Consider the following 57,053-nt stretch of genomic DNA (forward strand, 5'->3'; position numbering starts at 1 on the left):
CCGGCAAACCGTCGGAGGAGGCCATCGAGAAGCAGGACGAGGTCCCCGACGAGTGGCCGCCGGAAGTCCCCTTGCCTGTCGGATACGAGATCAAGGCCGCCTCGGAACCCACTCAGGCCGAGTTCCACAGCGCGCAGGTCGTCGGCGTGCCCCAGGAAGCAGTGAGCGCCACGCTCAAGGAATTCGAGGCCAACGGTTTCAAACAGACCCTCGGTGATGCCATGAGTGAACGAGGCATCTTCAATTACGAGAGCAAGAAATGGAGCATTTCCCTCACTGTTGCCCCGATGGACAGCAAGGGGGAAATGACCACGGAGGACACGGGGGTCTACACGATGACGTACCTCGTCGGACCCGTGAAGTAGCCCGTTCCACGGGGTCGACAAGGATCGTTGCGGGAGGCTGTTTGTGTGGGACCTGGCGTCGTCTGATCCGCGTGTGGTCGGGCCGTATCGGACTCGTGCGGTGTTGGGCGAGGGGGGCATGGGCCGGGTGCTGCTGGCATCCGATCCGGCGGGCGGTTTGGTCGCGGTCAAGCTGGTCCGTGACGCTTTCGCTGCTTATGACGACAGCTTCCGGCAGCGTTTGCGGCGTGAGGCCGTGGCTGCGCAAAGAGTCCATGGCCCCCGCACCGCGCGGGTGGTCGACGCCGATGCGGACGCCGGGATTCCGTGGCTGGCTTACGCGTTCCACCACGGGCCCACGCTCCAGAACGCTCTGAGCACGACCGGGGCGTTGCCGGAAGAGAGTGTGCTGCATCTTGCGGCGGGATTGGCCGCGGCTCTTCGCGACATCCATGCTGCTCGGTTCATTCACCGCGATCTGTCGACTGCCAATGTTCTGCTGGCTGACGACGGGCCCGTGGTGATCGACTTCGGTATCGCCAGATCGGCCGGAGTGGCCGCGGATTCGGTGGATCAGACGCAACTCCTGACGGTGACTCGTACCGGTATGGTGATCGGGAACCCGGGGTTCATGTCGCCCGAGCAGGCCATGGGCATGGCCGACCTCACGCCCGCGAGTGACGTGTTCTCTCTGGGGACCCTCCTCGCAACGGCGGCCACCGGCCGTAATCCGTTCCAGGGCGCCACGAGTGAACAGACGCGCTACAACGTCATGATGGCCACCGCGGAACTGGACCAGGTCCCTTCCGCGATACGCGAGGTCATCGAACCCTGCCTGACCCGCGATCCCGCCGAACGGCCCGACGCGGCACACCTCCTGAGCACCATCGGGACACCGCCCGCGGTTCCGCAAGTCTGGCCCGAAGCGGTCCACGCCCTCACCCGGCAGCAGCACGCCGAAGTAAGCCGCTACACCGGCATCGACCCCACCACCGTCCTCCCCGGACCACACGACCTCGACCCGACCACCATCTTCACCACAGAAGCGGCGAACAGTCCGGAACCGGAATTGGAACCGGAGCCGGGTGCACCACCCTCACGTTCATGGCGTGCGCGGCTGGCCGTCCTCACCCTCGCGGCAGTCGCGATATCCGGCGCCGTATGGATCGCGACCGCGCTGACCGGCCGAGGTTCCGCCGGCGGCGCCGGAGCCACACCCGGGGCCAGCCCGTCCGGTGACTCGGGTCGACCCGATCACGCCTTCGTCGACGTATCCCGAGGCGACTGCTTTCGCAACAACGGGACCATGAAGAACATGGACTTCGAGTCGGCCGAGTGCGGCGGGGGCGACGTGTTCGAGGTCGTGCGCGCTTTCGACGGCACCACCGACCTGAGCGTGTGCCAGTACGTCAAGCAGGTCGAGTGGCGCTATGCCGTCCCCGACCCCGACGTGACGGTCTGTCTGGTGTACCGCCACAGCGACGGCGCCGCCTACAACGCGGACCGGGGCGACTGCGTCGGCAGCGGACCCGGCGGCGCGGCGTGGACCGTGGAGCAGTGCCGGCCCTCCGGCCTGGCGGTCATCGGCCGTATCGAGGGCCCGAGCACATCAGAGGACTGCGAGCGATTCCCCCGCAACAGGAGGGACCACTACTTCACCGTGGAAGGGTCACCTGAGCTGAACGTCCGCTTGTGCATGGGCGTGATCGCACCCGACAGCGCCTAGTAATGCTTCGTTGGGTTCTGTCCTGTCCGTCCGGCCGTTCGACCAGGAGGGTCCGGGCGGGCAGGACACCGTCCCACCGGTTGCGGCGTCGGCGGCCCGGGCCCGCCGTAAGAGGGCCGGTGCGGCCGGACCTGCTCCGGGTGAGCGACTGCCTTCCCGGTCAGAGCCAGGACACAGGACAGCCCCCGCTGTTCGAGACCGAGCCGGAACGGGGTGCTGACGCCGCAGCCGGCATCCGCGACCACGACCGGCGCCTTCAACTGTCACTCGCCGAGCGAGTCGAGCAGGCCGAGCGCAAAGCGCCACATCTCCCGGTGCACCAACCCGTCAGGGACTCCCGCCCTCCGGCACCGAATCCGTCGCATCCGTCCACTCACGCGGCAGGGCACACGGCCGACGGCTGGGCCGATGGCTCGGTTCACGCGTGCTGCTTCCGCGGGTGGAGGTCGACGGTGAGGTGCGGGTCGAGCGCGTGCAGGAAGTCGGGGGCGTCGAAGACCTCACCGGCGGAGACGACGCCGATGGCCTTGGTGCGGCCGGTCAGAACGCGCGCGAGGGCCTCGGTGACGAGGGGCGCGGTGACGGCGTAGATGTCCTGGCCAGCGGCCGTGGCCCGGCGTTCGGCTCCGCCGGAGCGGACGACGACGTCGACGAGGAAGGTCTGGTTCGAGCGCCCGCGCTCGTCGGCGGCGGTGGGGGCCGGCGTATGCGGGGCGGCGACGTCTCGGGCCGCCTCGGCGGTCATGTAGGTGGTCACATCGGGGATGGAGAGGTGCTGGGGGACCGTGACGACGTCCGCCATCGTGAACTCCCCGATCACCGGTCGGGAGCCCATCGGTTCCGGGAAGGTCCACTCCAGGGTGGGCGCGGCGTCGGTGCGGTGCTCCCACTGTCCGCCCCTGTAGCGCAGGCGGTGGCCGCCGCGTCGCTCGCGGGAGACCGCACCCGAGAGTCGGGTACCCGCGGTGGGGTGCCAGTCGCTGAGCGCGTAGGCGATGTGTGCCTCGTCTGCTCGGGTCCAGTCGCCCATCACAGCGGTGGCCAGCAGGTCGCCGAGGCCGCCGAAGAAGGCCATGGCCGGAACGATCACCGCTTCCGCGTCCCTGGCCCGCTCGCGATAGTGGGCGAAGGTGTCGAGGTTGGCCTCAAGCTCGGCGGCCACGTCCAGGTAGGGGATCTTCGCGCGGAGCGCGGCTTCGATCACCGGGCCGGCGGTCGAGGCGAAGGGGCCGGCACAGTTGATGACCGCCGCCGTTCCCGCCAGGGCCCGGTCCAGCGAGGCCGGATCGTCGACCGACGCCTCCCGGGCCTCCAGCCCGTTCTCATCGGCCAGCTCCCGCAAGGTCTGCGCGTTGCGCCCTGACAGCACCGGAACGAACCCACGCGCGGCCAGCTCCGCGACCACGAACCGCCCGGTGTGACCGTAGGCGCCGAACACCGTAACCAGCTGACCTGACCCCATGAAACCGCTCCCGTGTCCCCGGACGCCCGCTGCGGAGTCGATCCGCCGCGGCCTGACCTCCACATCCTGTGCCGCCGCCGACACCCCGCACGAGTGTCGGAAACGACATGTCGCGTACAGTTTCGGACGTGCCTCTTCTCGCGCTGGCCGTCACCGACGGCATGCTCCACTACGAACTGTCCGTGGCCGCAGAGATCTTCGGATCCGACCTGACCCATGTCGTGGACCCCTGGTACGACTTCTCTCTCTGCGGGAGCGGTCCCGTGCACGTCGGCCGTTTCCGCCTGGAACCCGACCACGGACTCGACCACCTCGCCCACGCGGACACGGTGATCGTCCCCGGCTGGGCCGACACCGACCTCGACCCGCCCGCCGAGCTGGTCGAGGCGGTGCGTGCGGCCCACGCGGCCGGTGCCCGCGTGGCCTCACTGTGCACGGGGGCCTTCGTCCTGGGCGCGGCAGGGCTGCTCGACGGCAGACGCGCCACTACGCACTGGGCGCACACGCAGGAATTGGCCCGGCGACACCCGTCAGCCGCCGTCGATCCGGACGTCCTCTACGTCGACAACGGAGACGTCCTCACCTCCGCGGGCAAGGCCGCCGCCATGGACCTGTGCCTCCACTTGGTCCGCCTCGACCACGGCTCGGCCAACGCCAACAAGATCGCCCGGCGCCTGGTCGTCCCACCCCACCGGGACGGCGGTCAGGCCCAGTTCATCGCCACGCCCCTCCCCGCCCCGGGCAGCCATCCCCTGGGTGAGCTCTTGCCCTGGGCGCTGGAGCGGCTGGACCAGCCGCTGACTGTGGAGCACCTGGCCCGGCAGGCCCGCATGAGCTCGCGCCACCTCGGCCGCCACTTCAAGCACCTCACCGGCACCACGCCGCTCCAATGGCTCCACGCTCAGCGCATTCGCCACGCCCAGGAACTGCTGGAGACCACCGACGCGACCGTGGACACCATCGCCGCCGCCACGGGCATGGGCACCGCCACCACCCTGCGCCGCCACTTCCACCGCAGCGTCGGCGTCCCACCCGACACCTACCGCCGCACCTTCCGTCCCTGAGGAGCGTGTACAACAGACAGCGGCAACCCCGCCGAGCTCCTGCAACTCCCCACCGCACAAGACCTCGACGGGCATGTGATGAGTAACCTCATCCCCGCTGCGCATGAACCGCACCCACGGCTACAGCGGTTCACGCCCGAGCAGACGCATAGGCGGCTTGCCCTTCCGGCCCGGCTCCTCGGCTCGCCGCCGCGAACTACTGCTCCGTCGCCGGGCTCGGCTTCGCGGCGGCCTTACGGCCGCCCCGCGCCTGGGGGGTGCGTTCGGGGGCGGCGATCTCCTGCCACCACGGCGTCGTCGGCAGCGTCTGCGCCGACGGCTCGAAGGGCTCGCCCGGGCGCGGGATCGCCGCGCGGACATCCGCCGCCGCCGCTGCGGCGGCGGTGCGCTCCGCGGGCTCCTCCCAGCGGTGCGGGGCGAGGTTGAACGTGCCCCAGTGGATCGGCAGCAGCACCCCGCCGCGCAGGTCGAGATGGGCCCGTACGCCCTCCTCCGGGGTCATGTGGATGTCCGGCCAGTACTCGCTGTACGCGCCGATCTGCACCATCGCCGCGTCGAACGGCCCGTGGTCCGCGCCGATCTCGGCGAAGCCCGGGAAGTAGCCGGTGTCACCGCTGTGGAACACCCGGTGCTCCGGGCCGCGCACGGACCAGGACGCCCACAGCGTGCGCTGCTTGTTGCGGATGCCGCGGCCGCAGAAGTGGCGGGCGGGCGTCGCGGTGAGGGTCAGGCCCGCGGCCCCGGTGGACTCGTTCCAGTCCAGTTCCGCGATGCGGTCCCGCGGCACTCCCCAGCGCTCCAGGTGCGCGCCGACGCCGAGGGGCACGGCGAAGAGCACGTCGGGGGCGACGGCCTTGCGGAGTTCGCGGACGGTCGACATGTCCAGGTGGTCGTAGTGGTCGTGGGAGATGACGACCGCATCGAGGGGGCCGAGTTCGCCGAGCGGCAGCGGCACGCGGTGGAAGCGGCGCGGGCCGGCGAAGGAGAAGGGCGAACAGCGCTCACCGAAGACCGGGTCGAAGAGAACGCGGCGGCCGTCGATCTCGGCGAGGACGGTGGCGTGGCCGAGCCAGGTCAGGCGCAGCCCGTCGGCGGGCGGAGCGGACAGGTCGGGGCGCTGCACGGGGATGGGGCCCGCGGGCTTGCGGCCGTCGCGGCGGAGCAGGGCGCGGAACATCTCGCCGCGGGAACCGCCGCCGGGCTGCGGGCCGATGCCAGCGGGGACGGGGTTGCGGAAGGCGCCGGCCTCCGGGTCGTAGTTCGGCGACTTGAGAATCCGCGCCAGCCGGGCACCAGCCGGCTCGGCGCCGAACGACGCGGGGCGAACTCGACGCATGGGCTACTCCTCGGTCTCGGACTGTGGGGTCAACGGCGGCGGGGACGGCGGTGTTCCGGATCACGTGAGAATGTAGCGCTGACAGATTTTGACATCTGTCATTCGTCATTCCATACTTGTCACCATGACTTCGATCCCGACTCGCACCCTCGGCACCACCGGCCCCCGCGTCTCCGCCCTCGGCCTCGGCTGCATGGGCATGTCCGCGCTCTACGGGCCCGTCGACCGCAAGGAGTCCATCGCCACCATCCACGCCGCCCTCGACGCCGGCGTCACCCTCCTCGACACCGGTGACTTCTACGGCATGGGCCACAACGAGCTGCTCATCCGCGACGCCCTCGCCGCCCGCCCCGGCAGCCGCGACCAGGCCGTCGTCAGCGTCAAGTTCGGCGCCCTGCGCGACCCCGCCGGCGGCTTCCTCGGCTACGACGGCCGGCCCGCCGCCGTGAAGAACTTCGCCGCGTACTCGCTGCAGCGCCTCGGCACCGACCACATCGACGTCTACCGGCTCGCCCGCCTCGACCCCGACGTGCCCGTCGAGGAGACCGTCGGCGCCGTGCAGGAGCTGATCGACGCCGGTTACGTGCGGCATATCGGGCTCTCCGAGGTCGGCGCGGAGACCGTGCGCCGGGCCGCCGCCACCGCGCCCGTCGCCGATCTCCAGATCGAGTACTCGCTGATCTCCCGCGGCATCGAGGACGAGATCCTGCCCGCCTGCCGCGAGCTGGGGGTCTCCGTCACCGCGTACGGCGTGCTCTCCCGCGGCCTGATCAGCGGGCACATGACCCGCGAGAGCGTGCGCGGTCTCGGCGCGCAGGACTTCCGGGCGCACTCCCCGCGGTTCGCCGCGGAGAACATCGACCGGAACCTGGCGCTCGTCGACGCGCTGCGGCGGGTCGCGGACGGCAAGGGCGTGACGGTGGCGCAGATCGCCATCGCCTGGGTGCTCGGCCGCGGCGAGGACATCGTGCCGCTGGTCGGCGCCCGGCGCCGGGACCGGCTCGCGGAGTCCCTCGGCGCCCTGGACGTGGTGCTGGACGCGGCGGATCTGGCGGCGATCGAGGAGGCGGTGCCGCCGGGCGCGGCGGCGGGCGAGCGGTACGCGCCGGAGCAGATGGCGATGCTGGACAGCGAGCGGACGGGCGGCGGGTCCGGCGGTACGGCCGGCGCGTAGCCGGATGCCGCCCCCGGTCCCCCGCCCGGTCCCGGTCCCCCGCCCGGTTCAGGCCCCGTCCCCGGTTCCGCCTGCGCCGTCGCCGGGCGGGGCGGGTCCCGGCGGCGGGTGTGTCGTTGTCGGCGGCGGCTGCGAAGCTGGTGGCAGAGCCGACGCCAGTCGGGAGAGCCCGAGAGCCGGAGAGCGCCGATGCCGTCCGAAACCCTGACCCCCGAGCACATCCTCGAAGCCACGGAGGACGTGCTGCGCCGCTATGGTCCGGCGAAGGCCACGGTGGTGGACGTGGCGCGGGTGCTGGGTGTGAGCCACGGCTCGGTGTACCGGCATTTTCCGAGCAAGGCGGCGCTGCATGCGGCGGTGGCGGCGCGGTGGCTGGACCGGACGTCGGCGGCGCTGGAGAAGGTTTCGGCGGCGGAGGGTCCCGCGGATGTGCGGTTGCGGCGGTGGCTGGCGGAGTTGTTCGACGCGAAGCGGCACAAGGCGCATGACGATCCGGAGATGTTCGCGACGTACATGGCGCTGATCGGTGACGGCGCCTCCGCGGGCCGTGCGGGCCCGGCGGCGGCCGGGGCGGCGGGCGCGGCGGGTTCTGCGACGGTGGCCGGTGTGGTGGCGCGGCATGTCGCGGAGCTGACGGGGCAGTTGACGTTGATCCTGGAGGACGGGGTGCGTCAGGGGGTGTTGTCGGTGCCGCCGGCGGTGGCGGCGGGGGATGCGGAGGCGGCGGCGGTGGCGCAGGCGGCGCGGCGTTCGGTGGAGGGGGTGGCGCGGGCGGTGTTCGATGCGACGCGCCGGTTCCATGATCCGGCGTTCGCGGCGGACTGGGAGGAGCCGGGGGTGGCGGCGGAGTTCGCGCTGGTGGTGGATGTGGTGGTGCGGGGTCTACGTCCCTGAGGCGGGTGCCGCACCGTCGTTGGGTCCGGTTCCGGCGGCGGCTTGGTGTGCTTCCGCGAGGTGTTCTTCTGCTTTGAGCCAGGGGAGGAACTGGGCGGCTCTGGTCCAGTCGCAGCTTTCGCAGTGGAGTGTGCGCCGGGCGCCGGCGCCGGTGACGTGGACGGTGTGTGCGCGGCCGTCGGGGTCGGTGGCGGTGACCCGGCTGGTGGCCCTCGCGTGCATGGCGCGCCTCCTGCTGCTGCTTGTTCGTGCTGTGCGTGGCTCCTTCTGGCCTGGTTGTGGGGCTCAGTGTGCAGCACGGGGTGCGCGTGCCGCAGCTTGCCGGACGTTTTCCGTACGGTCCGGGCGCAGGGCTTCCGTACGGTCCGGGGGCGCGGCTTCTGTGCGGTCTGCGTATGCGGCGACGGCGCCCCCGGGCGGGGGGCGCCGTCGCGGTGTGGCGGGTGGGGGTCAGCAGCCGAGGAGGCGGCCGCCGAGGTAGGTCCCGACCTGGTCGAGGGAGACGCGTTCCTGCTTCATGGTGTCGCGTTCGCGGACGGTGACGGCGTTGTCGTCGAGGGTGTCGAAGTCGACGGTGATGCAGTAGGGGGTGCCGATTTCGTCCTGGCGGCGGTAGCGGCGGCCGATGGCGCCGGCGTCGTCGAACTCGATGTTCCAGTGGCCGCGGAGGTCGGCGGCGAGGCCCTTGGCCTTGGGGGAGAGTTCGGGGTTGCGGGAGAGGGGGAGGACGGCGGCCTTGACGGGGGCGAGGCGGGGGTCGAGGCGCATGACGGTGCGCTTTTCCATCTTGCCCTTGGCGTTGGGGGCTTCGTCTTCGACGTAGGCGTCGAGCATGAAGGCGAGCATGGTGCGGCCGACGCCGGCGGCGGGTTCGATGACGAAGGGGGTCCAGCGTTCGCCGGCTTCCTGGTCGAAGAAGGAGAGGTCCTGGCCGGAGGCGGCGGAGTGGGCCTTGAGGTCGAAGTCGGTGCGGTTGGCGATGCCTTCGAGTTCTCCCCACTGGCTGCCGGCGAAGTCGAAGCGGTATTCGATGTCGACGGTGCGCTTGGAGTAGTGGGAGAGCTTGTCCTTGGGGTGCTCGAACCAGCGGAGGTTGGTTTCCTGCATGCCGAGGCCGGTGTACCAGTTCCAGCGCTGCTGCATCCAGTACTCGTGCCAGGTCTCGTCTTCGCCGGGCTTGACGAAGAACTCCATCTCCATCTGTTCGAACTCGCGGGTGCGGAAGATGAAGTTGCCGGGGGTGATCTCGTTGCGGAAGGACTTCCCGGTCTGGGCGATGCCGAAGGGGGGCTTCTTCCGGGAGGAGGTCTGGACCTGCATGAAGTTGGTGAAGATGCCCTGGGCGGTTTCGGGGCGCAGGAAGGTCTCGGAGCCGGCGTCCTGGGTGGGGCCGAGGTGGGTGGCGAGGAGGCCGGAGAACTGCTTGGGCTCGGTGAAGCCGCCCTTGTTGCCGCAGTGGGGGCAGTTGATGTCGGCGAGGCCGCCGGTGGGGGGGTGGCCGTGCTTGGCTTCGTAGGTCTCTTCGAGGTGGTCGGCGCGGTAGCGCTTGTGGCAGGAGGTGCATTCGGTGAGGGGGTCGGTGAAGGTGGCGACGTGACCGGATGCTTCCCAGACCTCGCGGGCGAGGATGACGGAGGAGTCGAGGCCGACGACGTCGTCGCGGGAGGTGACCATGGAGCGCCACCACTGGCGCTTGATGTTCTCCTTGAGCTCTACGCCGAGAGGGCCGTAGTCCCAGGCGGCGCGCTGGCCGCCGTAGATCTCGCTGCACGGGTAGACGAAGCCACGGCGCTTGCTCAGGCTGACGATGGTGTCGATCTTGTCGGCGGCCACGGTGCTCTCTTCATTACGACGACGAAGCGGTGCTCCAGGTTACCGGCGGCGGTGCCCTTGGTTTCAAATCGGGGGGCGGGCGGGGCGGGGGTGCGGAGGGCGGCGGGCCACTGCCGGGAGGGCCGCGGGCGGGTGCCGGGTGGCCCGGAGGGTACCGCCCGTCAATATTTTTGACAATCGTTTCCATCTTTGATGAAAATGAGTGTCATGAGAGCTTCCCGCCGGTCCATATCCGGTCTCACCCCCGCCGCCGCCGCGGCGCTGTCCACGGCCGCGCTGCTGGCCCTGTCCGCCTGCGGCGACGGGGCTTCGGGCACCACGACGGAGGACGGCAGGCTGCGGGTGACCGCGTCGTTCTATCCGATGCAGTTCCTGGCCGAGGAGATAGGCGGCGAGAACGCGGAGGTCTCGACGCTGACGAAGCCGGGGACGGAGCCGCACGATCTGGAGCTGAGCCCGCGGCAGACGGGGGACCTGGCGGACGCGGGGCTGATCGTCTACCTGAAGGACATGCAGCCGGCGGTGGACGAGGCCATCGAGCAGTCGGGCGCGGAGCATGTCGTGGAGGCGTCGGAGTTCACGTCGCTGGAGAAGCACGGGGAGGAGGACGGCGACGGGGGCCACGCGGAGGAGGAGGCCGACGGTGGCCACGAGGGGCACGACCACGGCGGCGAGGAGGGGCCCGACCCGCACATCTGGCTGGACCCGGTGCGGTACGCGGAGGTCGCCGAGGGCGTCGGCGAGGCGATGGCGGAGGCGGACCCGGAGCACGCGAAGGCGTACGAGAAGAACGCCGCGGAGCTGGCGGACCGGCTGCGGCAGCTGGACGGGGAGTTCGCCGCGGGGCTGGAGAACCGGCGTACGGACACGTTCATCACGACGCACGCCGCGTTCGGCTACATCGCCGACCGCTACGGCCTGGTGCAGGAGTCGATCAAGGGGCTGAGCCCGGAGTCGGAGCCGAGCGCGGCGCGGATGCAGCAGTTGCAGGACATCGCGGCGGACGACGGGGTGACGACGGTGTTCTTCGAGACGCTGGTCAGCGACAAGACGGCGCGCACTCTCGCGGGTGACCTGGGTCTGGAGACGGATGTGCTCGACCCGATCGAGGGCGTGACGGACAAGTCCAGGGGTGACGACTACTTCGAGATCATGGAGGCGAACCTCGGGGCGCTGCAAAAGGCGCTGGGGGCGAGGTGAGCGGGGTCTCGGCGGAGGGAGCGGGCGTGGAGCCGGTGGTGAGTCTGCGCGGTGGGCGTGCGTCGCTGGGCGGGCGCGCGGTGCTGGGCGGGGTGGATCTGGTGGTGGGCCGCGGCGAGGTGGTGGCGCTGCTGGGGGCGAACGGTTCGGGGAAGTCGACGACGGTGCGGGCCGTGGTGGGCCGGGTGCCGCTGACGTCGGGTGAGCTGGAGCTCTTCGGGACGCCGCTGGGGCGGTTCCGTGAGTGGCGGCGGATCGGGTACGTGCCGCAGCGTTCGACGGCGGCGTCGGGGGTGCCGGCGTCGGTGCGGGAGGTGGTGTCGTCGGGGCGGCTGTCGCGGTCGCGGCTGCGGCCGCTGGGGCGGGCGGACCGGGCGGCGGTGGACCGGGCGCTCGAGGTGGTGGGTCTCGGGGACCGGGCGAAGGAGTCGGTGAATCGTTTGTCCGGCGGGCAGCACCAGCGGGTGCTGATCGCGCGGGCGCTGGCGGCGGAGCCGGAGTTGCTGATCATGGATGAGCCGCTGGGCGGGGTGGATCTGCCGAGCCAGCGGATTCTGGCGGAGGCGCTGGCCGGGCAGGTGGAGGGTGGTGCGTCGGTGTTGCTGGTGCTGCACGAGCTGGGGCCGCTGCAGCCGCTGATCGACCGTACGGTCGTGCTGGGGGACGGTCTGGTGGTGCGGGAGTACGGGCGCGGTGAGGCGGACGCGGCGGCGCGGGTGCACGATCTGGCGTGCCATCCGCACCCGGGTGGTGCGGGTGAGCCGGCCGCGGCGGACAGGACGGGGCTGCTGACATGATGCTGGAGTTCCTGGAGCCGCCGTTCATGCAGCGGGCGCTGCTGGCGGCGCTGCTGGTGGGGATCGCGGCGCCGGCGGTGGGCATCTATCTGGTGCAGCGCCGGCAGGCGATCATGGGTGACGGTATCGGGCATGTGGCGCTGACGGGGGTGGCGCTGGGCTTCCTGCTGAACACGAGTCCGGTGTGGACGGCGGTGCTGGTGGCGGCGGCGGGCGCGGTGGCGATGGAGCTGATCCGCTCGTACGGGCACACGCGCGGTGATCTGGCGCTGGCGATGCTCTTCTACGGGGGCATGGCGGGCGGGGTGCTGCTGATCAATCTGGCGCCGAACGGGTCGACGGCGAACCTGACCACGTATCTGTTCGGTTCGGTGACGACGGTGTCGGATTCCGATGTGACGGCGATCCTGTGGCTGTCGGTGTTCGTGCTGCTGGTGACGCTGGGGCTGCGCAGGCAGTTTTTCGCGATCTGCCAGGACGAGGAGTTCGCGAAGGTCACGGGGCTGCCGGTGCGGTCGCTGAATCTGCTGCTCGCGGTGACGGCGGCGGTGACGGTGACGGTGGCGATGCGGGTCGTGGGGTTGCTGCTGGTCAGCGCGCTGATGGTGATTCCGGTGGCGGCGGCGCAGCAGGCGACGCGCGCGTTCGCGGCGACGCTGGCGCTGGCGGTGGCGATGGGGGTGGTGACGACGCTGTCGGGGACGGTGTTCTCGTACTACGTGGACGTGCCGCCGGGGGCGACGATCGTACTCTTTGCGCTGGGGCTGTTTTTGCTGGTCACGGCGTTGGCGGTGCCGTTGGCGAGGGTGCGGTCGCGGTCGGGTGGCGCGGCGGTGGCCGGGGCCGGGGGGCCGGTCGCGGCGGGGCCGGGTGCGGGGGCCGGTGCGCGGGCCGGAGGCGGGGCGCGGTGAGGACGGCTGCGGCGGCTGTGTCCGTTTCCGTGGGTGCTGCTGGCACAATGGCGGCTCGTGGGGCGGACAGGGCTTCGAGCGAGCAGCAGGAGGCAAGGGTGACGACCGCGGGTCCCCCGGTACGCGGCAGGTCGACGCGTCAGCGGGCGGCGGTGGCCGCGGCGCTGGCGGAGGTCGACGAGTTCCGCAGCGCCCAGGAGCTGCACGACATGCTGCGGCATCGTGGCGAGTCGGTGGGGCTGACGACGGTGTACCGGACGCTGCAGTCGCTGGCGGACGCGGGCGATGTGGACGTGCTGCGGACGACGGAGGGTGAGGCGGTGTACCGCCGGTGCAGCACCGGTGAGCACCATCACCATCTGGTGTGCCGGGTGTGCGGGAAGGCGGTGGAGGTCGACGGTCCGGCGGTGGAGCGCTGGGCGGAGTCGATCGCCTCGGAGCACGGGTTCGTGGACGTGGCGCACACGGTGGAGGTCTTCGGTACGTGCGCGGAGTGCGCGGCGCAGGCGCGGGCGCGGGACTGACCGCGGCGGTGCGGGCGCGCCGCGCGCGCCGGTGTCAGCGGGTGTGCGCCTCGCTGTCGATGCCGGTGTCGAGGCCCTCACCGATTCCGGTGTCGGTGTCGTTGGGGATGGCGCCGCCGAAGCGGCGGTCGCGGGAGGCGTACTCGACGCAGGCGCGCCAGAGGTCGCGGCGGTCGAAGTCGGGCCAGAGGATGTCCTGGAAGACCATCTCGGCGTAGACGCTCTGCCAGATGAGGTAGTTGGAGGTGCGCCGCTCGCCGGAGGGCCGGATGAAGAGGTCCACGTCGGGCATGTCGGGGTGGTAGAGGTATTTCGCGAAGGTGCGTTCGCTGACCTTCTTGGGGTCGAGGCGTCCCGCGGCGACGTCGCGGGCGATGCCGGCGGCGGCGTCGGCGATCTCGGCGCGGCCGCCGTAGTTGACGCACATGTAGAGGGTCATGGCGTCGTTGTCGCTGGTCTGTTCCTCGGCGACCTGGAGTTCCTGGACGACGCTCTTCCACAGTTTGGGCATGCGGCCGGCCCAGCGGATGCGTACGCCCATGGCGTCGAGTTCGCTGCGGCGGCGGTGGATGACGTCGCGGTTGAAGTTCATGAGGAAGCGCACCTCGTCGGGTGAGCGCTTCCAGTTCTCGGTGGAGAAGGCGTAGACGGAGAGGTTCTTCACGCCGAGTTCGAGGCAGCCTTTGACGACGTCGAGGACGACGGCTTCGCCGACCTTGTGGCCTTCGGTGCGCGGCAGGCCGCGTTCCTTGGCCCAGCGGCCGTTGCCGTCCATGACGATGGCGACGTGTCCGGGGACCAGCTCGCCGGGCAGCTTCGGCGCGCGGGCGCCGGAGGGGTGCGGCTCGGGGGGCCGGTAGGAGCGGCGGTGCCGCGTCAGGGACGTGCCGCGGATCCCTCGTCGTGCCATGTGCCGTGCTCTCCCGTTCCTCGGCGTGGGCCGTGTCGTTCCCGTCCGTCTTCTCATCGCTGCCCGGCTTCTGCCCGCCCGGGGCCCGTCTCATGGCGGGCCGGTTCCGTCCGGCTACCTTTCGACGTGGCGCAGCGAGCGCAGGCCCCGCTCCAGGTGCCAGTGCAGATAGGCGGCGACGAGGCCGCTGCCTTCTCTGACGTGATGTGCTCCACAGCGGTCGGCGGTGTGCCAGTCGCCGGTGAGGAGTGCGCCGAGCAGCGCGAGTACCTCGGGTGACGGTACGACGCTACCGGGCACGCGGCAATCGCCGCACAGCACTCCCCCCGCGTTGACGGAGAAGAACCTGTGGGGCCCGTCGAGGCCGCAGCGGGCGCAGTCGCCGAAGCTGGGGGCGTAGCCGTTGACGGCGAGGGAGCGCAGCAGGTAGGCGTCGAGGACGAGCTGGGGGGCGTGGGCGCCGCCGGCGAGGGTGCGCAGGGCGCCGACGAGGAGCAGGTACTGCTGGGTGGCGGGTTCGCCTTCCTGGTCGGTGAAGCGTTCCGCGGTCTCCAGCATGGCGGTGCCGGCGGTGTAGCGGGCGTAGTCGGCGGCTATGGGGGCGCCGTAGGGGGCGATCGTCTCGGTCTGGGTGCACATGGGCAGGCCGCGGCCGACGAGGTCGCTGCCGCGGGCGAAGAACTGGACGTCGACGTGGCTGAAGGGTTCGAGGCGGGCGCCGAATTTCGACTTGGTGCGCCGTACGCCGCGGGCGACGGCGCGGACGCGGCCGTGGCCGCGGGTGAGGAGGGAGATGATCCGGTCCGCTTCGCCCAGTTTCTGGGTGCGCAGCACGATGCCGTCGTCGCGGAACAGGGTCATGGGCCCCATTCTTGCCTACGCGGCGGGGTTCGTGCCCGGCGCGGTGCGGGCGGCGGGGAGTGGGCGGCGGGCGGGCCGGCCCGGGCTGTGGCTGCCCGGGCCGGCGTCGCCGGGGCGCTACTGCGGGGTGACGGTGTCGAGGGGGAGGCGGAGCTGCTGGCCCCGGGGGACGGGGGCGTTGTCCTTGCGGACGGCGGTCAGTTCGCCGCGGGTGAGGGCGCGGTCGTAGACGCGCATGTCGTCGAGGTAGCCGTGGAAGCGGTTGGCGCCGTCGAGGCGCTGGCCGACGTCGATGCCGCCGATGCCGAACTCGCTGCCCGCGGTGGGTGAGCCGGGCGGGGCGTCGGCGGCGTAGGAGGTGCCGTCGACGCTGAGGGTGAGTTTTCCGCCGGCGCGCTGCAGGGTCACGAAGTGGAAGGCGTTGTCGTTGTACGCGCCGGTGGTCTGGACGCTGACGGCGGCCTGTTCCATCTGCATGCGGGCGATGATGCGGTTCTGCTCGGGTTCCGCGCGCAGCCAGACGGAGGGGGCGTTGCCGCCGACTCCGTAGGCCCACATGATCGCGTGGGCGCCGTTGGTGCGGCCGTACTTGAACCAGCCGGTCCAGGTGAAGTCGCCGTCGCCGACGTCGAGGGAGTCGTTCCAGGGGACCTCGACGCGGGCGTCGATGTGGGGGGCGGCGTTGTCGAGGTAGAGGGACTGGCCGAACCGCCCGGGGCGCAGGTGGGAGCTGCCGCGGACGTAGGCGGTGTTGCCGCTGCCGGAGACGTCGGGGGTGGTGGCTCCGGGGGCGGGGGCGGGGGGCTGCGGCGGGTCGTCGTTGGGCTGGTCGAGGAAGGCGTCGTTGAAGCGGGCCCAGCGGATCGTCTCGTACGGTCCTGCGGTGCCGGCTTCGTAGAGGAGGCCGACGCGGTCGCCGTCGAGTCCGGCCATGTCGGAGTAGGCGGTGGGGCCCCAGTGGATGACGCGGCCCTGCTGCCAGGGTTCCCAGGTGGCGCCGTCGTCGCGGGAGGCGCGTACGGACATGACCTTGCGGTCGGCGGGGTGGGCGGGCAGGGAGGCGAGGATCTGGTCGCCGTGGCGGAGGGTGGCGCCCTGGACGACGGGGCTGACGAGGTCGGGGGTGGTGGCGAAGGGGGCGTCGAAGGTGGTGCCGCCGTCGCTGCTGACGGCGGCGGCGCGGTTGCCGGGGTCGGTGCCGCGTTCGTCGCGGGCGGCGGCGTAGACGGAGCCGTCCCGGCGTTCGAAGAGGCTGAGTTCCTGGGGTTTGACGTCGGGCGGCTGGACGGCGCGGGTGTCGTCGGCGCCGAGCTGCCAGGTGAGGCCGCCGTCGTCGCTGTAGAGGAGGTGGGCGCCCTGGCGGCCGTCGAGGCCCTGGTGGTTGCCGCCGACGAGGAGGCGTCCCGCGTGGTCGCCGGTGGTGAGCTGGAGGCCGTGGCCGGGTCCGGTGGCGTACCAGCGGTCCCATTCCGGCTTGGAGAGTTCGGCGCCCATGTTGCGGGCGGCGCTCCAGGTGCGGCCGTTGTCGGTGGAGTGCTGGAGGTAGGGGGTGCGGACGGTGTCGTCGGCGCCGGGGTTGTGGGTGCTGAGGAGGGAGATGCGGCCGGTTTCGCGGTCGACGACGGGGGCGGGGTTGCCGCGGGTGTCGCCGTCGCCGGCGAGGACGGCCTGCGGGGCGCTCCAGGTGGCGCCGCCGTCGGTGGAGCGGCGCAGCACGATGTCTATGTCGCCTTTGTCGGCGCAACTGTCGACGCGGCCTTCGGCGAAGGCCAGGAGGGTGCCGTCGGCGGCTTCGACGACGGCGGGGATGCGGTAGCAGAAGTAGCCGCCGGTGCCGGCCTGGAAGAGCACTTCCTGGCTGAACTCGGGTGCTGCTGCGGGGTCCTGTGCGCTGGCGTGGGGGGCGAGTGCGGTCAGGCCGGCGCCGAGGACCGCGGCGCACGCCGCGAGGGCGGTGGCGCGGCGGGGGCTTCTTCGGCGGGAGCGGTCTGCGGCAGGTGCGAGGCGTGGCTGCATGGTGCGTCTCGCTTTCGTCGGGATACGTCGGGCAATCGGGCACGTCGGGGTGACGCGGACAGCGGTGGATAGCCCATGTCCTACGTAGGACGTGGGATGTCCACCGGCGTAACGTAAAGGCAGCCCCCCGTACGGTCAAGGGTCCGTCCGCAGCTACCCGCAGTTCACCTTCCGCTCATGCCTGCGCCGCTCACCCGACGCCGCGCATCGCCTTCCCGGCGCGCGCCTCGATGCCGCGGAAGTGGGTGGTCATCGCGGCCCGTACGTGCTCGCGGTCGCGGGCCCGCAGCGCGGCGACGATCTCCTTGTGGCGGCGGGCGGTGCCCAGCGGCGAGGGGTCGTCGGCCCAGCCGCGGGCGCCGGCGACGCGGTGGAAGACGTTCCAGAAGGCGCCGAGGAGCTGCGGGACCAGGGTGTTGCCTATCGAGCGGTAGAGGACCTCGTGGAACTCGCGGTCCTCCTCGGGGAAGACCTCGCCCTGCCCGGCGCGGGTCTCCATGCGCGCGACGATGGTGTCCAGCGCGTCGAGGTCGGCCTCGGGGATGCTCTCCACCACCCGGCTGATCAGGCCCTCTTCGAGTATTTCGCGGACCTGGAGGATCTCGGTGAGGGCGTGCGCGTCGTCGCCGCCGAGCTGCACGAGGGTGCGGAACGTCAGCCCGTCGGCGAGCGGCGTCAGCGACGCCTCGCCGACGTAGGTCCCGTAGCCGTGGCGGATCTCGACGATGTCGAGGGCCTGCAGCGCCTTGAGCGCCTCGCGCACCGAGTTGCGGCTCACCCCCAGGTCGTCCATGAGCTCGGTCTCGGTGGGCAGCACCGCGCCGGGGCGCAGCCCCCGGTCGAGGATGAGCTGCATGATCTCACGCTGGATCTGGCCGCCCATGCGCTTCCTGCGGTCCGAACGCGGCTGGGGGTGCTTCAGCTCCTGGGGCATGGCGGTATCGTACGCACAAGGAGGGACATCCTACGTGTGAAACGGGGGGCTCATCCGGAAGATGAGGAAGATCCGGGAGTGATGAGCCCCGATTCGTAGCCGATGACCACCAACTGCGCCCGGTCGCGGGCCCCCACCTTGCCCATGATCCGGCTCACGTGGGTCTTGGCCGTCAGCGGCGACAGCGCCAGCGACTCGGCGATCTCGGTGTTGTTCAGCCCGCGCGCCACCAGCACCAGCACCTGCCGCTCGCGCTCCGACAGCGCGCCCAGCGCCGCCCCGCCGTGCTGGGTCGCGGCCGGCTGCGGCGCCTCCGGCAGCCGCACCAGGCGCTCGATGAGGCGGGCCGTGGGGCCGGGCGAGAGCAGCGCGTCGCCGGCGGCGACGGTGCGGATGGCCTCCAGCAGCGCCGCCGGCTGGGTGTCCTTGACGAGGAAGCCGGAGGCGCCGGCGCGCAGCGCGGCCATGATGTGCTCGTCGGTGTCGTAGGTGGTGAGGACCAGGACCCGTACGCCCGCCAGGTCCTCGTCCGCGGCGATGAGCCGGGTCGCCTCGATGCCGTCCAGCTCCGGCATCCGCAGGTCCATCACCACCAGGTCGACGCGCTCGCTGCGGGTGAGCGCCACGGCCTCGCGGCCGTTGCCCGCCTCGCCGACGACCTCCATGTCGGCGGCGGAGTCGACGAGCATGGCGAACGCCTTGCGCACCAGGGTCTGGTCGTCGGCGAGCAGGACGCGGATGGGCTGCGCGGTCATGCGGTGCGGCTCCTGTCGGTGAAGGCGGTACGGGCCCCCGGCCGGTCGGCGGGGGCGGCATGGTCGCCGGGGGCGGCGGGTTCCGCCGGGGAGGCGGGTCCCGCGTTGTCCGCGGGATCCGCGGGGTCCGCTTCCACGGTCTCGACGCCGTCGGGGCCGGCCGGTACGCACGGCAGTACGGCGGTGACCGCGAAGCCCGCGGCGTCCGTGCGGCGGGCCGCCTCCAGGGTGCCGCCGACGCTGCGGGCCCGCTCGCGCATGCCGACGATGCCGTAGCCGGGGCGCGCACCGGCGCCCGCCGCGGCGGCGGCCTTCTCCGGGTGGGCGGGACCGTCGTCGACGACGGCGATGCGCAGCTCGCCCGCCTCCTCGTCGTAGGTGACGGAGATCCGCACGTGCACCGCGGACCCGGCGTGCTGTACCGCGTTGGTCAGCGACTGCTGCACGATCCGGTACGCCGCCGCCCCCACCCCCCGCGGCACGTCGACGGCGGCGTCGGCGACGTCCAGGCGCACCTCGGCGCCGCCGGAGCGCGCCGCCGCCGCCAGGTCGTCGAGGCCCGCCAGGCCCGGCGGCGGGCGGGTGCCGTCCACGGAGTCGCCGCCGCGCAGCACCTGGAGCGTGGTGCGCAGCTCCGCGCGGGAGTCGCGGCAGGTGCCCGCGATGCCGTCGAGGGCGTCGGCCAGCGCCGCGCGGTCCAGCCGGCCGGGGTCGGCGACCAGCAGGTGCGCGGCCACCGACGTCTGCACGCCGATGAGGGTGATGCTGTGCGCCAGCAGGTCGTGCAGGTCCTGGGCGATGCGCAGCCGCTCCTCGGCGACCCGGCGGGCGGCGGTCTCCTCCCGGGTGCGCTCGGCGCGTTCCGCGCGCTCGACGATGGCGCCGACGTAGTTGCGGTGCACCCGCACCGCCTCGCCGAGGAGCGCCACCGACATGACCCAGCCGGAGGTGCGCAGCAGTTCCGCGCCCTGGTCGGCGTTGCGCAGCGTCAGCATGGTGACGGCCAGGACGACGAGCCCGCAGGTGATCAGCAGCGTCCGCAGCCGCGGCCCGGCGACGGCGAGGGAGTAGACGGCGACCAACATCGTGGGCGTCGGCGCGCTGTGGATGTTGTCGAGGATGTGGTACGGCGCCTCGGGGAGGACGGAGACGAGGAAGACGGCCATCGGGTAGTGGCGGCGCCAGGCCAGCACCGCCACCATGACGAACAGCAGCAGCCAGCCGAAGGCGTCCGGCCGGTGCGCCGACTCCTCGGCGCCGCCGAACAGCGCCAGGCACGCGACGACGACGCCGACGAGCGCGGTGAAGAGAACGTCCCGGCGCGTCGGCTGCTTCAGCCCGCTCAGCCGGGCCCTCGCTGACTGCATGACCACCATCCTCGCCTACGGCTCCACAGGCGAAACTCCTCGGTACGGGCGGGCCGTCCCCGCACGCCCGCGGGGGCGCGGAAACGGCCGTGCCCGGCCGGGGGCGGTCCCGCGGGGCCGCCCCCCGGCCGGGGCGGGGGCCGTACGGTGCGTACGGCCGCGACGGGGGTGCTAACGCGCCGCGCCCGCCGGTTCCGGCTCCCGCTGCTCCCCGGGAGCGGACGGCGGCGCCTCCTCCCGCTTCGACAGCGGCCCCGGCCACCAGATCTTCTTGCCCAGCAGCCAGCTCGCGGACGTCACCAGGTAGGTGCGCACCAGGAACGTGTCCAGCAGCACGCCGACCGCGACGACGAAGCCCAGCTCGAACATCATCACCATCGGCATCGTCGCCAGCGCCGCGAACGTCGCCGCCAGCACCAGGCCCGCCGAGGCGATCACGCCGCCGGTGCGGCGCAGCGCGGTGAGCGCCGCGGTGCGGGTGTCAGCACCGTTGGTGGCCTCCTCGCGCATCCGGTGCAGCAGGAAGATGCCGTAGTCGACGCCGAGCGCCACGCCGAAGACGAAGGTGAGCAGCGCCAGTTCGCCGCCGATGCCCGGATAGCCCATGACCGGCTCGAAGATGAGGCCGCCGATGCCCATCGCCGCGCCCCACGACGCCACCACGGCGACGGTCAGCACCAGCGGCGCCACCAGGCTGCGCAGCAGGACGATGAGGATGACCAGGACGGCGGCCAGCGTGAGGGGGATGACGAGCTTGCGGTCGCCCGAGTTGGCCTCCGCCAGGTCCAGCGCTTCGGCGCTGGGCCCGCCGACCAGGGCGTCGGCGCCGTCGAGGGCGCCCAGTTCGGAGCGCAGGTCCGCGATCGTACGGTCCTCCCCCGCCGATTGCGGCGGGTCGGCGGCGTAGACGGTGATCTCGGTGTACCCGTTGCCGGAGCGCGCTGTCTCCGCGGAGACGACGCCCTCGACGCCCTGCGCCGCCGACAGCGCCGCGTCCGCCCGCGCGGCGTCGGCGACGACGACGATCGCCTGGGCGCTCTGCTCGGGATAGGCGTCCTTCAGCTTCTCCATCGCGGTGATCGACTCGGGCTTGTCGGTGAAGGCGTCCTCCTGTTTGAGGTTGCCCGGCAGGTTGAACGCGCCGAGCGCCAGCGCGCCCAGCAGCACCACGCCGCCCAGGAGGATCGCCGCCGGGCGGCGGCCCACCGAGGAGCCCATCCGGTCGAAGAAGCCGCGCCGCTTGGGCTCGCTGCCGTAGGCGGGGACCAGCGGCCAGAAGATGCGGCGGCCGAAGAGGACCATCAGCGCCGGCAGCAGCGTCGTCATCACCGCCAGCGCGCACACCACGCCGACCGCGCCGACCGGGCCGAGGCCCGCGCTGGAGTTGAGGTCCGCGGCCAGCAGGCAGATCAGGCCCGCCGCGACCGTACCGGAGGAGGCGAGGATCGCCGGGCCGCAGTTGCGCACGGCCGTCAGCATCGCCTCCTGCGCGTCGGTGGTGCGGCGCAGTTCCTCGCGGTACCGGGCGACGAGCAGCAGCGCGTAGTCGGTGCCCGCGCCGAAGATGAGCACCGTCATCACCGCGGAGCTCATCGAGTTGACCGTCAGGTCGAACGCCTGGACGAGGCCGTAGACGAGGGCCATGGCGCTCATCGACGCGACGCCGACGCAGACCAGCGGCAGCAGCCACAGGAACGGGCTGCGGTAGGTGAGGATCAGCAGGATCGTCACGATGCCCGCCGTGGCGTACATGAGGGTGCCGTCGACCTCTTCGTAGACCGCCTCGGCGTCGGCCTGGATGCCGGCGGGGCCGCCGAGTTCGACGGACAGGCCCTCGGGGGGATCCGCGACGATCTCCTCGCGGATCTCCTCGACGGCCGCCGTTTGGGCATCCTCGTCGGGCAGTCCGACGACGGAGAACGGCAGCATGAGCGTGCTGCCGTCCTCGGCGGGCACGGCCTGCGGCGTGCCGTCCTTCGCCAGCTCGAACCGGTCGGCGACGGCGCCGGCGTGCCCGGCGGCCAGTTCGCGGTCGGCGGCGGTGATGCCGCCGTCGCGCTGGTAGACGAGGATGCCGGCGAGGGTGTCGCCGCCGGGCATCTCCTCGGCTATCTGCGACACCTGGGTGGAGTCGGCGCTGCCGGGCAGGTAGTCGACGGCGCGGTCGCGGCTGACGTCGCCGAGCTTGCTGCCGAACGGCATGGCCAGGGCGAGGATCGCGACCCACAGGCCGAGCACGGCCCAGGGCAGCCAGCGGCGCCCCGGTCTCGTCGCGGGGCCTGGCGGCGCTTCGGATGGTGCGGATACGGCGCCCATGGCGGGCTCTCCCTCCGGGAGGCAACTGGACTGCGCCCAGCTTCCCCCGGAGATCCGGCACGGGGCTTCGCTCCCGGGTGCGAAACCTCGCCTACTGCACGGGGTGGCCTCCGGCCACCGCTGCTCCCCCGGGAGTACCCCGGGGAGTACCGGCCCTGTCTGACACATCCCGCCTGCGTCTGGGGGCACCGCCCACGCGCGCGCAGCGCGCTGTGGGGGAGCCTGGCACGCACGCCCGCTGCGTCGTCGGGATCGACCGAAGAGGCCCACTAGGCGGTCGGCCCTCCGCCTTGCGACCGCACGCACCAGACGCCTGGGGGTACCGCCCACACGCGCCTGCGCGCTGTGGGGGAGCCCGCCCAGAGGGCGGACGGCGCTATATGCCAGACCGGTCCTACGCGCCCTCCTTCAGCACCGTCCGTACGAGCGCGCGTTGCGCGTCGGTCAGCTTGGGGTCGGCGAAGTGCACGGTGCGGCCGCCGGCCGTGAGCCGGTACGCGAAGCCGTCCGGCACGCCCGCGGGCGGGGCCGCGCTGCCCTCCGCGACCGCCCGTCCTGCCAGCGCCTCCAGGCCGGCCGCGTCCGCGCGGCCGGCCGTGTCCAGGGTGGCCTCGCGGGTCAGGCCCGCGAAGCCCCCGGTACGGGTGACGGTGATGCGCATGCCCCCACGCCTACCCCGCCTGCGGCGCCGCACCCTCCCGGGCCGGGGTCTGCCGCGGCACGGCGGCCTCCGCGTCGGCGTCCACCCCGACCTGCGACCACGCCGAGAGCACCGCGGCGCGCTCCGCGCCGTCGCCGTAGCGGGCCCCGGCGGCGGCGACGGTGGCGGCGGCGAACGCGGCGAAGTCGGCGGTGGCGGTGAGGGCGCCGCCGGTCAGCACGTCGTACCAGATGCGGCCCGCGCGCTCCCAGGCGTTGCCGCCGAGTTCGGTGGCCAGCAGGTAGAAGGCGTGGTTGGGGATGCCGGAGTTGATGTGGACGCCGCCGTTGTCGGTGGAGGTGTCGACGTAGTCGGCCATCGTCGCCGGCTGCGGGTCCTTGCCGAGGACGTCGTCGTCGTAGGCGGTGCCGGGGGCCTTCATCGAGCGCAGCGCCTCGCCGGACACCCCGGGGGCGAGCAGCTCGGCGCCGATGAGCCAGTCGGCGTCGGCGGCGCTCTGGCCCTTGACGTACTGCTTGATGAGGGAGCCGAAGACGTCGGAGACCGACTCGTTGAGCGCCCCGGACTGGCCGAAGTACTCCAGGTTCGCGGTGTACTGGGTGACGCCGTGCGTCAGCTCGTGGCCGATGACGTCGACGGCGAGGGTGAAGTCGAGGAACACCTCGCCGTCGCCGTCGCCGAAGACCATCTGCTCGCCGTCCCAGAAGGCGTTGCCGTAGTCCTCGCCGTAGTGGACGGTGGCGTTCAGCGGCAGCCCGGCGCCGTCGATGGAGTCGCGGGCGAAGCCGCTGAGGAACAGGTCGAAGGTGGCGCCGAGGCCGTCGTAGGCGCGGTTGACGGTGGCGTCGTCGACCGCCGCCCCGCCCTCCTTGCGGACTTCCGTCCCCGGCAGGTCCTGGGTCTGCCCGGCGTCGTAGATCGTCCGCTTCGGCTTCGCGTCGTCCGCCGCCCGGCGCGCGGCCGGCGCGGCGGCGGCGCGGCGGACGGTGGTGATGCGGCGGCGGGTGCGCTGGAGCGCGTCGCGCTCCAGGGTGCGGCGGGCGCGGGCCGACAGCGCCGCATTGTCCGTACGGGCCAGCTTGTCCAGCATGTGGGGCGGCACGATCGTACAGAACACGGGGGTACGTGAGGATGCGTCCATCCCTGCAATGTGTCACTGAGTAATCGACTTGTCACTCCCCGCAGCGAATTCTTCGCGATTTCGGATGGCGGGGCCCGCCGCGGGCCCGGCGCGGGGTCTCGCATCGTGATACTGATCGGCCGGCGTCGCCGCGGCTGGGCTACATTGGTCGACATCGTGCGTTACGGGCTGCTTCTTCTTAGCCGCCGCGGCGAGGGTCTGCTGTCGTAGACCGACCCCCTCCCCGCGGAGTCCGGTGCTGCCACCCGTCGGTCGACGACCAGCTCGCGCGAAGGAGCCCACGCCACCATGGACCATCCCGGTAACACCGCCGGCCGCGGTACGCCCGTCACCGCCGCCACCGTGCGCCAGCAGCCCTCCGGCATGCCCGTGCACCGCTACCGCCCGTACGACGCCGTCGACATCCCCGACCGCACCTGGCCCGGCAACCGCATCACCCAGGCGCCCCGGTGGCTCTCCACCGACCTGCGCGACGGCAACCAGGCCCTGATCGACCCCATGTCGCCGGCGCGGAAACGCGCCATGTTCGACCTCCTGGTACGCATGGGCTACAAGGAGATCGAGGTCGGCTTCCCCTCCTCCGGGCAGACCGACTTCGACTTCGTCCGCTCCATCATCGAGGACGGCGCCATCCCCGAGGACGTGACGATCTCCGTCCTGACCCAGGCCCGCGAAGAGCTGATCGAACGCACCGTGGCGTCGCTGAAGGGCGCCCGCCGCGCCACCGTCCACCTGTACAACGCCACCGCGCCCGTCTGGCGCGAGGTCGTCTTCCGCGGCTCGCGCGACGCGGTGAAGCAGATCGCCGTCGACGGCACCCGGCTGGTCGTGGAGTACGCCGAGAAGCTGCTCGACGACCGCACCACCTTCGGCTACCAGTACAGCCCGGAGATCTTCACCGACACCGAGCTGGACTTCGCGCTGGAGGTCTGCGAGGGCGTCATGGACGTCTGGCAGCCCGAGGACGGCCGCGAGATCATCCTCAACCTGCCGGCCACCGTCGAGCGCTCCACGCCCTCCACGCACGCCGACCGCTTCGAGTGGATGTCGCGGAACCTGTCCCGCCGCGAGCACGTCTGCCTCTCCGTCCACCCGCACAACGACCGCGGCACCGCCGTCGCCGCCGCCGAGCTGGCGCTCATGGCCGGCGCCGACCGCGTCGAGGGCTGCCTGTTCGGGCAGGGCGAGCGGACCGGCAACGTCGACCTGGTCACCCTGGGCATGAACCTCTTCTCGCAGGGCGTCGACCCGATGATCGACTTCTCCGAGATCGACGAGATCCGGCGCACCTACGAGTACTGCAACCAGATGGGCGTCCACCCCCGCCACCCCTACGTCGGCGACCTCGTCTACACCGCCTTCTCCGGCTCCCACCAGGACGCCATCAAGAAGGGCTTCGAGGCGATGGAGGCCAGGGCCGCGCAGGCCGGCAAGCCCGTCGAGGAACTGGAGTGGGCGGTCCCGTACCTGCCCATCGACCCCAAGGACGTGGGCCGCTCCTACGAGGCCGTCATCCGCGTCAACTCCCAGTCCGGCAAGGGCGGCGTGGCGTACGTGCTCCAGCACGACCACAGCCTCGACCTGCCGCGGCGCATGCAGGTGGAGTTCTCCCGCATCATCCAGACCAAGACCGACGCCGAGGGCGGCGAGGTCACCCCCGCGCAGATCTGGGACGTCTTCCGCGACGAGTACCTGCCCAACCCCGGCAACGCCTGGGGCCGCATCCAGCTCCGCGGCGGGCAGACCACCACCGACCGCGACGGCGTCGACACCCTCACCGTCCAGGCCGACGTCGACGGCGCCGAGACCACCCTCGTCGGCACCGGCAACGGCCCCATCTCCGCGTTCTTCCACGCCCTCCAGGGCATCGGCATCGACGCGCGGCTCCTGGACTACCAGGAGCACACGATGAGCGAGGGCGCCAGCGCGCAGGCCGCCTCGTACATCGAGGTCGCCGTCGACGGCAAGGTGCTGTGGGGCATCGGCATCGACGCCAACACCACGCGCGCCTCGCTGAAGGCGGTCGTCTCCGCGGTCAACCGCGCCGCCCGCTGACCGCCGCGGCACCTCCGCGGGACTCCCGCAGTACCGCCGGAGCGCCGAGCGCCCCGTGCGCCGTCCGACCGCGGACGGGGCGCGGGGCGCGGCTCGTTCGCACCGCCTTTGACGTGTACGAGGGCTGACGATGTCGGCCGGTGTGGTTAGCATCACGTCAGCGCGGCAGCGTTGCCGAAGCGTGATGGAGGTCGACGTGACGCATATCCTCCGCCGGTTCGCCGGCGTGCGGACGTCCTGGCACACCGAGTCAGACGGTGAGTTCTTCTGCCCCGGCTGCGGCGGCGACCGCAACTACCGCCGGCGCAGCGGCAGACGGCGGTTCACCGTCCTCGGCGTACCCGTGCTGCCGCGCGGCGCCGCGGGACCCGTCGTCGAATGCGCCGACTGCGGCGGCCACTTCGGCCTCACGTCCCTGGCGGAGCCCACCTCGACGCGCTTCGCGCTGCTGCTGCGCGACGCCACCCACGCCGTCGCCCTCGCCGTCCTGCACGCCGGCGGCACCTCCTCCTCCGCCGTCCGCTGCGCCGCCGTCACCGCCGTGCGCACCGCGGGCTACGACGACTGCACCGAGGAGCAGTTGCTGACGCTGCTGGCCGCCATCGAGGCCGACTCGGGGCGGATGCCGGAACTCTGCGCCGACCTGCCGCCGGAGCAGCGGAACTTCGAGGCGGAGCTGCGTGAGACGCTGGCGCCGCTGGCGCCGCACCTGGTGCCCGTCGGGCGGGAGTCGATCCTGCTGAGCGGCGCGCGCATCGCGCTCGCGGACGGGGCGTACACGCCGCCGGAGTGGGAGACCCTCGTCGTCGTCGGCGACGCGCTGCTGCTGCCGGCCTCGGACGTCGAGCGGCTGCTGACGTCGGCGCGCACGCCGTCATAAGGGGCGCGCGGGACCCGCGCGCCTCCACGCGCCCCCGCGGCCGCCCCCCGCCCGCCGTACTCCGCAGGCTCCTCGGGGCTCAGAAGCCCAGCCGGCGCAGCTTCTTCGGGTCCCGCTGCCAGTCCTTGGCGACCTTCACGTGGATGTCGAGGTACACCGGCATGCCCAGCAGCGCCTCGATGTGCCCGCGGGCCTTGGTGCCGATCTCCTTCAGCCGCTTGCCCTTCGGGCCGATGACGATGCCCTTCTGGCTGTCGCGCTCGATGAACAGGTTGGCGTGGATGTCCAGCAGCGGCCGGTCCGCCGGGCGGTCCTCGCGCGGCTCCATCTCGTCGACCACCACCGCGATCGAGTGCGGCAGCTCGTCCCGTACGCCCTCCAGGGCCGCCTCCCGGATCAGCTCGGCGACCATCACCTGCTCCGGCTCGTCGGTCAGCTCCCCGTCCGGGTACAGCTCCGGGCCCTCCGGCAGCAGCGGCACCAGCAGGTCCGCGAGGAGGCCGACCTGCTTGCCCTCGACCGCCGAGACCGGCACCACCTCCGCCCACTCGAAGCCCAGGTCCTTCGCCATCCGGTCCACGGCCACGAGCTGCGCGGCAACCGTGTCGGAGTCGGCCAGATCGGTCTTGGTGACGACGGCGACCTTCGGGGTACGCCGCAGGGCGGCCAGCTCCCCGGCGATGTACCGGTCCCCCGGGCCGATCTTCTCGTTCGCCGGCGCGCAGAAGCCGATCACGTCGACCTCCGCCCAGGTGGCGCGGACGGCGTCGTTGAGCCGCTGGCCGAGCAGCGTGCGCGGCTTGTGGTAGCCGGGGGTGTCGACGAGCACGAGCTGCGCGTCGGGGCGGTGGACGATGCCGCGCACGGTGTGCCGGGTCGTCTGCGGCCGGCTGGAGGTGATGGCCACCTTCTGGCCGACCAGCGCGTTGGTCAGGGTCGACTTGCCGGCGTTGGGCCGGCCGACGAAGCAGGCGAAGCCGGAGCGGTGCCCGGTGTCAGGGGTGGTCATGGGGAGCATTGTCCCCGACCGCCGTCCGGCACCCGCCGCCGCTCCGGTCCCCGCGACCGCGGCCCGCACCCGCGGCGGGCGCCGGGCGGGCAGCGGACGGTCGGCGGTCGGGCGCCGGACGGTCGGCGGTCGGGCGCCGGACGGTCGGCGTACGGCCCGCGGCGGGTGCTACGCGCCCAGCAGCCGCGCGCCGCCCTCCGGGGCCAGTCCGGCGAGGACCTTGTCGATCCGCGCCAGGGTGTCGGGGTGCAGCTCGACGTGCGCCGCCGCCATGTTCTCCTCGATGTGCGCCGGCGTCCGGCTGCCGGGGATGGGCACGACGTGGTCGTCCTGGTGCAGCAGCCACGCCAGCGCGAGCTGCCCTGGGGTCAGCCCCACGTCGGCGGCAACGGCGCGCAGCGGCGCGAAGCGGTCGTGGTTGGCCTTGAGGTTCGCCGCGTCGAAGGCGCCGATGTTGCGGCGGAAGTCGCTCTCGGCGACGTCCGTCACGGAGCCGGTGAGGAAGCCCGTGCCCAGCGGCCCCCAGGCGACGACGCCCACGCCCAGCTCGCGCGCCGCCGCGTGCAGCTCCGGGTCGACCGGCGTCCACATCGACCACTGCGCCTGCACCGCCGCCACCGGGTGCACGGCGTGCGCGCGGCGCAACTGGTCCGCGGTGACGTTGGAGAGGCCCAGGTGGCGCACCTTGCCCTCGGCGACCAGCTCGGCCATCGCACCCGCCGTGTCCTCGATCGGCACCGCCGGGTCGGGGAAGTGCACGTAGTACAGGTCGATCCGGTCCGTGTCCAGGTTCCGCAGCGAGCGCTCGGCGTAGCCGCGCACGTACCGCGGCTCGGCATTGACGGTGAGGTTGCCGAAGGCGTAGCTGACCGGATGCGCGCGGCCCTCGACGCCCTCGGGCAGGGTCAGCCCGAACTTCGTGGCCACCACCACCTCGTCGCGCCGCCCGCGCAGCGCCCGGCCGATCAGGCGCTCGTTGTGCCCGTCGGGGCCGTAGCCGTCGGAGCTGTCGACGTGCGTGGCGCCCGCGTCGAGGGCGGCGTGCAGCGCGGCGACGCCCCGGTCGTCGTCGGTCTCGCCGTAGACGCCGGGCGAGAGCACCATCGCGCCGTAGCCGATGGCCGGGGACTCCAGGGCGCCGAGGGTGCGGGAGGGGACGGGGTTCGCAGCTGTGGTCATGCCCGCAGCCTCCGCGGAATTGCGTGGCGGCGTCCAAGACCTATGGCTATAACGGGTGGTTATGGACGCCCACGTTCGCGATCTGCGCTACTTCGCGGCGGTCGCGGAGGAGCTGAGCTTCACCCGCGCCGCCGAGCGGCTGTACGTCTCGCAGCCGGCGCTCTCCAAGCAGATCCGGGCGCTGGAGCGGCAGCTCGGCTTCCCCCTCTTCGAGCGGCGGGCGCGCACGATCGCGCTCACCCCGCAGGGCGCGGCGCTGCTGCCGGCGGTGCGGGAGCTGACGGCGGGCTGGGCGGAGGCGGTACGGGCCGCGCGCACCGCCGGTCCCGCGGAGTCGCTGGCGGTGGGCATGCAGACGGCGGTCGGCCGTGACCTGCAACGGGAGGTGCTGGGCCGGTTCCGGGAGCGGGGCTGGCGGATCTCGTTGCGGCTGGTCAACTGGGAGGACCCCACGGCGGGGCTGGCCGGCGGGGGCGCCGACGCGGCGTTCTGCTGGCTGCCGGTGCCGGGAGTGGGCGCGGAGCTGACGGCGAAGGTCCTCGCCCGGGAGGAGCGCTGGGTGGCGCTGCCGCTGGACCACCGGTTCGCGGGCCGGACGGCGGTGGACTTCGCGGACTTGCTCGACGAGCCGTTCGTGGCGCTGCCGCGGTCGGCGGGCGTGCTGCGCGACTTCTGGCTGGGGACGGCGGAGCGGGGCGGGCGGGAGCCGGTGGTGGCGCTGGAGGCGTCGGCGCCGGAGGAGGTGTTCGAGGCGGTGGGCGCGGGCCTGGGCGTGGTGCTGCTCGCGGAGGGCAACGCGCGGCTGTACCCGCGTCCGGACGTGGTGTCGGTGCCGGTACGGGGGCTGGCGCCGTGCGAGCTGGCGCTGCTGTGGCGGACGGCCGACGGGCGGCGGGAGGTCGCGGAGTTCGCGGCGGCGTTCCGGGAGGCACCGGCGCCCGCGGGCGGGGGCGGCGGGTCGGGGCCGGGACGGCGGGACAGCGGGGCCCAGGGGAGCACGAGGGAACAAACATAGGTCGTCGCGGCCAGCGCGGCCAGCGCGGCCAGCGCGGCCGTAAGGCACCTCCGTGGCCGGGGCGCGGGGCCCTCGTCGCGTACGCCCGGGGCGCGGGCGTGCGCCGCGCGTGCGGGGGCCGGGCGGGCGGCGCGGGCGCCGGGCGGAGGGCGCGGCGGCGCGCGGAACGTCACCCTCAGGATGGACTGTACGGAACGTATCACCGTGGTTACCTGAAGTCGTGATCGTTCGTGCCGCGCTCGTCCGCGGGCTCGCCCTGCGCGCCGTGCTCGTGCTGCTCCTCGGGGTGCTGCTGGTGCCCGGCGGAGCCGCCGAGCGCGCCAGCGCCGCGGACGGCTACTCCACGTCCTCCGCCGCCCCCGGGGCGGCCGGAGCCGCGGGCGAGGCGGCCCCCGGCGAGGACACCGGACCGGCGCCCGCCCTCGCCCGGCGCGGTCCGCGGTCGGCGAAGGCCGGGCAGATCGACCAGGCCGGCCACGTGGCGGCCGCCGGCCGGCCCGTGCCCCGGACGGCGCGGGGCGCCGAGAAGACCGGCTCCCCGTGGTGCCCGTACGCCCCGGAGGCGGCGGTGCTCGCCGCCGCCCGGACGCGGTACGCCGTACTGCGCTGCTGACGGGGCCCGCGGGGCGGCCCGTTCGCGTACGGCGGACGCCTGCCCTGCTGCCCGTACCCCCCACGTCAGCACGCCAGCGGCAAGCCGGAGTTCGCCATGCCTATCGACCTCTCGCGCGCGCTCGAAGCGTACGTGCGCGCCCAGACCCTCCCACCCCCGCCCGCCGACAAGCCCGCCGACCAGCCGCCCGCCCCCGAACCCCGGGAAGGCCGCCCCGCCGGCCACGGCCCGGCCCTCGAACCCGACGCCGCCCCCGAACCCGACGCCGCCCCCGACCCCACCGACCACCCCGCCCCCGCAGAACCGCAGGCCGACGCCGTCCGCCCCGCCCCCGACGTCCCGCCCGAGCCGCCGGGGGCTCCGCTGCCGGCGTGACGGCACCCCGCCGCTCACGGGCCACCGCGGTACCGCGGTGGCCCGTGAGCAGGCACCCTCACCTCTCCCACACGTCTGGCGTACCGTCCTCGAAACTCACTGGCCACAGCCGCACCTCCCCCCGTTACGATGGCGTCAGGGCCTGCGTGTGGAGCAGGCGTCGGGACCCCGGGCGTGGTCCGTCCGGCGGGCCCTCCTCAGAGTTCCGCGAGCGAAGAAGTGGGATGAGATTCAGGCCCGAGGGCCGGCCCATGACACAGACACCCGTAAGCCGCACCCCCGAAGAGGGACAGGCCCGCGCCCACATCACCATCCCCGCGAAGCACCCCATGGTGACCGTGCTGGGCTCCGGAGACTCCCTCCTGCGGGTCATCGAGAAGGCGTTCCCCAGCACCGACATCCACGTCCGGGGCAACGAGGTGAGCGCCGTCGGCGCATCCGAGGAAGTCACCCTCGTGCAGCGCCTCTTCGACGAGATGCTGCTCGTCCTGCGCACCGGAGCCCCCATGACGGAGGACGCGGTGGAGCGGACGATCGCCATGCTCAAATCCGACCGCGACGACGAGGCCGGCGGCCACCACGCCCCCTCCGAGGTCCTGACGCAGAACATCCTCTCCAACCGCGGCAAGACGATCCGCCCGAAGACGCTGAACCAGAAGCGCTACGTCGACGCCATCGACAAGCACACCATCGTCTTCGGCATCGGCCCCGCGGGCACCGGCAAGACGTACCTCGCCATGGCCAAGGCGGTCCAGGCCCTGCAGTCCAAGCAGGTCAACCGCATCATCCTCACCCGCCCCGCGGTCGAGGCCGGCGAGCGCCTCGGCTTCCTGCCGGGCACGCTGTACGAGAAGATCGACCCGTACCTGCGCCCGCTGTACGACGCACTGCACGACATGCTGGACCCGGACTCGATCCCCCGCCTGATGGCCGCGGGCACGATCGAGGTCGCCCCCCTGGCATACATGAGGGGCAGGGCGATGCCGTTGTTCACCAAGGTTCTGACACCCGACGGCTGGCGCCCGATCGGCGACCTCGAGGTCGGCGACCTGGTGATCGGCTCCAATGGTGAGCCGACCCCGGTGCTGGGGGTGTATCCCCAGGGCGAGCGGGACATCTATCGCGTGACGGCTCAGGACGGCTCGTGGACGCTGTGCTGCGGCGAGCACCTGTGGACGGTCAGGACCGCCGCGGACAAGCGGCGCAACAAGCCGTGGCGGGTCCTGGAGACCCAGGAGATGATCGGCAACCTGCGCGCAGCGCACGCCCGCCGGTACGAACTCCCGTTGCTGACCGGACCGGCGCAGTTCCCGGCCCGCGAGGTGCCGATGGACCCATATGCGCTGGGCCTGCTGCTAGGCGATGGCTGCATCACTGGCAAAGGCACACCTTCGTTCACCACGAGTGACCCGGAGCTCGCCACCGCACTAGAGGCGGCTCTGCCTGGGACGAGGGTGCGGTCGCGAGGGGGCTACAACTACCTCGTCAATCGTGTAGCTACACCTGCCGACTCTCCGGGGAGCGTGCTGACGCATCCGCTCAAGCAGGCGCTGCGTCCCTTGGGCCTGATCGGCAGTAAGTCGTACTCGAAATTCGTACCGGACGACTACCTCTACAACACCCCCGAGGTCCGGCTGGCTCTGCTCCAGGGCCTGCTCGACAGCGACGGCGGTCCTGTCACCCAGTCCGACCGGACGTGTCGCGTCCAGTACACAACTGCGTCGATCCTGCTCCGTGACAACGTCATCTCCCTCGTGCAGTCCCTGGGGGGCGTCGCCTACACCCGTCGCCGGGCGGCCGAAGGCCGGAAGCCCGGGAGGGCACGGGGTCGCGATGTGCACCACCGGCGCGACGCGCACATCGTCGACATCCGACTCCCCGAAGGCATCGAGCCCTTCCGGCTCGCGCGCAAACGCGAGAAGTACCACGCCGCCGGAGGCGGCGGCCGCCCCATGCGGTTCATCGACAGCATCGAGCCGGCGGGCCGCGAGGAGACCGTGTGCATCCAGGTGGCGGCGGAGGACTCGCTGTACGTCACGCAGGACTACCTGCTCACGCACAACACGCTGAACGACGCGTTCATCATCCTCGACGAGGCGCAGAACACGAATCCCGAGCAGATGAAGATGTTCCTCACCCGGCTCGGGTTCAACTCCAAGATCGTCGTCACCGGTGACGTCACGCAGGTCGACCTGCCGGGTGGGACGAAGAGCGGGCTGCGGCAGGTGCAGGGGATCCTGGACGGGGTGCAGGACGTGCACTTCTCCACGCTGACCAGCAAGGACGTCGTGCGGCACAAGCTGGTGAGCCGGATCGTCGAGGCGTACGACAAGTTCGACGTCAAGAGCCGCGACGACAGGAACGGCAGGGCCTAGACCCGTGTCCGTCGAGGTCAACAACGAATCCGGGGTCGAGGCCGACGAGGAGGCCGTGCTCGGGGTCGCCCGGTACGCGCTGGCGCGGATGCGGATCCACCCGCTCTCCGAGCTGTCGGTGATCCTCGTCGACCCCGCCGCGATGGAGCAGTTGCACGTGCAGTGGATGGACGAGCCGGGGCCGACGGACGTGATGTCCTTCCCCATGGACGAGCTGCGTCCGCCCGCCAAGGACGACGAGGAGCCCGTGCAGGGGCTCCTCGGCGACATCGTGCTCTGTCCCGAGGTCGCCCGCCGGCAGGGTGCCGCGGCGCCGACCGGGCACTCCATGGACGAGGAGCTGCAGTTGCTCACGGTGCACGGGGTGCTGCACCTCCTCGGCTACGAGCACGAGGAGCCCGCGGAGAAGGCCGAGATGTTCGGTCTGCAGAAGGCGATCGTCGACGGCTGGCGCGCCGAGCGCGGCGTGACCGGTCCTTCGCCGGCGCCCACCGAGCGATGACCACCCGGCTGATCGCCGCGGCGGTCCTGCTCGTGGGGGTCGGCTGGCTGGCGTCGTGCGCCGAGACGGCGCTGGCGCGGACGACGCGGATCGCCGCCGAGGACGCGGTACGGGCCGGGCGGCGCGGCTCCGCGAAGCTGCTGGCGGTGACGTCCGACCCGGTGCGCTATCTGAACGTGGCGCTGCTGGTGCGGGTCGGCTGCGAGATGGCCGCGGGCGCGCTCGTCACGTACGCCTCGCTGCACCATTTCGACCGCACCTGGGAGGCGTTGACGGTCGCGATCGCCGCGATGGTCCTCGTCTCGTACGTCGCGATCGGCGTCTCGCCGCGCACCATCGGGCGCCAGCACCCGGTGGCGACGGCGACGGCCTCCGCGTACGTGCTGCTGCCGCTGGCCCGGGTCATGGGCCCGGTGCCGCGGCTGCTGATCCTGCTGGGCAACGCGCTGACGCCGGGCAAGGGCTTCCGCCAGGGGCCGTTCGCCTCGGAGGCGGAGCTGCGCGCGATGGTGGACCTGGCGGAGAAGGAGTCGCTGATCGAGGACGACGAGCGGCGCATGGTCCACTCGGTCTTCGAACTCGGCGACACCCTGGTGCGCGAGGTGATGGTGCCGCGGACGGACGTGGTGACCATCGAGCGGTACAAGACGCTCCGGCAGGCGCTGACGCTGGCGCTGCGCTCCGGTTTCTCGCGGATCCCGGTGACGGGGGAGAGCGAGGACGACGTCGTCGGCGTGGTGTATCTGAAGGATCTGGCGCGCAAGGTGCACATCAGCCGGGAGGCCGAGTCGGAGCTGGTGTCGACGGCGATGCGGCCGGCGGCGTTCGTGCCGGACACGAAGAAGGCCGCGGACATGCTGCGGGAGATGCAGCAGCAGCGGATCCACGTGGCGGTCGTCATCGACGAGTACGGGTCGACGGCGGGCATCGTGACGATCGAGGACATCCTGGAGGAGATCGTCGGAGAGATCACCGACGAGTACGACCGGGAGCTGCCGCCGGCGACGGAGCTGGGGGAGGGCCGCTTCCGGGTCACGGCCCGCCTCGACATCGGCGACCTGGGCGAGCTGTACGACCTGGAGCTGGACGACGAGGACGTGGAGACCGTCGGCGGGCTGCTGGCCAAGCAGTTGGGGCGGGTGCCGATCGCGGGCGCGACGGCGGAGGTCGACGTGACCCACGACGGTTCCGACCCGGGGCTGCGGGCGCTGCGGCTGACGGCGGAGTCGCCGGCGGGGCGGCGGAACAAGATCGTGACGGTGCTGGTGGAGCCGGTGCGGGAAGAGCCGGAGGAGCCGGACGAGGGGGCGTAGCGGCGCGGGCCCGGCGGTCGCCGGCCGTACGGGCACGGGCCTCCCCCTCCGTACGCGCGGGCCCGGCGCCGTACGCGCCGGGCCCCGTTCCTCACCGCCGCGCACGGTTCCGCCGTCGTGCTGGAGGGCGCTTGCGCGCCGTCGTATCTGGAGGTGCGGCTGGCGCCGCTGGCCGCGTACACCGTGCTCGGCGTGCCGATGGACGGCTTCGGCGAGCACGTCGTCGACCTGATCGAGGTGTTCGGTGCCGACGGGGGCCGGCTCGCCGAGCAGGTGCGTGAGGCACCGGACTGGCCACGGCGCTTCGCGCCCGTCGACGCCTTCCTGTGGCGGCGCCTCGACGCCGGCAGGCGGCCCGCACCCGAGGTCTCGCGCGCGTGGCGGCTCATGGCCGCCAGCGGCGGCACCATGGAGATCCGCCGCATGGCCGACGACGTGGGGTGGAGCCACAAACACCTCATCACCCAGTTCCGCAGGCAGGTCGGCTTGCCGCCGAAGACCGCCGCCCGGCTGGTCCGTTTCCAGCGGCTGCTCGGCCGGCTGGAGAGGGCCCCGGCGGCCGGCTGGGATGAGCTGGCGGCCGACTGCGGCTACGCCGACCAGGCCCATCTGGGGCGCGACTTCCGTGCGTTCGCAGGGACCACACCCACCGCGTTCCGCGCCGAAGCGACGGCGACGGGCCGGCTCCCCGTGGCCTGATACGGATCCTCAGCGGAGGCCGGCGGAGGCCGGCGGAGGACGGCGGAAGACTGCGGACGAGCAGCCCTGGTGTGTTTACCGTGCACGGTTCGTATGCTCGCCGGTATGAGCGAGAGCAGCACGCTGGACCCCGAGGACCGCAAGATCGTCACCCTGGCCCGCAGCACCCGGGCGCGCAACGCCGTGCCGGAGGGTGCGGCCGTACGGGACGAGACCGGCCGCACCTACGTCGCGGGGACCGTGGCGCTGGAGTCCCTGCGGCTGACGGCGCTGCAGACGGCCGTGGCGATGGCCGTCGCCAGCGGCGCGACCTCGCTGGAGGCCGCGGCGGTCGTCACTGAGGCCGAGGGCCCGGCGGACGCGGACCTCGCGGCCGTACGCGACCTCGGCGGCGCGGACACCCCGATCCTGCTGGCCGGCCCGGACGGCGAGGTACGCAGCACGACCCGTGCCTGAGGGGACCCGGGAGGCCGCCCGCGCGCGGCGGCGACCGTACGACCGCGCCTGACGGGCCCGAACCCCCCGCGAGGGGGCGTTCCGCTCCGGGCGGAAGCCGCTCGTCGGGACCGCTCGGCGCAGCGGCCAGCGGCGCTGTCCGGGCCGGTGAAGACGATGTCCAGGAAGAGCGTCCCCGTCAGGTTCCCCTCGATGGTTTGTGTGCTGCTGGAAGGACTCGCCCACTGTCCAGGAGCCGCGGTGATGCATCAGGGCTTTCGGGCGACGCCGCAGTAGTGTGCGACGTCGACGCGCGTGCCCACCTGCGGAGTCTCCGCCGGATCCGGGTGCCAGCGAGGGCAGGAGACGACTCCGGGCTCAAGGAGTTCCAGGCCCGCGAAGAGGCTCTCGACCTCGGCGGCCGAGCGGATGACCAGCGGGGAGCTGCCCCGGCCGTTCCAGTGATCGGCCACCTGGTGCATCGCCTCCGTGTCGACCTCCGTCGTCGGGTGGGAGATCACCAGATAGCTGCCCGCCGGCACCGCATCCATCAGCCGGTGGATGACCGCTCGTGCCACCTCGACATCGGGCATGTGATTCACGATGCCCAGCATGGTGACGGCTACCGGCCTGGTGAAGTCCAGCGTGTGCGCCGCTTCCCGCAGGATCTCCTGCGGATCGTGCACGTCGGCGTCGATGTAGGCGGTGGCGCCTTCCGGGGTACTGGTGAGCAGGGCGCGGGCGTGCGCGAGGACAAGGGGGTCGTTGTCCACGTAGACGATCCGGGCGTCGGAGGCGGCGCGCTGGGCCACCTCGTGGGTGTTGTCGGCAGTGGGCAGGCCGGTGCCGATGTCCAGGAACTGGCGTATCCCCAGCTCGCCGGCGAGCAGTCGGACGGAGCGTATGAGGAACAGCCGGTCCTCGCGCGCCGACTTGACCAGGGCGGGGGCGAAGGCGAGCATCTCGTCCCCCGCCTTGCGGTCGACCTCGTAGTTGTCCTTCCCGCCGAGCCAGTAGTTCCACACTCGGGCCGAGTGCGGCACGGTGCTGTCCACCCGGGAGTGGGGACCGAGGGCGTCTTTCGGGGAGCGCTCATTCATCGCGGTGACTCTCCAGGCGTCGGGGCGTGTGCTCGTGACCATATTCGCCGACGCCCCGGGGCGCGCAGCAGAAGCATCGGTGCGGCCGGAGCACCCGCGCACGGCCGGCCGGCTCACCGACGCCGCGGCCGATGTCATCCGTCCGTAAGAAAAGATGTGCTGCCCTCCCGGGCGCTGCGGGCTATCTTCACCACCGAGACGACACGTAGGAGTCCCCTTGCGAGCCCGTACCCTCCTCCCGGCCATGCTGGCCGCCGCCCTCCTCACTCTCGCCGGATGCGGCGACGGCCAGGACTCCAGACCTGCCGACGACGCGGGGGCCTCCCCCTCGGAGGTGTCCTCCCCCGCACAGCCGCCCGACGACGACGGCGGCAGCCGTAGCGACGGCGGGTCGGCGGAGACACAGGTGCCCGAGGCGCTGACCTTCACCGCGACCACGGTGGACGGCGACCCGTTCGACGCGAAGACGCTCGCGGGCAAGCCCGTCGTCCTGTGGTTCTGGGCCCCGTGGTGCACCGTCTGCCAGGGACAGGGCCACGAAACCGCCAAGGTCGCAGCCGAGTTCGAGGGCAGGGCCCACGTGATCGGCGTGGCCGGGCTCGACAAGCCCCAGGCCATGCAGGACTTCGTCAACGACACGGAGGTCGGCACCTTCCCGCACCTGTCCGACGAGGCCGGGGACGTCTGGAAGAAGTTCGAGATCACCGAGCAGAGCGTCTACGTGATCCTCGACAAGGACGGCAAGACCGTCTACGAAGGTGTGCTCCCAGGCGGCGACGGCCTGGCGGACAAGCTCACCGCCGTCACCGGCTGAACCGGCATGGCCGACCTGCCCCTCGCCCTCGCGCTCGGCGCCGGGATGCTCGCCGCCGTCAACCCGTGCGGCTTCGCCCTGCTGCCCGCCTACCTCTCCCTCCTCGTCCTCGGCGACGACGCGCCCGGCCGAACCGTTGCCGTCGGTCGCGCTCTCGCCGCCACCGCCGCCATGACCGCAGGCTTCGCCGCCCTCTTCGGCATCTTCGGCCTCGCCGTCCAGCCCGTCGCCGGACAGGTCCAGCAGCACCTCCCCTGGTTCACCATCGCCTTCGGTCTGCTCGTCGCCGCTGCCGGAGCATGGCTGCTCGCCGGCCGCCAGTTGTCCGTCCTCGCCCCGAAACTCCGGCGCGCACCGAAGCTGACCCGCTCCCTGCCCTCCATGGTGCTGTTCGGCATGGCCTACGCCACCGCGTCCCTCGGCTGCACCATCGCTCCCTTCCTCGCCATCGTGGTCTCCGCCTTCCGCAGCGGCAGCACCGCCGAGGGCATCGCGCTGTTCGCCGCCTACGCCGCCGGGATGGGACTGATCGTCGGTGCCGCCTCCCTGAGCGTGGCGCTCACCCGCACGACCGCCGTCACCCCGCTGCGTCGCCTCGGCGCCGCCACACCCCGCCTCGGCGGCGGAGTGCTCCTCCTCGTCGGCGTCTACGTGGCCTACTACGGCTGGTACGAGATCCGCGCCCAGCGCGACCCCGCCACCACCGACCCCGTGATCGAGGAGGCGGGCGCCGTCCAGCGTGCCCTTTCCGACGCCGTGGACGCCGCCGGCCCGGCGGTCATCGCCGTGTTCTGCGCCGCGCTGCTCATGGCGGCCCTGATCATCCGCACCCGGCGCCGCACACGCCGGCTCGCCCGGACGGGAACCGAGGCGGGGCCGGCTGCCAGCCGCTCGGCCTGACCTTCAGGCGGCGGACACCCTGCTCACCGCGGGCGCGGAGGAGGACGGCCACAGCGTTCGCTCCGGGCCGGTGAGCAGGGGACGGGCGTACCACCGCGCCGCTGCGAGAAGCCACCGGCCGCGTCAACGCCGCTGCGGCACCGGTACCCGCCCCAGGTCCGTCGCCACCGTCAGCGGCCCTTCGTACCCCGCCTCGCGCGCCTCCCGCGCGAAGTCCTCCGGGTCCGGATAGCGCTGCGAGAAGTGCGTCAGCACCAGGTGCCGTACGCCCGCTGCGATCGCCACCCCCGCCGCCTGGGCCGCCGTCAGATGCCCGTACTCGATGGCCAGCTCGGTCTCCGCGCCCAGGAACGTCGACTCGATGACCAGCAGGTCCGCCTCCTCCGCGAGCGCGTACACCCCCTCGCACAGCCCGGTGTCCATGATGAACGCGAACCGCTGTCCCCGGCGCGGCGCCGAGACCTCCTCCAGCCGGACGCCGCGCAGCTCGCCCTCGCGCTGGAGGCGCGAGATGTCGGGACCCGCGATGCCCGCGCGCGCGAGGAGGCCGGGGAGCATCCGGCGGCCGTCGGGCTCGACGAGGCGGTAGCCGTACGCGTCCACGGGGTGGTGCAGCCGGCGGGCCTGAAGGGTGTACGCGGGCGTGGTGGCGATCACGCCGTCGCCTTCGACGGGCCCCGCCTTGATCCGCGCGCTCTCCCGGTACACGCTCGCGTACCGCAGCCGTTCGAAGAAGTGCTCCCCGCTGGCCGGGAAGTGGACGGTCACGGGGTGCGGTACGTGGTCCAGGTTGATGCGCTGGATGACGCCGGGCAGGCCGAGGCAGTGGTCGCCGTGGAAGTGGGTGACGCAGATGCGGGTGAGCCCGTACGCGGCCACGCCGGCGCGCAGCATCTGGCGCTGGGTGCCCTCGCCGGGGTCGAAGAGGATCGCGTCGCCGTCCCAGCGCAGCACGTAGCCGTTGTGGTTGCGCTGGCGGGTGGGGACCTGGCTGGCGGTGCCGAGGACGACGAGTTCGCGGGCGGCCACGTGCGGGCGGCCCGCGCTACCCGGGCGGCCAGTTCAGACCGCGGCCGCCGAGCACGTGGGCGTGCGCGTGGAAGACGGTCTGGCCGGCGCCCGCGCCGGTGTTGAAGACGACGCGGTAGCCGGTGGCGTCGATCTTCTCCTCGACGGCCACCTCGGCCGTCTCGCGCAGCACGTCCGCGAGGAGCTGCGGCTCCGCGGCGGCGAGGGCGGCGGCGTCCGGGTAGTGGGCCTTGGGGATGACAAGGACGTGCGTGGGCGCCTGCGGGTTGATGTCGCGGAAGGCGATCGTCGTCGGGGTCTCGCGGACGACGGTCGCGGGCACCTCGCCCGCGGTGATCTTGCAGAACAGGCAGTCTGCCTGCGGCTCCCCGGCCATGTTCCCGGCCTCCTTCGTACGAGTCGGGCGGTACGGGCCGCATGGTACCCCGCGGCCCGTACCCGGTGCCCTGCCGCTACTCCCCCGCCGGGGACCCGGAGGACGACGGCTCGGAGGACGCCGCCTCCGGCGTGTCCCGTACCGCACCCGGCACCTCCGGCGGCACCGCCGCCGGGCTTCGCTCCAGTTCCTCCAGCGCCAGCCGCACCGCCGTCTCCAACTGCGGGTCGCGCCCCTGCGCCCAGTCCTCCGGCGTGAGCTGCACGTCCACGTCCGGTTCCACGCCGTGGTTCTCCACGCCCCAGCCCGGGCCTTCCAGCCAGATGGCGTACTTCGGCTGCGTCACCAGTGTGCCGTCGACCAGCCGGTAGCGGCTGTCGATGCCGACGACCCCGCCCCAGGTGCGGCGCCCGACGAGCGGCCCGATGCCCAGCGCCCGGATCGCGGCGCTGACGATGTCGCCGTCCGAACCGGAGAACTCGTTGGCCACCGCGACCACGGGACCGCGCGGTGCGTCCATCGGATAGCTGACGGGCCGGAGCCCGCGGCCCGCGTCCCAGCCGACGACGCGCCGCGCCAGCTTCTCCACGACGAGCTGCGAGGTGTGCCCGCCGCGGTTGTCGCGGACGTCGACCACCAGCCCCTCGCGGGCGACTTCGACGCGCAGGTCGCGGTGGAGCTGCGCCCAGCCGGGCCCCTGCATGTCGGGTACGTGGAGGTAGCCCAGGCGGCCGCCGGAGGCTTCGTGCACGTACGCGCGCCGGCCGGCGACCCATGCGTGGTAGCGCAGCGGTTCCTCGTCGGCGGTGGGGACGATCACCGCGTAGCGCACGTCGCCGCCGTCGGCGGGGAGCACGCTCAGCTCGACGGGCTTGCCCGCGGCGCCCACCAGCAGCGGCGCGGGCCCGGCCAGCGGGTCGACGGGCCGGCCGTCGACGGCGACGATCGCGTCGCCGGGGCGGACCGCGGCGCCGGGCGCGGCCAGCGGGGAGCGGGCGTGCGGGTCGGAGGTCTCGGACGGCAGGATCCGCTCGACGCGCCACGTGCCGTCGTCCCCGCGGGTCATGTCGGCGCCGAGGAGGCCCTGCCGCCGCTCCGGTGCGCCCGCGGGCGCGCCGCCGCCCGGGGGGACGACGTACGCGTGGGACGTGCCCAGCTCGCCCTGCACCTCCCACAGCAGGTCGACCAGGTCGTCGTGGGTGGCGACGCGCTCCAGCAGCGGCCGGTAGCGCTCCAGCACGCCGTCCCAGTCGACGCCGCCGAGGTCGGCGCGCCAGAAGTGGTCCCGCATCAGCCGGCCGGCCTCGGCGTACATCTGCCGCCACTCGGCGGCCGGGTCGAGCGACTGCCGTACGCGGGTGAGGTCGACGGTGACGTTGTCCCCGTCGCCGTCGTCGACGTGGCTGGCCTTGCGGTCGGCGGGGACGACCTTCAGCTTGCCGTCGGTGCGCAGCAGGATCCGGGTGCCGTCGCCGGTGACGGTGAAGCCCTCGGCGTCGTCGGCGAGTTCCTCGACGCGCTGCTTGCCGAGGTCGTAGCGCTCCAGCCGGCTGGTGGGCCCGTCGTCCTCGGGGCCCGCGGCGTCGGTGCCGAGGACGCCGCGCAGCGGGTGGACCAGCCACAGCAGGCCGCCCTCCGCGGCGCGCAGGGTCGAGTAGCGGGCGGCCTCGACGGGGAAGGGCAGGATGCGGTCGGCGAGGCCGTCGAGGTCGATGCGGGTGACCGGCGGGGTGTCGCCGGAAGGCGAGCCGGCGTCGTCGCCGTCGTCGGAGGTGCCGCGCTCGGGGGGCCGGCCGTGGCGCTGCGGGCCGAACGGCGAGGGCGTCTCGGCGGCGAGCGTGATCAGGTGGGGGCGGCAGGCGTACGGGAACGACAGGTCGAAGACGTGGCTGTCGTAGACCGGGTCGAAGGCCCGCTCGGAGAGGAACGCCAGGTGCTTGCCGTCCGCGGTGAACGCCGGGGAGTAGTCGCGGAAGCGCAGCGGCGTGGCCTCGGCGACGGCGAGCCCGTCGGTGGTCGCGAGGCGCAACTGCCGCAGCTCGCCGGGGCCGGGGTGGGACCAGGCCAGCCAGGCGGAGTCGGGCGAGAACACCAGCCCGCCGGCGTCGCCGTACGCGCTGGTGTCGACCTCGCGCACGTCGCCGGAGGCGCGCTCGACGAGGAGCACCCGGCCGTCGTGCGAGGCGACGGCGACGCGGCTGCCGTCCGGCGCGACGGCCAGCCCGGTGACCCGGCCGAGGCGCCCGGCGGCGACGCGGCGGGGCGTAGCGCCGGTGTCGCGGCCGGCGGCGGGGATGAACTCCAGCGCGTCCTCGCCCTCGGCGTCGGTGACGAACACGACGTGCTCGGCGCCCTCTGCGCGGAAGACCCGCGGCATCCGGGCCCGTACGCCGGGCTCCGCGGCCAGCGCGCGGGCGGGGCCCTCGCGGTGGGTCACCCAGTGCAGGGTGCCGCGGATCTCGACGGCGCTGCCGCGGCCGGTGTGGTCGGGGCGGGCGGCGCCGAGGTTGTGGCGGGCGCGGAGCGGGCGGGGGCGCAGGTCGGTGCGCTGGCCGCCGAGGCGGATGTCGAGGCGGCGGGGCTCGGTGCCCTCGTCGAGTCCTTCGAGGAGCCAGAGTTCGCCGGCGCTGGCGTAGACGACGCGGGTACCGTCGGTGGCGGCGTGGCGGGCGTAGAAGCCGCCGAGGGGGGTGTGGCGGCGCAGCGCGGCGTACGCGTCGGGGGCGTCGGTGTCGGCGGAGTACAGCGCGCCGGTGCCCTCGTGGTCGGAGAGGAACGCGAGCCGCCCGCCGGCCCACAGCGGGTACTCGGCGTTGCCGAGGACGGCGTCCAGCTCGGCGGGGCGGGTGAACTCCGCGTCGGCGGCGGTGCGCAGCCAGAGCCGGCCCGCGGTGCCGCCGCGGTAGCGCTTCCAGTACGCCGCCTCCCGGCCCATGCCCGCGGTGAGCAGCGCGACGCGGCCCTCGGGCCCGTACGCGACGTTGCCGACGGGTCCGAACGGCAGCGTGTGCGCGGGGCCGCCGCCGGGCGGCACGGCGCGGGCCCAGGTGCGGCGCAGCGAGTACTGGCCGTGGGTGGTGAGCGCCAGCACGTCGCCGTCGGGCGTCCAGCCGCGTACGGAGGTCTTGCCGCTGCCCCAGTACGTCAGGCGGACGGGGGCGCCGCCGTCGACGGGCGCGGTGAGGACCTCGGGGGCGCCGTCGCGGGTGGAGGTCCAGGCGACGCGGGTGCCGTCGGGGGCTATGCGCGGATGGTCCACCGGCATGTTGTCGGCGCTCACCCGCCAGGCCCGGCCGCCGTCGACGGGCGCGGCCCAGACGTCGTCCTCCGCCGTGAAGGTGATCAAGTCGCCGTGCAGGTGCGGGAATCGCAGGTAAGCAGGCTGAGTCACGTCGATCATCCCATCATGCGGAAGCGGTACTCACCACCGCTTTGCGGTGCGGTGTGACCTTCGTCCTGTACCCGCCCCGTCCGGGGACGGAACGAATCGGGACGTAATTGTGAACACCTTGGGAAAACCCCCTGTTTCCCGCGCGCGGAGGGTCAGGATCCGGGCGTACCCCACGCCTCGCTCCGCTCGCTCAGGACCACCGCCCGGTCGCGGCGAGCACCACCGCGCCCGCCGCCGTCCCCGCCGTGGAGGTGCGCAGCACGCTCGGGCCCAGCCGGTACGCCCCCGCGCCCGTGCCCTCGAACGCGGCCAGCTCCTCCGGCGCGACCCCGCCCTCCGGGCCGACCACCAGCACGATCTCGCCCTCCTCCGGCAGCGCGGCGGCGGCCAGCGGCGCGGCGCCCTCCTCGTGCAGCACGGCCGCGAACGCCGCGTCCGCGAGCAGCGGCAGCAGTTCCTTCGTCGCGTGCAGTCCGGCGACCTCCGGGAAGCGCAGGCGGCGGGCCTGCTTGCCCGCCTCGCGGGCGGTGGCGCGCCACTTGGCCAGGGACTTCTTCCCGCGCTCCGCGCGCCACCGGGTCACGCAGCGGGCCGCCGCCCACGGCACCACCGCGTCCACGCCGGTCTCGGTCATGGTCTCGACGGCCAGCTCGCCGCGGTCGCCCTTCGGCAGCGCCTGCACGACGGTCAGCCGCGGGCGCGGCGCCGGCTCCTCGCGCACCTCGGCGCAGGTCACCAGCAGCCGGTCGCGGCCCTCCGCGCCGGCCACGGTGCCGTACGCGCCGCGCCCCGCGCCGTCGGTGAGCACGACGTCCTCGCCGGCGCGCAGCCGCCGTACGGACACCGCGTGCCGCCCCTCGGGGCCGGTCAGCGCCAGCACCGCGCCGGGGCGGGCGGCGTCCAGCACGGCGGGCTCGGCGACGAACACCGGGGCGGTCACAGCAGGCCGCCCGAGGCGTCGCCGGCCGGCTTCGTCGTGCCGCTGAGCGCGTCGGCCAGCTCCCGGGCCAGCACCTCGACCAGCTCCGCGGCGGGCAGTTCCCGCGCCAGCCGGTAGCCCTGGCCCGCCCAGAGCGCCATGCCCTGCGGGTCGCCGACGCGGGCGGCGGCGGCGCGCAGCGGGGAGGTCAGGTGGTGGACCTGGGGGTAGGCGGCGGGGGCGTACGGGCCGTGCTCGCGCACGAACCGGTTGACCAGCCCGCGCGCGGGGCGGCCGGAGAAGGCGCGGGTCAGCTCCGTACGGGTGAACACCCCGCCGGTGACGGCCCGCTTGTGCAGCGCGTTGGCACCGGACTCGGGGCAGACCAGGAACGCGGTGCCGAGCTGCGCGGCGGCGGCGCCCGCGGAGAGCACCGCGGCGATCTGCCCGCCGCGCATCAGCCCGCCGGCGGCGATCACGGGCACGTCGACGGCCTCCAGCACCTCGGCGAGGAGCGTGAGCAGCCCGCGGCCCACGTCGTCGTCCCGCGGGTCGTTGCGGAAGCCGCCCTGGTGGCCGCCGGCCTCGACGCCCTGCACGCACACGGCGCCGGCCCCGGCGGCCTGCGCGCGGCGCGCCTCGACGACGTTGGTGACGGTGACGACGGTGTACGTCCCGGCGCGGGCGAAGGCGTCGAGTACGGCCGCCTCGGGGCAGCCGAAGGTGAACGACACCAGCGCCACCGGCTCGTCCAGGAGTATCGCCACCTTGGCGTCGAAGGCGTCGTCCGTGCCGGCCTCGGCGTCCCCCAGCGCCGTGTCGTACCACTCGACCTCGCCGGCCAACTGCTCGGCGTACGCCTCGATCTGGGCCGGGTCGGGCGGCGAGGGGGGCTGGGGCATGAACAGGTTGACGCCGAAGGGCCGGTCGGTGACGGCCCGGAGCTGGCGGATCTCCTCGTACATCGCCTCGGGTGTCTTGTAGCCGGCGGCGAGGAACGCCAGGCCGCCGCCCTCCAGCACCCCGGCGGCGAGTTGCGGGCAGGATGCGCCACCGGCCATGGGCGCCTGCACGATCGGGAAGGTGAAGAGATCGTTCAGCTCGGTGGGCATGGCTCAATCCTGTCATGCAGGTCGGACGCCGGCGGCCCGCGCCGGATCGTGGTATCCGCGCGTCTTCACGCACTTGGGGACGGCTGACGTCCCACCCGCAACACCCGTCGCACGGGCCGCACGGAGGCGGCCCGGCGAGGCCCCCTGCCGGGAGCTAGGTCCTGTCTGGCACCTAACGCCGTCCGCCCTCTGGGCGGGCTCCCCCACAGCGCGCTGCGCACACGCGGGCGGTACCCCAGACGCAGGCGGGATTTCCAGACAGGGCCTAGCGGCCGCTCCAGGCGTCCTTCAGCCGCGAGAACAGCCCCTGCTGGCCCGGTTTGAACTGGCCCTGCGGACGCTCCTCGCCGCGCAACTGGGCGAGTTGGCGAAGGAGCCGCTCCTGCTCCGGGTCCAGCTTCTGCGGCGTCTCGACCTCCACGTGCACGACCAGGTCGCCCCGGCCGCCGCCGCGCAGATGCGTCACACCGCGCTGGTGCAGCGGAATCGACTGCCCCGACTGCGTACCGGGACGGATGTCGACCTCCTCAAGACCGTCGAGCGTCTCCAGATTGACCTTCGTGCCCAGGGAGGCCGCCGTCATCGGGATCGTCACCGTGCAGTGCAGGTCGTCGCCGCGGCGCTGGAAGATCGGGTGCGGCAGCTCGCGGATCTCCACGTACAGGTCGCCCGCGGGGCCGCCGCCGGGGCCGACCTCGCCCTCGCCCGCATGCTGGATGCGGGTGCCGGTGTCGACGCCCGCGGGGATCTTCACCGTGAGCGTACGCCGCGAGCGCACCCGGCCGTCGCCCGCGCACTCGGGGCACGGCGTGGGCACGACCGTGCCGAAGCCCTGGCACTGGGGGCAGGGCCTGGAGGTCATGACCTGGCCGAGGAAGGACCGGGTGACCTGCGAGACCTCGCCGCGGCCACGGCACATGTCGCACGTCTGCGCCGACGTGCCGGGCGCCGCGCCCTCGCCGTTGCAGGTGCCGCAGACCACCGCGGTGTCGACCTGGATCTCCTTGGTGGCGCCGAACGCCGCCTCCTCCAGCTCGATTTCGAGCCGGATCATGGCGTCCTGGCCGCGGCGGGTGCGCGAGCGCGGCCCGCGCTGCCCCGCCTGGCCGAAGAAGGCGTCCATGATGTCGGAGAGGTTGCCGAAGCCGCCGGCGCCGAAGCCGCCGGCCGCGGCGCCGTTCTGCGACAGGGGGTCGCCGCCGAGATCGTAGATCTGCTTCTTCTGCGGGTCCGACAGCACCTCGTAGGCGGCGTTGATCTCCTTGAACCGCTCCTGGGTCTTCGGATCCGGGTTCACGTCCGGATGCAGCTCGCGGGCGAGTCTGCGGAACGCCTTCTTGATCTCCTCCTGCGACGCGTCACGTCCGACGCCGAGGACCGCGTAGTAGTCCGTGGCCACTTATGACTCCGCCAGGATCTGTCCGACGTACCGTGCCACTGCGCGTACCGCTCCCATCGTTCCGGGGTAGTCCATGCGGGTAGGTCCGACCACGCCGAGCTTGGCGACGGCTTCACCGGTGTCGCCGCCAGAACCGTATCCGACGGAGACGACCGAGGTGGAGGTGAGCCCCTCGTGGTCGTTTTCATGGCCGATACGCACCATCACGCCCGGTTCCTTCGCCTCACCGAGCAGCCGCAGGAGCACCACCTGCTCCTCCAGCGCCTCCAGCACCGGCCGGATGGTGAGCGGGAAGTCGTGGTCGAACCGGGTGAGGTTGGCGGTGCCGCCGATCATCAGCCGCTCCTCCGTCTCCTCCACCAGCGTCTCCAGCAGCACCGACAGCACGGTCTGCACCGTGCCCCGGTCGTCCGCGGGGAAGGGGTCGGCCAGGTCTGCCACCAGCCGCGGCACGTCGGAGAACCGGCGGCCGACGACGCGGCTGTTGAGCCGGGCGCGCAGGTCGGCGAGGGAGTCCTCGCTGAACGGCGCCGGGCAGTCGATCAAGCGCTGCTCGACCCGGCCGGTGTCGGTGATGAGCACGAGCATCACGCGCGCCGGGGCGAGTTGGAGCAGCTCGACGTGGCGCACGGTCGAACGGGTCAGCGACGGGTACTGCACCACCGCCACCTGCCGCGTCAACTGCGCCAGCAGCCGCACCGTGCGCCCCACGACGTCGTCGAGGTCGACGGCGCCGGACAGGAAGTTCTGGATCGCCCGCCGCTCGGCCGCGCTCAGCGGCTTGACGTCGGCGAGCTTGTCGACGAACAGCCGGTAGCCCTTGTCGGTGGGGATGCGGCCGGCGCTGGTGTGCGGCTGGGCGATGTACCCCTCGTCCTCCAGGGCGGCCATGTCGTTACGCACCGTCGCCGGGGAGACACCCAGGTGATGCCGCTCGGTGAGCGCCTTGGAGCCGACCGGCTCCTCCGTACCCACGTAGTCCTGGACGATGGCGCGCAGCACTTCGAGCCGGCGCTCGCTGAGCATGCTGCCCACCTCCGCACTCGGGGTCCGTCCGGTCGTTCCGCCGCTGGCACTCGACGGCGGGGAGTGCCAGGGTTCCGGGCCAGTGTACGGCCGGGTAGGGCAGCCCGGGCAAGGAGGCCGGTCACGTTATAGCGTCGGGGTATGGGTGGCGGTTGGGAAGAGCTCGCCCCGGACGTCCTGCGGCGCCGGCTGCCCCGCTGGGACGCGACGGCGGGTGCGGTGGCCGGAGCGGAAGGCGTACTGCTCGTGGACACGGGCGCCTCGCTGCGGGAGGGCGCGGAGCTGCGACGGGCCGTACGGGACCGCTTCGGCCGCCCCGTGACCCGTATCGCGCTCACGCATCCGCACTTCGACCACGTGCTCGGCACCGCGGCCTTCGCCGGCGCCGAGGTCTACGGGCCGGCGGGCATGGCCGCGTACCTGCGCGGCCCCGGCGCGGACGAGCTGCGCGCGGACGCCGTACGCCACGGGCTGGACCGCGACGCGGCGGCGGAGGCCGTCGACGTCCTGGTCGCCCCGCGGCACGCGGTCTCCGGCACGTACCGGCTGGACCTCGGGGGCGGCCGGGAGGTGCTCCTGGCCGAGCTGGGCGCGGCGCACTCGTCGCACGACATGGCGGTCTGCGTCCCGGGCCGCCCGGCCGTGGTGTTCTGCGGCGACCTGGTCGAGGAGTCAGGACCCCCGCAGGCGGGCCGGGACGCGGACCCGGCCCGCTGGCCGGCGGCGCTGGACCGGCTGCTGGAGCTGGGCGGTTCCGGGGCGGTGTACGTGCCGGGGCACGGGGCGGCGGTCGGGGCGGACTTCGTACGGGCCCAACGCGACGAACTCGCGCGGCGCTTGTCGTAATCTCACTTCCGTGCGCCGCTACGACACCGACCTCACGCCCCCCTGGAAGAAGCCGCAGCAGCCCGCCCCCGAGGTGCCGGCCGAGCCCGACCTGGTGGTGGAGGAGGTGGCGACGGGCTTCTGCGGCGCGGTCATCCGCACGGAGAAGACCGCGGAGGGCCCGACGGTGACGCTGGAGGACCGCTTCGGCAAGCACCGGGTGTTCCCGCTCACCCCGCGGGGCTTCATGATCGACGGCAGGGTGGTGACGCTCGTACGCCCCGGCCGTACCCGCCCCGCGGGCCCCCTCCTCTCGGCCTCCGGCTCGATCGCGGTCCGCGACCACACCGCGCGCGTGGCCCGCGCCGGCCGCATCTACGTCGAGGGCCGCCACGACGCGGAGCTGGTGGAGCGCGTCTGGGGCCACGACCTGCGGGTCGAGGGGGTGGTGGTCGAGTACCTGGAGGGCGTGGACGACCTGCCGTCGGTGGTCTCCGCCTTCGCCCCCGGCCCGGACGCGCGCCTGGGGGTGCTGGTGGACCACCTGGTCCCGGGCACGAAGGAGTGGCGCATCGCGGAGTCGGTGACGAGCACCCACGCGCTGGTGGTGGGTCACCCCTACGTGGACGTCTGGGAGGCGGTCAAGCCCGCGTCGGTGGGCATCGCGGCCTGGCCGAGGATCCCGCGGGGCGAGGACTGGAAGACGGGCGTCTGCCGGGAACTGGGCTGGCCCCCGGACACGGGCGCGGCGTGGCGCCGGATCCTGGACTCGGTACGGACGTACCGCGACCTGGAACCGGCGCTGCTGGGCCGGGTGGAGGAACTGATCGACTTCGTCACGGCCCCGGCTTCCTGAGGGGTTCCGGGGAGAAGCCCCCCGCGGCGGACGGCGTTGTCTCACGTTCCACGAAACCGCACTCTTTGTGTCCGACCGCGCACAGAACCGGCCCCGCCTCCTACCCTGGTGCCGCCTGGCTGCTCGCCCAGGCCCACCGCGACGCCGGCCCGCGGGACTTCGACGCCGCCGACGACGTCAACCGCGCGGCCATCGACTACCTCCGCCCGCTGCTGGCCGAGGCCGATGACCGCGTGCTGGCCATCGCCGGCGCGCTCGACTTCGAGCTGGGCTACACCGCCGCCCGCCGCGGCGCATCCGGCACAGCGTGGGCGCACTGGGACGACGCGCGCGACAAGGCCGGCCGGCTGCCCGCCGGTTACTACCACCCCGTCACCAGCTTCGGCGCGGCCATCATGGGCGCGCACGCGGTCACGGTGGCGGTGGAACTGCATGCCGGAGGCGAGTCCGTACGGCAAGCGGCGCGCGCTGACGCCGCCGTGATCCCCAGTCACCCGCGCCGGGCTCGGCACCGCATCGAGGAGGCCCGCGGCCACCAGCTCAACGGCCAGCCGGACGTCGCACTGGCAACACTGGAAAAGGCCAACGCCGCGGCTCCCGAGACGATCCGCTACAACGGGTACGCCCGCCGGATCATCCTTGAGGAGTCCGAGGCCAAGAACCCCGCGCGCAGGAGGCGCGCTGCCTCGCTCGCGACGAAGGTCGGACTCCTGGCCGCATAGCGAACAGGCAGGCGAGGGGCAGGATCTCTGCCCCTGCCGAGCGCCAGCCGCCCCTACCGTCGGTGACAACCTGATCACCGACGACAGGCGAGCGTGATGGAGACCCCCGACACCCACCCGCCCCGGCCCACGCTGGCGTTCCTCTACGACCGGCACGCCACACTGACGACCGCGGCCCTGGACGAGCGCATAGCGCGTTGCAGGCGGTATGCCGCCGAGCGGGGCTGGGTGGTGGCCGGGGAGTGGGTGGACCGCGGTGACCAGGCGCTGTGCGCCTGGCAGCGGGCGCAGTGGCAGATGCTCACCTATGCGATGCGCCAGGCCGCCGGCCCCGCGGTGTGCCTCGTGGACACGTGGGACCGCATCAGTTGGGACCGTGCGGACAGGGCGACCCTGCGCCACGCGGTCCACAGGGCGGGCGGCCACTGCGTCACCACGGCGGGCGAGAGCGACCTGGAACCTGGCCACGGGCGGATCGCCGCCGCGCGTTCACGGAGGGGGCGGCCGTGAACACGGACGACGACCAGACCCGTACCGCGAGGAATGCTCAGCGGCGGCAGCCGGCGAGCGGCGTCCCGGCGACCGCCCCCGCGCGCCGCACTTCGATGGCCGACCCGATCTGCCTGCCCGACCCGTTCCCTCCCCCGGACGCCGCCCCGGCCCCCGGCTGCGACCGGTGCGCCGAACGGGCGGCGAGCCGGAGGGCGGCGCGCGCGACGGGCGACTGGTCGGCGGTGAGCGACACGAACGCCCTCATCCGCCGGCATCCCCACTGAGCCCCGAGGGCGGCGACGGTACTCACGGCCGCCCCGGGAGACGCCCCGCCTGCCGCATGGGTCCGACAGGCGGGGCGCGTACCGCCGCACCCCCGGACCGCCAACCCGCCGCTCAGCGGAGAAATCGGACCGTAACTCGCGGTAACACTCTCCGAATGACCCCGAAGCGGCCCCCGGGGACCGACTTTTGCCCCACCGGCACGCAGTCACCCACCCGCAGACGGTCAGACACCACCCGGCGGCACCGAGTGCGCACTGCCGACAAGAACTCCGCGCAACACCCGGTCCAAAACCGACCAAATCACCCGCCGGAGCAGAGTTTCGCCCAGCGAGGTGCATCCCCCGAGGGGTGCGGGCTGGCTACGACGGCCCGAGGGCCGACTGCCCCGGACGATCGCCGGTGAAGTCGGAGGCCGGTGCTCAGGCGAGCGGCCGGGAGCGCACGGCAGGGGCCCACTGCTCCACCCCCTCGTCGCAGCAACCGCACGCGGTTCAGCCCACCCCCGTGCCCGCTCTCTCTCCCCCCACACACACGGTCCCGGCCGCCAGGCGTACCCGTATCCCCGGCACCGCGCGCCCGTTGCCGGCCCAGTGAGCCAGCGGTGTCAGAGCACCCGCATACCCTTGGGCGGGCGTGAGGGGGTCATGGGTACGGGGAGCCGGGGCGCAGCCCGGGGCGGCATGAGAGGCAGTTCCCCACGTCCGGCGCCCAACCCCCGCGCGGTTCGGGGCGCAGCCCAGGTGGGGGGCGGGGCGCAGCCCAGGTGGGGGGCGGGGCGCAGCCCAGGTGGAGGGCCGGGGCGCAGCCCAGGTGGAGGGCCGGGGCGCAGCCCAGGTGGAGGGCCGGGGCGCAGCCCAGGCGGAGGGCCGGGCGGAGCATCGCCCGGGGTCCGGGGGCGGAGCCCCAAGCGGCGGGGGCCCGGGGGCGGAGCCCCCGGTTTCGGGAAGGGGCGGGGTCGGGGAACACTCGCCTCAGTCCACCAGGTCCCGGACCACCCCGTCCGCCAGCAGCCGCCCCCGCAGCGTCAGCACCAAACGCCCTTCCTCGTAAGGACCGCGCTCCAGGAGGCCGTCCCCTACCGCCCGCGACGCCGCCTCCGCCCCCGCCGGGCGCAGCAGCGACGCCGGGCAGCCCGCCGACAGCCGCAGTTCCAGCAGGATCCGTTCCACCCTGCGGTCCTCCTCCGTCAGCACCTCCCGGCCCGCCGCCGGCGACCGGCCCGCCGCCAGCGCGGACGCGTACGGCCCCGGGTGCTTGACGTTCCACCACCGCACTCCGCCCACGTGGCTGTGCGCCCCCGGGCCCGCGCCCCACCAGTCCGCGCCCGTCCAGTACAGCTCGTTGTGCCGGCAGCGCGCGCCTTCCCCCGGCACCGCCCAGTTCGAGACCTCGTACCACTCCATCCCCGCCGCCGACAGCACCTCCTCCGCGATCAGGTACCTGTCCGCGTGTACGTCGTCGTCCGTCGGCGGCACCTCGCCCCGCCGGATCCGCCGCGCCAGTTGCGTGCCCTCCTCCACGATCAGCGCGTACGCCGAGACGTGGTCAGGACCCGCCGCCAGCGCCGCCGCCAGCGACGCCCGCCAGTCGTCGTCCGTCTCCCCCGGCGTGCCGTAGATCAGGTCCAGGTTCACGTGCGCGAACCCCGCCGCCCGCGCCTCCGCCACACACGCCTCCGGGCGCCCCGGCGTGTGCGTACGGTCCAGCACCCGCAGCACGTGCTCCCGCGCGCTCTGCATCCCGAACGAGATCCGGTTGAACCCGGCCTCCCGCAGCTCCGCCAGATACGCCGGATCGACCGACTCCGGATTGGCCTCCGTCGTCACCTCCGCGTCCGCCGCCAGGCCGAACTCCGAGCGGATCGCCGCCAGCATCCGCCCCAGGTCGGCCGCCGGCAGCAGCGTGGGCGTACCGCCGCCGAAGAACACCGTCTCGACCTCGCGCGGATCGTCGCCGAGCACCTTGCGGGCCAGGCGGACCTCCTCGGCGAAGGTGGCGGCGTAGTCGTCGCGCGAGGTGCCGCGCAGTTCGGAGGCGGTGTACGTGTTGAAGTCGCAGTAGCCGCAGCGCGTGGCGCAGTACGGGACGTGGGCGTAGAAGCCGAGGGGGCGGCCGGCGGCCCCGGCCAGCGCCTCGGCGGGCAGGGTCCCGTCCTCGGGCGCGGGCTCGCCATCGGGCAGTACGGAGGGCATACGCCCCATTGTCCCCTGCCCGCCGGCAAGGCCCGGACTCCCGGTACGCGGCCCTCCGCGCAGCCCCGCCCCCGGCTCAGTACCCGCCCGGCTCCGTCCCCCGCGCCTGGAGCACCATCATCGCCAGGTCGTCCCGCGGCGGCGCCGGCGCGAAGTCGTGCACCGCCGTCCTGATCCGCTCCGCCACCGCCGCCGCGCCCAGCCCCGTACAGCACGACAGGGCCTCCGCCAGCCCGTCCCCGTCGTCGAAGAGCCGGTCCCCGTACCGCCGCTCCGTCACGCCGTCGGTCACGCACAGCAGCGTGTCGCCTGGCTCCAGGTCGAACGACTGGCTGTAGTACTCCGCGTCGTCCAGCACCCCCAGCAGCAACTGCGCGTCCGCCGCCGCCCGCACCCCGCCGTCGCTGCGCAGCAGCAGCGGCAGCGGGTGGCCGGCGCTGGCCACGGTGCAGCGGACGCCGCCGCCGCCGTGCTCGTACGGCACCAGCTCCCCGTACAGCAGGGACAGGAACCGCGCCTGCTCCGGCGGCAGCCCGAACGCCGTGGCCGCCTCGACGGCCTCGAAGGCGTGCTCCACGAGCGTGCGGTTCAGGCCGGCGAGCACGTCGGCGACGCCGTAGCCCTCGCGCGCCAGCAGCCGCAGCACCGGGCGCGCCAGGCCCGTGACGACCGCCGCCTCCGGGCCCTGGCCGCAGACGTCGCCGAGGGCGAAGCACCAGCGGTCGCTGCCGCTGGGGAAGAGGTCGTAGAAGTCGCCGCCCGCGGCGGCGCCCTCGGCCGGCTCGTAGACGACGGCCGTGTCCATGGCCGGCATCTCCGCGATGCCGCTGGGCAGCAGGCCGCGCTGGAGCACCTCGCTGATGGTCACCTGGCGCGTGTACTGGCGGGCGGCGGAGACGGCGTGCGCGACGCGGCGCGCGAAGTCCGTGACGACGGCGACGACGTCGCCGTCGATCCGGGCGACGCCGGCGCGGCCGAAGAGCAGCGTGCCGACGCGCCGGCCGCCGGCGACCAGCGGGCAGGCCAGCGCGGGGCCGCCGAGCCCGGAGCCGGCGTCTCCGGGGCCGCGGGCGACGCCGCCGCTGCCGCCGGGCCACGCGACCGGTACGGGACGGGCGTCGGGCGGCGGCAGCGGGCACTGCTCCAGGGCGCGGCGGAGCGGGGAGATCCGCTCCTCGGCGGCGTGCCAGACCTGCGCGAGGCGGGGTTCGGCGCCGTCGGCGCCTTCGAGCCAGACGGCGCTCCAGTCGGCGAGCCGGGGGACGAGGAGCTGGGTGGCCAGCGAGGCGACCATGTCCTCGTCGAACTGCCCGGCGAGCATGTCGGAGGTCTCGGCGAGGAACGAGAAGGCGCCGACGCCGGCCCAGGGGCCGCCGCCGCGCAGCTCGGGGTCGGTGGCGCTGCGCGGGGTGTGCGCGGTGGCCTGGCTGGGCAGGCGGAACGCGGCGGAGTGTGCGGCGTACGGGTCGGTGTGCGGGTCCGCATGCGGGTCGGCGGGGTCGTCGTCGGCGAGGTCGTGCGCGCCGCGGACGGTGTCGCCGCCGGAGCCGTCCGCGTGGTGCGGTACGCCCCGGCCGTGGGCCGCGTCGTCGGGTACCGCGCCCGTGCCGTGCGCGCCCCCCTCGGCGTGCGCCGCGCCCGTCTCCCGGCGGGGTGCCGCGGCGGCCGGGCCGCCGGCCGGCTCGTCCGCGACCTCGCGCAGCGGGCCCATCCGGAACCAGACGGTCTTCTCGCTGCGCCGGTGCTCCACGCCCCAGGCGTCGGCGAGCGCGGCGACGAGCTGCAGCCCGTAGCCGTACGACTCCTCGGGGGCCGGCAGCGGCATCACCCGGGCCGCATGCCCGTCGGTGACCTCCACCAGCAGCGTCGGCTCCGCGGCCGGGCCGCCGCCTGCGGCGCCGTCGCGCGCGAGACCGGCGGCGGTGGCGTCCTCGGTGACGAGCCGGCAGCGGACCCGTACGTCGGTGCCGGCGTGCACCACGGCGTTCGTGACCAGCTCGCTGGTGAGCAGTTCGGCGTCGTCGACCTCGGGCCCGGCGCGGCCGGCGAGCAGTTCGCGTACGAACCGGCGGGCCGCCGCGGCCGCGGGCATTCCGGCGGCGAGGGCCAGGGCGACGTCGGTCACGCCCTGCGGGCCGGGGGCGGCGTCCGCGGCCGCACCCTCGGCGGGGCTTTCCGCCGGCCCCTCGATCCCGTCGTCTGTGCTCCCGTCCGGGGGACCCTGCGCGCGGGTGCCCGCGGAGCCGTCCGCCCCTGCGTCTGCGCCGTCTTCCCCCGAGCCGTCCCCGCCGCCGTCACCGCCGTCGTCCGCGGCCTCGCCGTCCGCGTCGCCCCGGGCGGCCGTACGGTGCGCTCCGCGGGCGCCGCCGCCGCGTGTCTCCCCGCCGGATGCCGGCACGTCGTCCGCACCGTCCGTACCGTCCGCGTCGTCGGCACCTTCCGTGCCGCCTCCGCCGGCTCCGCCGTCCTGCTCCGCGGGCTCTCTTCGCACGACCGACACCACGGTGGATCGACGTACGGCCTGCACTGCGAAGGTCGTCCCCACTGTCCTCTCCCGGCCCAATCCCGGCATACGGGCGTTCCCCACGTACCAGGGTGACAGACTGAGCTCGCCCAGATGCACCAAGTGACACAACTGGTGACCGGATATGGCCCATCCGACCCCCGCCACACCCCCCGGACTACCCCCTCCGGCCACCCCCGCCCGGCCCTTCCCACGGGCCGCCGGCGGAGCACCGCCGCACCGTCCGTCACGGCGAAGACACAGCTCACCGCGGTGGACACGCGTGCGTACGAGACCTCCGCACCCCCGGGAGCGGCCCTCTCACCGCCCTGCCGCGGGGCCCGCGGCCACCGTCAACGGGATCGCGTACGTCACACGTTCGAGGGGCGCGACCGGCGACGCACCCGCCGCCCGCACACCCCTGAACACCCTTCCA

At 73.4% G+C, this 57,053-nt stretch carries 51 protein-coding genes and 1 pseudogene (1 of these 52 cut by a window edge); 26 read left to right on the forward strand and 26 right to left on the reverse strand.

Annotated features, from left to right (window positions below; genetic code table 11):
• Together FB457_RS12475 and FB457_RS12480 are read left to right on the forward strand one after the other, a co-directional pair.
• Positions 1–365, forward strand: partial view of a hypothetical protein gene (locus tag FB457_RS12475; RefSeq protein WP_047015709.1) — the 3' portion only. It extends 124 nt beyond the left edge of the window; 365 of the gene's 489 nt are visible here — the last part of the coding sequence; its start codon lies beyond the left edge, outside the window; the stop codon is at positions 363–365.
• Between the two features lie 73 nt (positions 366–438).
• Positions 439–2,070: a serine/threonine-protein kinase gene (locus FB457_RS12480; RefSeq protein WP_486589024.1), complete on the forward strand. Its 1,632-nt coding sequence runs from the start codon at positions 439–441 to the stop codon at positions 2,068–2,070.
• Here the strand turns inward: FB457_RS12480 and FB457_RS36110 are convergent.
• Positions 2,067–2,315 (reverse strand): transposase, encoded by a 249-nt coding sequence (locus tag FB457_RS36110; RefSeq protein ID WP_253911202.1) that lies wholly within the window; start codon positions 2,313–2,315, stop codon positions 2,067–2,069. The genes FB457_RS12480 and FB457_RS36110 overlap by 4 nt on opposite strands.
• Before the next feature lie 173 nt (positions 2,316–2,488).
• Positions 2,489–3,532 carry a saccharopine dehydrogenase NADP-binding domain-containing protein gene (locus FB457_RS12490; protein ID WP_186461971.1) on the reverse strand — a complete coding sequence of 348 codons (1,044 nt, stop codon included), beginning with the start codon at positions 3,530–3,532 and terminating at the stop codon, positions 2,489–2,491.
• A 128-nt stretch (positions 3,533–3,660) separates the two neighbouring features.
• Between FB457_RS12490 and FB457_RS12495 the strand changes: the two genes are divergently transcribed.
• Positions 3,661–4,596: a helix-turn-helix domain-containing protein gene (locus tag FB457_RS12495; RefSeq protein WP_145781884.1), complete on the forward strand. Its 936-nt coding sequence runs from the start codon at positions 3,661–3,663 to the stop codon at positions 4,594–4,596.
• A gap of 196 nt (positions 4,597–4,792) precedes the next feature.
• Here the strand turns inward: FB457_RS12495 and FB457_RS12500 are convergent, their stop codons facing one another.
• Positions 4,793–5,932 (reverse strand): MBL fold metallo-hydrolase, encoded by a 1,140-nt coding sequence (locus FB457_RS12500; protein ID WP_347615755.1) that lies wholly within the window; start codon positions 5,930–5,932, stop codon positions 4,793–4,795.
• Positions 5,933–6,056: 124 nt separating this feature from the next.
• Here FB457_RS12500 and FB457_RS12505 point away from each other — a divergent pair, with 124 nt between their 5' ends.
• Both FB457_RS12505 and FB457_RS12510 read left to right on the forward strand, forming a co-directional pair.
• The gene (locus tag FB457_RS12505) at positions 6,057–7,106 is read left to right on the forward strand and encodes an aldo/keto reductase (protein WP_047015713.1); all 1,050 of its coding nucleotides are present in this window, start codon (positions 6,057–6,059) and stop codon (positions 7,104–7,106) included.
• A gap of 189 nt (positions 7,107–7,295) precedes the next feature.
• Positions 7,296–8,000 (forward strand): TetR/AcrR family transcriptional regulator, encoded by a 705-nt coding sequence (locus tag FB457_RS12510; RefSeq protein ID WP_047015714.1) that lies wholly within the window; start codon positions 7,296–7,298, stop codon positions 7,998–8,000.
• Here the strand turns inward: FB457_RS12510 and FB457_RS12515 are convergent.
• Both FB457_RS12515 and FB457_RS12520 read right to left on the reverse strand, forming a co-directional pair.
• A complete protein-coding gene (locus tag FB457_RS12515; RefSeq protein ID WP_047015715.1) occupies positions 7,989–8,222 on the reverse strand; it encodes a hypothetical protein in 234 nt (77 codons plus the stop codon). The two genes, FB457_RS12510 and FB457_RS12515, sit on opposite strands and share 12 nt — an antisense overlap.
• Positions 8,223–8,450: 228 nt before the next feature.
• Positions 8,451–9,833, reverse strand: a complete 1,383-nt coding sequence (locus FB457_RS12520) for a glycine--tRNA ligase (protein ID WP_047015716.1) — start codon at positions 9,831–9,833, stop codon at positions 8,451–8,453.
• Positions 9,834–10,040: 207 nt separating this feature from the next.
• Between FB457_RS12520 and FB457_RS12525 the strand changes: the two genes are divergently transcribed.
• The 4 genes from FB457_RS12525 (at position 10,041) to FB457_RS12540 (ending at position 13,265) form a co-directional block, all read left to right on the forward strand.
• On the forward strand, positions 10,041–11,033 hold the full coding sequence (locus FB457_RS12525) for a metal ABC transporter substrate-binding protein (protein ID WP_486589013.1): 993 nt from the start codon (positions 10,041–10,043) through the stop codon (positions 11,031–11,033).
• Entirely contained in the window at positions 11,030–11,830 is an 801-nt protein-coding gene (locus tag FB457_RS12530) for a metal ABC transporter ATP-binding protein (RefSeq protein WP_047015718.1), read from the forward strand. The genes FB457_RS12525 and FB457_RS12530 overlap by 4 nt, the downstream gene beginning before the upstream one ends.
• Positions 11,830–12,741, forward strand: a complete 912-nt coding sequence (locus FB457_RS12535) for a metal ABC transporter permease (protein WP_253911592.1) — start codon at positions 11,830–11,832, stop codon at positions 12,739–12,741. The genes FB457_RS12530 and FB457_RS12535 overlap by 1 nt, the downstream gene beginning before the upstream one ends.
• Before the next feature lie 98 nt (positions 12,742–12,839).
• Positions 12,840–13,265, forward strand: coding sequence for a Fur family transcriptional regulator (locus FB457_RS12540; protein ID WP_047015720.1), 426 nt, complete (start codon positions 12,840–12,842; stop codon positions 13,263–13,265).
• Between the two features lie 34 nt (positions 13,266–13,299).
• Here FB457_RS12540 and FB457_RS12545 read toward each other — a convergent pair whose 3' ends face one another.
• The 9 genes from FB457_RS12545 to FB457_RS12585 all read right to left on the reverse strand — a co-directional run bounded on the left by FB457_RS12545 (position 13,300) and on the right by FB457_RS12585 (position 24,226).
• Complete coding sequence (locus FB457_RS12545; protein WP_047015721.1) at positions 13,300–14,175, reverse strand: isoprenyl transferase; 876 nt, start codon at positions 14,173–14,175, stop codon at positions 13,300–13,302.
• A gap of 114 nt (positions 14,176–14,289) precedes the next feature.
• The gene (gene recO, locus FB457_RS12550) at positions 14,290–15,036 is read right to left on the reverse strand and encodes a DNA repair protein RecO (protein WP_047015722.1); all 747 of its coding nucleotides are present in this window, start codon (positions 15,034–15,036) and stop codon (positions 14,290–14,292) included.
• A gap of 117 nt (positions 15,037–15,153) precedes the next feature.
• The gene (locus tag FB457_RS12555) at positions 15,154–17,052 is read right to left on the reverse strand and encodes a sialidase family protein (protein WP_486589014.1); all 1,899 of its coding nucleotides are present in this window, start codon (positions 17,050–17,052) and stop codon (positions 15,154–15,156) included.
• A 190-nt stretch (positions 17,053–17,242) separates the two neighbouring features.
• Positions 17,243–17,935, reverse strand: coding sequence for a FadR/GntR family transcriptional regulator (locus FB457_RS12560; protein WP_047015724.1), 693 nt, complete (start codon positions 17,933–17,935; stop codon positions 17,243–17,245).
• A 101-nt stretch (positions 17,936–18,036) separates the two neighbouring features.
• Positions 18,037–18,741 carry a response regulator gene (locus FB457_RS12565; RefSeq protein ID WP_047015725.1) on the reverse strand — a complete coding sequence of 235 codons (705 nt, stop codon included), beginning with the start codon at positions 18,739–18,741 and terminating at the stop codon, positions 18,037–18,039.
• Positions 18,738–20,117, reverse strand: coding sequence for a sensor histidine kinase (locus FB457_RS12570; protein WP_047015726.1), 1,380 nt, complete (start codon positions 20,115–20,117; stop codon positions 18,738–18,740). Before FB457_RS12570 ends, FB457_RS12565 begins: the two co-directional genes overlap by 4 nt.
• 162 nt (positions 20,118–20,279) lie before the next feature.
• On the reverse strand, positions 20,280–22,346 hold the full coding sequence (locus FB457_RS12575) for an MMPL family transporter (protein WP_047015727.1): 2,067 nt from the start codon (positions 22,344–22,346) through the stop codon (positions 20,280–20,282).
• 472 nt (positions 22,347–22,818) lie between these two features.
• Positions 22,819–23,085 (reverse strand): protealysin inhibitor emfourin, encoded by a 267-nt coding sequence (locus FB457_RS12580; protein ID WP_047015728.1) that lies wholly within the window; start codon positions 23,083–23,085, stop codon positions 22,819–22,821.
• 10 nt (positions 23,086–23,095) lie between these two features.
• Complete coding sequence (locus FB457_RS12585; protein ID WP_047015729.1) at positions 23,096–24,226, reverse strand: M4 family metallopeptidase; 1,131 nt, start codon at positions 24,224–24,226, stop codon at positions 23,096–23,098.
• A 288-nt stretch (positions 24,227–24,514) separates the two neighbouring features.
• Between FB457_RS12585 and leuA the strand changes: the two genes are divergently transcribed.
• Both leuA and FB457_RS12595 read left to right on the forward strand, forming a co-directional pair.
• The gene (gene leuA, locus FB457_RS12590) at positions 24,515–26,281 is read left to right on the forward strand and encodes a 2-isopropylmalate synthase (RefSeq protein ID WP_047015730.1); all 1,767 of its coding nucleotides are present in this window, start codon (positions 24,515–24,517) and stop codon (positions 26,279–26,281) included.
• 184 nt (positions 26,282–26,465) lie between these two features.
• Positions 26,466–27,161: a hypothetical protein gene (locus FB457_RS12595; protein ID WP_047015731.1), complete on the forward strand. Its 696-nt coding sequence runs from the start codon at positions 26,466–26,468 to the stop codon at positions 27,159–27,161.
• 79 nt (positions 27,162–27,240) lie between these two features.
• On the opposite strand, the gene era is transcribed toward FB457_RS12595, so the two are convergent.
• The gene (gene era, locus FB457_RS12600) at positions 27,241–28,170 is read right to left on the reverse strand and encodes a GTPase Era (RefSeq protein ID WP_047019898.1); all 930 of its coding nucleotides are present in this window, start codon (positions 28,168–28,170) and stop codon (positions 27,241–27,243) included.
• Between the two features lie 168 nt (positions 28,171–28,338).
• Entirely contained in the window at positions 28,339–29,349 is a 1,011-nt protein-coding gene (locus tag FB457_RS12605) for an aldo/keto reductase (protein ID WP_145781885.1), read from the reverse strand.
• Between the two features lie 61 nt (positions 29,350–29,410).
• Between FB457_RS12605 and FB457_RS12610 the strand changes: the two genes are divergently transcribed.
• The 8 genes from FB457_RS12610 (at position 29,411) to FB457_RS12645 (ending at position 36,697) form a co-directional block, all read left to right on the forward strand.
• Entirely contained in the window at positions 29,411–30,364 is a 954-nt protein-coding gene (locus tag FB457_RS12610; RefSeq protein ID WP_145781887.1) for a LysR substrate-binding domain-containing protein, read from the forward strand.
• A gap of 220 nt (positions 30,365–30,584) precedes the next feature.
• A complete protein-coding gene (locus FB457_RS12615; RefSeq protein WP_047015734.1) occupies positions 30,585–30,977 on the forward strand; it encodes a hypothetical protein in 393 nt (130 codons plus the stop codon).
• Positions 30,978–31,073: 96 nt separating this feature from the next.
• Positions 31,074–31,352 (forward strand): hypothetical protein, encoded by a 279-nt coding sequence (locus FB457_RS12620; RefSeq protein WP_047015735.1) that lies wholly within the window; start codon positions 31,074–31,076, stop codon positions 31,350–31,352.
• A gap of 251 nt (positions 31,353–31,603) precedes the next feature.
• Positions 31,604–33,727 (forward strand): PhoH family protein, encoded by a 2,124-nt coding sequence (locus FB457_RS12625; RefSeq protein ID WP_145781889.1) that lies wholly within the window; start codon positions 31,604–31,606, stop codon positions 33,725–33,727.
• A gap of 4 nt (positions 33,728–33,731) precedes the next feature.
• Positions 33,732–34,229 carry an rRNA maturation RNase YbeY gene (ybeY, locus tag FB457_RS12630; protein WP_047015737.1) on the forward strand — a complete coding sequence of 166 codons (498 nt, stop codon included), beginning with the start codon at positions 33,732–33,734 and terminating at the stop codon, positions 34,227–34,229.
• The gene (locus FB457_RS12635) at positions 34,226–35,542 is read left to right on the forward strand and encodes a hemolysin family protein (RefSeq protein WP_047015738.1); all 1,317 of its coding nucleotides are present in this window, start codon (positions 34,226–34,228) and stop codon (positions 35,540–35,542) included. Before ybeY ends, FB457_RS12635 begins: the two co-directional genes overlap by 4 nt.
• Positions 35,543–35,659: 117 nt before the next feature.
• A complete protein-coding gene (locus FB457_RS12640; RefSeq protein ID WP_052770286.1) occupies positions 35,660–36,241 on the forward strand; it encodes an AraC family transcriptional regulator in 582 nt (193 codons plus the stop codon).
• 105 nt (positions 36,242–36,346) lie between these two features.
• Complete coding sequence (locus tag FB457_RS12645; RefSeq protein WP_145781891.1) at positions 36,347–36,697, forward strand: cytidine deaminase; 351 nt, start codon at positions 36,347–36,349, stop codon at positions 36,695–36,697.
• Between the two features lie 248 nt (positions 36,698–36,945).
• Here FB457_RS12645 and FB457_RS12650 read toward each other — a convergent pair whose 3' ends face one another.
• Complete coding sequence (locus FB457_RS12650) at positions 36,946–37,776, reverse strand: SAM-dependent methyltransferase (RefSeq protein ID WP_047015739.1); 831 nt, start codon at positions 37,774–37,776, stop codon at positions 36,946–36,948.
• A 217-nt stretch (positions 37,777–37,993) separates the two neighbouring features.
• Here FB457_RS12650 and FB457_RS12655 point away from each other — a divergent pair, with 217 nt between their 5' ends.
• Positions 37,994–38,590, forward strand: coding sequence for a redoxin domain-containing protein (locus FB457_RS12655; RefSeq protein ID WP_047015740.1), 597 nt, complete (start codon positions 37,994–37,996; stop codon positions 38,588–38,590).
• 6 nt (positions 38,591–38,596) lie between these two features.
• On the forward strand, positions 38,597–39,490 hold the full coding sequence (locus FB457_RS12660; protein WP_145781892.1) for a cytochrome c biogenesis protein CcdA: 894 nt from the start codon (positions 38,597–38,599) through the stop codon (positions 39,488–39,490).
• Between the two features lie 123 nt (positions 39,491–39,613).
• On the opposite strand, the gene FB457_RS12665 is transcribed toward FB457_RS12660, so the two are convergent.
• The 7 genes from FB457_RS12665 to hrcA form a co-directional block, all read right to left on the reverse strand.
• Complete coding sequence (locus FB457_RS12665; RefSeq protein ID WP_145781894.1) at positions 39,614–40,519, reverse strand: ribonuclease Z; 906 nt, start codon at positions 40,517–40,519, stop codon at positions 39,614–39,616.
• Positions 40,520–40,535: 16 nt separating this feature from the next.
• A complete protein-coding gene (locus FB457_RS12670; RefSeq protein WP_047015743.1) occupies positions 40,536–40,895 on the reverse strand; it encodes a histidine triad nucleotide-binding protein in 360 nt (119 codons plus the stop codon).
• 76 nt (positions 40,896–40,971) lie between these two features.
• Positions 40,972–44,295: a S41 family peptidase gene (locus FB457_RS12675; protein ID WP_486589015.1), complete on the reverse strand. Its 3,324-nt coding sequence runs from the start codon at positions 44,293–44,295 to the stop codon at positions 40,972–40,974.
• Positions 44,296–44,476: 181 nt separating this feature from the next.
• Positions 44,477–45,226: a 16S rRNA (uracil(1498)-N(3))-methyltransferase gene (locus FB457_RS12680; RefSeq protein ID WP_145781896.1), complete on the reverse strand. Its 750-nt coding sequence runs from the start codon at positions 45,224–45,226 to the stop codon at positions 44,477–44,479.
• A complete protein-coding gene (locus FB457_RS12685) occupies positions 45,223–46,317 on the reverse strand; it encodes a nitronate monooxygenase (protein WP_047015745.1) in 1,095 nt (364 codons plus the stop codon). The genes FB457_RS12680 and FB457_RS12685 overlap by 4 nt, the downstream gene beginning before the upstream one ends.
• Positions 46,318–46,582: 265 nt before the next feature.
• Complete coding sequence (dnaJ, locus tag FB457_RS12690) at positions 46,583–47,716, reverse strand: molecular chaperone DnaJ (RefSeq protein WP_047015746.1); 1,134 nt, start codon at positions 47,714–47,716, stop codon at positions 46,583–46,585.
• A complete protein-coding gene (gene hrcA, locus FB457_RS12695; RefSeq protein WP_047015747.1) occupies positions 47,717–48,742 on the reverse strand; it encodes a heat-inducible transcriptional repressor HrcA in 1,026 nt (341 codons plus the stop codon). It abuts the gene before it with no gap.
• 141 nt (positions 48,743–48,883) lie between these two features.
• On the opposite strand from hrcA, the gene FB457_RS12700 reads away from it, so the two are divergent.
• The 5 genes and pseudogenes from FB457_RS12700 to FB457_RS12720 all read left to right on the forward strand — a co-directional run bounded on the left by FB457_RS12700 (position 48,884) and on the right by FB457_RS12720 (position 51,921).
• Positions 48,884–49,588, forward strand: coding sequence for an MBL fold metallo-hydrolase (locus tag FB457_RS12700; protein WP_145781898.1), 705 nt, complete (start codon positions 48,884–48,886; stop codon positions 49,586–49,588).
• Between the two features lie 10 nt (positions 49,589–49,598).
• Complete coding sequence (locus tag FB457_RS12705; RefSeq protein WP_145781900.1) at positions 49,599–50,423, forward strand: DUF3097 domain-containing protein; 825 nt, start codon at positions 49,599–49,601, stop codon at positions 50,421–50,423.
• 110 nt (positions 50,424–50,533) lie between these two features.
• Positions 50,534–51,145: pseudogene (locus tag FB457_RS12710) on the forward strand (XRE family transcriptional regulator); the annotation flags it as partial.
• Between the two features lie 96 nt (positions 51,146–51,241).
• On the forward strand, positions 51,242–51,655 hold the full coding sequence (locus tag FB457_RS12715; RefSeq protein ID WP_145781901.1) for a recombinase family protein: 414 nt from the start codon (positions 51,242–51,244) through the stop codon (positions 51,653–51,655).
• Positions 51,652–51,921: a hypothetical protein gene (locus tag FB457_RS12720; protein WP_145781903.1), complete on the forward strand. Its 270-nt coding sequence runs from the start codon at positions 51,652–51,654 to the stop codon at positions 51,919–51,921. The genes FB457_RS12715 and FB457_RS12720 overlap by 4 nt, the downstream gene beginning before the upstream one ends.
• 972 nt (positions 51,922–52,893) lie before the next feature.
• Here the strand turns inward: FB457_RS12720 and hemW are convergent.
• Both hemW and FB457_RS12730 read right to left on the reverse strand, forming a co-directional pair.
• Positions 52,894–54,114, reverse strand: coding sequence for a radical SAM family heme chaperone HemW (hemW, locus tag FB457_RS12725; protein ID WP_047015750.1), 1,221 nt, complete (start codon positions 54,112–54,114; stop codon positions 52,894–52,896).
• A gap of 76 nt (positions 54,115–54,190) precedes the next feature.
• Positions 54,191–56,206, reverse strand: coding sequence for a SpoIIE family protein phosphatase (locus FB457_RS12730; protein WP_486589025.1), 2,016 nt, complete (start codon positions 56,204–56,206; stop codon positions 54,191–54,193).
• Positions 56,207–57,053 lie beyond the last annotated feature (847 nt).

It is taken from the genome of Streptomyces sp. CNZ287 (genome assembly GCF_007827615.1).

Coding starts and splice junctions, on each gene's coding strand:
- FB457_RS12490 (WP_186461971.1), bottom strand. CDS start 3,532: ATGGGGTCAGGTCAGCTGGTTACGGTGTTCGGCGCCTACGGTCACACC.
- FB457_RS12500 (WP_347615755.1), bottom strand. CDS start 5,932: ATGCGTCGAGTTCGCCCCGCGTCGTTCGGCGCCGAGCCGGCTGGTGCC.
- FB457_RS12505 (WP_047015713.1), top strand. CDS start 6,057: ATGACTTCGATCCCGACTCGCACCCTCGGCACCACCGGCCCCCGCGTC.
- FB457_RS12510 (WP_047015714.1), top strand. CDS start 7,296: ATGCCGTCCGAAACCCTGACCCCCGAGCACATCCTCGAAGCCACGGAG.
- FB457_RS12515 (WP_047015715.1), bottom strand. CDS start 8,222: ATGCACGCGAGGGCCACCAGCCGGGTCACCGCCACCGACCCCGACGGC.
- FB457_RS12525 (WP_486589013.1), top strand. CDS start 10,041: ATGAGAGCTTCCCGCCGGTCCATATCCGGTCTCACCCCCGCCGCCGCC.
- FB457_RS12535 (WP_253911592.1), top strand. CDS start 11,830: ATGCTGGAGTTCCTGGAGCCGCCGTTCATGCAGCGGGCGCTGCTGGCG.
- FB457_RS12545 (WP_047015721.1), bottom strand. CDS start 14,175: ATGGCACGACGAGGGATCCGCGGCACGTCCCTGACGCGGCACCGCCGC.
- recO (WP_047015722.1), bottom strand. CDS start 15,036: ATGACCCTGTTCCGCGACGACGGCATCGTGCTGCGCACCCAGAAACTG.
- FB457_RS12555 (WP_486589014.1), bottom strand. CDS start 17,052: ATGCAGCCACGCCTCGCACCTGCCGCAGACCGCTCCCGCCGAAGAAGC.
- FB457_RS12560 (WP_047015724.1), bottom strand. CDS start 17,935: ATGGGCGGCCAGATCCAGCGTGAGATCATGCAGCTCATCCTCGACCGG.
- FB457_RS12565 (WP_047015725.1), bottom strand. CDS start 18,741: ATGACCGCGCAGCCCATCCGCGTCCTGCTCGCCGACGACCAGACCCTG.
- FB457_RS12570 (WP_047015726.1), bottom strand. CDS start 20,117: ATGGTGGTCATGCAGTCAGCGAGGGCCCGGCTGAGCGGGCTGAAGCAG.
- FB457_RS12580 (WP_047015728.1), bottom strand. CDS start 23,085: ATGCGCATCACCGTCACCCGTACCGGGGGCTTCGCGGGCCTGACCCGC.
- FB457_RS12585 (WP_047015729.1), bottom strand. CDS start 24,226: ATGGACGCATCCTCACGTACCCCCGTGTTCTGTACGATCGTGCCGCCC.
- leuA (WP_047015730.1), top strand. CDS start 24,515: ATGGACCATCCCGGTAACACCGCCGGCCGCGGTACGCCCGTCACCGCC.
- FB457_RS12595 (WP_047015731.1), top strand. CDS start 26,466: ATGGAGGTCGACGTGACGCATATCCTCCGCCGGTTCGCCGGCGTGCGG.
- era (WP_047019898.1), bottom strand. CDS start 28,170: ATGACCACCCCTGACACCGGGCACCGCTCCGGCTTCGCCTGCTTCGTC.
- FB457_RS12605 (WP_145781885.1), bottom strand. CDS start 29,349: ATGACCACAGCTGCGAACCCCGTCCCCTCCCGCACCCTCGGCGCCCTG.
- FB457_RS12610 (WP_145781887.1), top strand. CDS start 29,411: ATGGACGCCCACGTTCGCGATCTGCGCTACTTCGCGGCGGTCGCGGAG.
- FB457_RS12620 (WP_047015735.1), top strand. CDS start 31,074: ATGCCTATCGACCTCTCGCGCGCGCTCGAAGCGTACGTGCGCGCCCAG.
- FB457_RS12625 (WP_145781889.1), top strand. CDS start 31,604: ATGACACAGACACCCGTAAGCCGCACCCCCGAAGAGGGACAGGCCCGC.
- FB457_RS12635 (WP_047015738.1), top strand. CDS start 34,226: ATGACCACCCGGCTGATCGCCGCGGCGGTCCTGCTCGTGGGGGTCGGC.
- FB457_RS12645 (WP_145781891.1), top strand. CDS start 36,347: ATGAGCGAGAGCAGCACGCTGGACCCCGAGGACCGCAAGATCGTCACC.
- FB457_RS12650 (WP_047015739.1), bottom strand. CDS start 37,776: ATGAATGAGCGCTCCCCGAAAGACGCCCTCGGTCCCCACTCCCGGGTG.
- FB457_RS12660 (WP_145781892.1), top strand. CDS start 38,597: ATGGCCGACCTGCCCCTCGCCCTCGCGCTCGGCGCCGGGATGCTCGCC.
- FB457_RS12670 (WP_047015743.1), bottom strand. CDS start 40,895: ATGGCCGGGGAGCCGCAGGCAGACTGCCTGTTCTGCAAGATCACCGCG.
- FB457_RS12675 (WP_486589015.1), bottom strand. CDS start 44,295: ATGATCGACGTGACTCAGCCTGCTTACCTGCGATTCCCGCACCTGCAC.
- FB457_RS12685 (WP_047015745.1), bottom strand. CDS start 46,317: ATGCCCACCGAGCTGAACGATCTCTTCACCTTCCCGATCGTGCAGGCG.
- hrcA (WP_047015747.1), bottom strand. CDS start 48,742: ATGCTCAGCGAGCGCCGGCTCGAAGTGCTGCGCGCCATCGTCCAGGAC.
- FB457_RS12700 (WP_145781898.1), top strand. CDS start 48,884: ATGGGTGGCGGTTGGGAAGAGCTCGCCCCGGACGTCCTGCGGCGCCGG.
- FB457_RS12715 (WP_145781901.1), top strand. CDS start 51,242: ATGGAGACCCCCGACACCCACCCGCCCCGGCCCACGCTGGCGTTCCTC.
- hemW (WP_047015750.1), bottom strand. CDS start 54,114: ATGCCCTCCGTACTGCCCGATGGCGAGCCCGCGCCCGAGGACGGGACC.
- FB457_RS12730 (WP_486589025.1), bottom strand. CDS start 56,206: ATGCCCGCGGCCGCGGCGGCCCGCCGGTTCGTACGCGAACTGCTCGCC.